Source organism: [Clostridium] innocuum, from assembly GCA_012317185.1.
Lineage (GTDB): Bacteria > Bacillota_I > Bacilli_A > Erysipelotrichales > Erysipelotrichaceae > Clostridium_AQ > Clostridium_AQ innocuum.
Genome location: CP048838.1, coordinates 4,498,376 through 4,556,046 on the forward strand (window position 1 = coordinate 4,498,376; position 57,671 = coordinate 4,556,046).

Annotated in this window: 56 protein-coding genes and 2 pseudogenes (2 of these 58 running past the window's edge); 27 read left to right on the top strand and 31 right to left on the bottom strand. The window is 42.2% G+C overall.

The window, feature by feature from the left end; all coding sequences use genetic code 11:
• Window positions 1-732, bottom strand: partial view of a gamma-glutamyltransferase family protein gene (locus G4D54_21990; GenBank protein QJA04914.1) — the 5' end (the start) only. Its footprint begins 870 nt before the window's first position; 732 of the gene's 1,602 nt are visible here — the first part of the coding sequence; its start codon is at window positions 730-732; its stop codon lies off the left edge, out of view.
• 143 nt (window positions 733-875) lie between these two features.
• Between G4D54_21990 and G4D54_21995 the strand changes: the two genes are divergently transcribed.
• Together G4D54_21995 and G4D54_22000 are read left to right on the top strand one after the other, a co-directional pair.
• A complete protein-coding gene (locus G4D54_21995) occupies window positions 876-1,424 on the top strand; it encodes a chromate transporter (GenBank protein QJA04915.1) in 549 nt (182 codons plus the stop codon).
• A complete protein-coding gene (locus G4D54_22000; protein QJA04916.1) occupies window positions 1,421-1,978 on the top strand; it encodes a chromate transporter in 558 nt (185 codons plus the stop codon). Before G4D54_21995 ends, G4D54_22000 begins: the two co-directional genes overlap by 4 nt.
• Window positions 1,979-2,432: 454 nt before the next feature.
• On the opposite strand, the gene G4D54_22005 is transcribed toward G4D54_22000, so the two are convergent.
• From G4D54_22005 to G4D54_22020, 4 genes and pseudogenes are all read right to left on the bottom strand, one after another.
• Window positions 2,433-3,725, bottom strand: coding sequence for an ATP-binding protein (locus G4D54_22005; protein ID QJA04917.1), 1,293 nt, complete (start codon window positions 3,723-3,725; stop codon window positions 2,433-2,435).
• Between the two features lie 269 nt (window positions 3,726-3,994).
• Window positions 3,995-4,515: pseudogene (locus tag G4D54_22010) on the bottom strand (sensor histidine kinase).
• A 14-nt stretch (window positions 4,516-4,529) separates the two neighbouring features.
• A complete protein-coding gene (locus G4D54_22015; GenBank protein ID QJA04918.1) occupies window positions 4,530-5,903 on the bottom strand; it encodes an MATE family efflux transporter in 1,374 nt (457 codons plus the stop codon).
• Window positions 5,904-5,959: 56 nt separating this feature from the next.
• A complete protein-coding gene (locus tag G4D54_22020) occupies window positions 5,960-6,424 on the bottom strand; it encodes an S-ribosylhomocysteine lyase (protein QJA04919.1) in 465 nt (154 codons plus the stop codon).
• 322 nt (window positions 6,425-6,746) lie between these two features.
• On the opposite strand from G4D54_22020, the gene G4D54_22025 reads away from it, so the two are divergent.
• Window positions 6,747-7,625 carry an aminoglycoside 6-adenylyltransferase gene (locus tag G4D54_22025; GenBank protein ID QJA04920.1) on the top strand — a complete coding sequence of 293 codons (879 nt, stop codon included), beginning with the start codon at window positions 6,747-6,749 and terminating at the stop codon, window positions 7,623-7,625.
• Window positions 7,626-7,788: 163 nt separating this feature from the next.
• Here G4D54_22025 and G4D54_22030 read toward each other — a convergent pair whose 3' ends face one another.
• From G4D54_22030 to G4D54_22085, 12 genes are all read right to left on the bottom strand, one after another.
• On the bottom strand, window positions 7,789-9,864 hold the full coding sequence (locus G4D54_22030; protein QJA04921.1) for a transcription antiterminator: 2,076 nt from the start codon (window positions 9,862-9,864) through the stop codon (window positions 7,789-7,791).
• Between the two features lie 168 nt (window positions 9,865-10,032).
• Window positions 10,033-10,683 carry a ketohydroxyglutarate aldolase gene (locus tag G4D54_22035; GenBank protein ID QJA04922.1) on the bottom strand — a complete coding sequence of 217 codons (651 nt, stop codon included), beginning with the start codon at window positions 10,681-10,683 and terminating at the stop codon, window positions 10,033-10,035.
• 25 nt (window positions 10,684-10,708) lie between these two features.
• Entirely contained in the window at window positions 10,709-11,191 is a 483-nt protein-coding gene (locus G4D54_22040) for a hypothetical protein (protein QJA04923.1), read from the bottom strand.
• 23 nt (window positions 11,192-11,214) lie between these two features.
• Window positions 11,215-12,105, bottom strand: coding sequence for a 4-hydroxy-tetrahydrodipicolinate synthase (gene dapA / locus G4D54_22045; GenBank protein QJA04924.1), 891 nt, complete (start codon window positions 12,103-12,105; stop codon window positions 11,215-11,217).
• Complete coding sequence (locus G4D54_22050) at window positions 12,106-12,720, bottom strand: SIS domain-containing protein (protein ID QJA04925.1); 615 nt, start codon at window positions 12,718-12,720, stop codon at window positions 12,106-12,108.
• Between the two features lie 4 nt (window positions 12,721-12,724).
• On the bottom strand, window positions 12,725-13,486 hold the full coding sequence (locus tag G4D54_22055) for a 2,4-dihydroxyhept-2-ene-1,7-dioic acid aldolase (GenBank protein QJA04926.1): 762 nt from the start codon (window positions 13,484-13,486) through the stop codon (window positions 12,725-12,727).
• A 59-nt stretch (window positions 13,487-13,545) separates the two neighbouring features.
• Entirely contained in the window at window positions 13,546-14,835 is a 1,290-nt protein-coding gene (locus G4D54_22060; GenBank protein QJA04927.1) for a PTS ascorbate transporter subunit IIC, read from the bottom strand.
• Between the two features lie 48 nt (window positions 14,836-14,883).
• Window positions 14,884-15,159: a PTS sugar transporter subunit IIB gene (locus tag G4D54_22065; protein QJA04928.1), complete on the bottom strand. Its 276-nt coding sequence runs from the start codon at window positions 15,157-15,159 to the stop codon at window positions 14,884-14,886.
• An 18-nt stretch (window positions 15,160-15,177) separates the two neighbouring features.
• Entirely contained in the window at window positions 15,178-15,618 is a 441-nt protein-coding gene (locus tag G4D54_22070; GenBank protein ID QJA05269.1) for a PTS sugar transporter subunit IIA, read from the bottom strand.
• A 433-nt stretch (window positions 15,619-16,051) separates the two neighbouring features.
• Window positions 16,052-16,348, bottom strand: coding sequence for a hypothetical protein (locus tag G4D54_22075; GenBank protein ID QJA04929.1), 297 nt, complete (start codon window positions 16,346-16,348; stop codon window positions 16,052-16,054).
• Window positions 16,349-16,472: 124 nt separating this feature from the next.
• The gene (locus G4D54_22080; protein QJA04930.1) at window positions 16,473-17,027 is read right to left on the bottom strand and encodes a PadR family transcriptional regulator; all 555 of its coding nucleotides are present in this window, start codon (window positions 17,025-17,027) and stop codon (window positions 16,473-16,475) included.
• 67 nt (window positions 17,028-17,094) lie between these two features.
• Entirely contained in the window at window positions 17,095-18,381 is a 1,287-nt protein-coding gene (locus tag G4D54_22085; GenBank protein ID QJA04931.1) for a DUF2974 domain-containing protein, read from the bottom strand.
• Between the two features lie 107 nt (window positions 18,382-18,488).
• On the opposite strand from G4D54_22085, the gene G4D54_22090 reads away from it, so the two are divergent.
• Window positions 18,489-19,973, top strand: coding sequence for a glucosaminidase domain-containing protein (locus G4D54_22090; protein ID QJA04932.1), 1,485 nt, complete (start codon window positions 18,489-18,491; stop codon window positions 19,971-19,973).
• Between the two features lie 38 nt (window positions 19,974-20,011).
• Window positions 20,012-20,677: an HAD family phosphatase gene (locus tag G4D54_22095; GenBank protein QJA04933.1), complete on the top strand. Its 666-nt coding sequence runs from the start codon at window positions 20,012-20,014 to the stop codon at window positions 20,675-20,677.
• A gap of 360 nt (window positions 20,678-21,037) precedes the next feature.
• On the opposite strand, the gene G4D54_22100 is transcribed toward G4D54_22095, so the two are convergent.
• The 4 genes from G4D54_22100 to G4D54_22115 all read right to left on the bottom strand — a co-directional run bounded on the left by G4D54_22100 (window position 21,038) and on the right by G4D54_22115 (window position 23,835).
• Window positions 21,038-21,790, bottom strand: a complete 753-nt coding sequence (locus G4D54_22100; protein QJA04934.1) for a glucosamine-6-phosphate isomerase — start codon at window positions 21,788-21,790, stop codon at window positions 21,038-21,040.
• Window positions 21,787-22,257 carry a hypothetical protein gene (locus G4D54_22105; protein QJA04935.1) on the bottom strand — a complete coding sequence of 157 codons (471 nt, stop codon included), beginning with the start codon at window positions 22,255-22,257 and terminating at the stop codon, window positions 21,787-21,789. Before G4D54_22105 ends, G4D54_22100 begins: the two co-directional genes overlap by 4 nt.
• On the bottom strand, window positions 22,257-23,003 hold the full coding sequence (locus tag G4D54_22110) for a glucosamine-6-phosphate isomerase (GenBank protein ID QJA04936.1): 747 nt from the start codon (window positions 23,001-23,003) through the stop codon (window positions 22,257-22,259). The genes G4D54_22105 and G4D54_22110 overlap by 1 nt, the downstream gene beginning before the upstream one ends.
• Before the next feature lie 67 nt (window positions 23,004-23,070).
• Window positions 23,071-23,835: a glucosamine-6-phosphate isomerase gene (locus G4D54_22115; GenBank protein QJA04937.1), complete on the bottom strand. Its 765-nt coding sequence runs from the start codon at window positions 23,833-23,835 to the stop codon at window positions 23,071-23,073.
• Between the two features lie 333 nt (window positions 23,836-24,168).
• Here G4D54_22115 and G4D54_22120 point away from each other — a divergent pair, with 333 nt between their 5' ends.
• The 16 genes from G4D54_22120 (at window position 24,169) to G4D54_22195 (ending at window position 41,520) form a co-directional block, all read left to right on the top strand.
• Window positions 24,169-26,910: a sigma 54-interacting transcriptional regulator gene (locus G4D54_22120; protein ID QJA04938.1), complete on the top strand. Its 2,742-nt coding sequence runs from the start codon at window positions 24,169-24,171 to the stop codon at window positions 26,908-26,910.
• 68 nt (window positions 26,911-26,978) lie between these two features.
• Window positions 26,979-27,449, top strand: a complete 471-nt coding sequence (locus tag G4D54_22125) for a PTS sugar transporter subunit IIB (protein ID QJA04939.1) — start codon at window positions 26,979-26,981, stop codon at window positions 27,447-27,449.
• An 83-nt stretch (window positions 27,450-27,532) separates the two neighbouring features.
• Window positions 27,533-28,282: a PTS sugar transporter subunit IIC gene (locus tag G4D54_22130; protein ID QJA04940.1), complete on the top strand. Its 750-nt coding sequence runs from the start codon at window positions 27,533-27,535 to the stop codon at window positions 28,280-28,282.
• Entirely contained in the window at window positions 28,275-29,096 is an 822-nt protein-coding gene (locus G4D54_22135; GenBank protein ID QJA04941.1) for a PTS system mannose/fructose/sorbose family transporter subunit IID, read from the top strand. Before G4D54_22130 ends, G4D54_22135 begins: the two co-directional genes overlap by 8 nt.
• A 1-nt stretch (window position 29,097) precedes the next feature.
• On the top strand, window positions 29,098-30,231 hold the full coding sequence (locus G4D54_22140) for an SIS domain-containing protein (GenBank protein ID QJA04942.1): 1,134 nt from the start codon (window positions 29,098-29,100) through the stop codon (window positions 30,229-30,231).
• A gap of 3 nt (window positions 30,232-30,234) precedes the next feature.
• On the top strand, window positions 30,235-30,624 hold the full coding sequence (locus G4D54_22145; GenBank protein QJA04943.1) for a PTS fructose transporter subunit IIA: 390 nt from the start codon (window positions 30,235-30,237) through the stop codon (window positions 30,622-30,624).
• Between the two features lie 189 nt (window positions 30,625-30,813).
• Window positions 30,814-31,380, top strand: coding sequence for a sigma-70 family RNA polymerase sigma factor (locus G4D54_22150; protein ID QJA04944.1), 567 nt, complete (start codon window positions 30,814-30,816; stop codon window positions 31,378-31,380).
• Complete coding sequence (locus G4D54_22155; GenBank protein ID QJA04945.1) at window positions 31,352-32,068, top strand: hypothetical protein; 717 nt, start codon at window positions 31,352-31,354, stop codon at window positions 32,066-32,068. The genes G4D54_22150 and G4D54_22155 overlap by 29 nt, the downstream gene beginning before the upstream one ends.
• Window positions 32,053-32,925 carry an ABC transporter ATP-binding protein gene (locus tag G4D54_22160; protein ID QJA04946.1) on the top strand — a complete coding sequence of 291 codons (873 nt, stop codon included), beginning with the start codon at window positions 32,053-32,055 and terminating at the stop codon, window positions 32,923-32,925. Before G4D54_22155 ends, G4D54_22160 begins: the two co-directional genes overlap by 16 nt.
• Window positions 32,922-34,382, top strand: coding sequence for an ABC transporter permease (locus G4D54_22165; protein ID QJA04947.1), 1,461 nt, complete (start codon window positions 32,922-32,924; stop codon window positions 34,380-34,382). Before G4D54_22160 ends, G4D54_22165 begins: the two co-directional genes overlap by 4 nt.
• Before the next feature lie 666 nt (window positions 34,383-35,048).
• Window positions 35,049-36,995 carry a PTS transporter subunit EIIA gene (locus G4D54_22170; GenBank protein ID QJA04948.1) on the top strand — a complete coding sequence of 649 codons (1,947 nt, stop codon included), beginning with the start codon at window positions 35,049-35,051 and terminating at the stop codon, window positions 36,993-36,995.
• A 177-nt stretch (window positions 36,996-37,172) separates the two neighbouring features.
• On the top strand, window positions 37,173-38,129 hold the full coding sequence (locus G4D54_22175; protein ID QJA04949.1) for a class I mannose-6-phosphate isomerase: 957 nt from the start codon (window positions 37,173-37,175) through the stop codon (window positions 38,127-38,129).
• Between the two features lie 12 nt (window positions 38,130-38,141).
• A complete protein-coding gene (locus G4D54_22180; GenBank protein QJA04950.1) occupies window positions 38,142-38,576 on the top strand; it encodes a PTS sugar transporter subunit IIA in 435 nt (144 codons plus the stop codon).
• 14 nt (window positions 38,577-38,590) lie between these two features.
• The gene (locus G4D54_22185) at window positions 38,591-38,896 is read left to right on the top strand and encodes a PTS fructose transporter subunit IIB (protein ID QJA04951.1); all 306 of its coding nucleotides are present in this window, start codon (window positions 38,591-38,593) and stop codon (window positions 38,894-38,896) included.
• Window positions 38,897-39,314: 418 nt separating this feature from the next.
• A complete protein-coding gene (locus G4D54_22190; protein ID QJA04952.1) occupies window positions 39,315-40,376 on the top strand; it encodes a PTS fructose transporter subunit IIC in 1,062 nt (353 codons plus the stop codon).
• 1 nt (window position 40,377) lies between these two features.
• Window positions 40,378-41,520 carry a mannitol dehydrogenase gene (locus G4D54_22195; protein QJA04953.1) on the top strand — a complete coding sequence of 381 codons (1,143 nt, stop codon included), beginning with the start codon at window positions 40,378-40,380 and terminating at the stop codon, window positions 41,518-41,520.
• Window positions 41,521-42,502: 982 nt separating this feature from the next.
• Here G4D54_22195 and G4D54_22200 read toward each other — a convergent pair.
• The 4 genes and pseudogenes from G4D54_22200 to G4D54_22215 all read right to left on the bottom strand — a co-directional run bounded on the left by G4D54_22200 (window position 42,503) and on the right by G4D54_22215 (window position 45,832).
• Window positions 42,503-43,926 (bottom strand): annotated as a pseudogene (locus tag G4D54_22200) (glycoside hydrolase family 1 protein).
• Complete coding sequence (locus G4D54_22205; GenBank protein QJA04954.1) at window positions 43,926-44,273, bottom strand: PTS lactose/cellobiose transporter subunit IIA; 348 nt, start codon at window positions 44,271-44,273, stop codon at window positions 43,926-43,928. The pseudogene G4D54_22200 and the gene G4D54_22205 overlap by 1 nt, the downstream one beginning before the upstream one ends.
• The gene (locus tag G4D54_22210; GenBank protein ID QJA04955.1) at window positions 44,266-45,507 is read right to left on the bottom strand and encodes a PTS sugar transporter subunit IIC; all 1,242 of its coding nucleotides are present in this window, start codon (window positions 45,505-45,507) and stop codon (window positions 44,266-44,268) included. The genes G4D54_22205 and G4D54_22210 overlap by 8 nt, the downstream gene beginning before the upstream one ends.
• A 4-nt stretch (window positions 45,508-45,511) precedes the next feature.
• On the bottom strand, window positions 45,512-45,832 hold the full coding sequence (locus tag G4D54_22215; protein QJA04956.1) for a PTS sugar transporter subunit IIB: 321 nt from the start codon (window positions 45,830-45,832) through the stop codon (window positions 45,512-45,514).
• A gap of 190 nt (window positions 45,833-46,022) precedes the next feature.
• Here G4D54_22215 and G4D54_22220 point away from each other — a divergent pair, with 190 nt between their 5' ends.
• Together G4D54_22220 and G4D54_22225 are read left to right on the top strand one after the other, a co-directional pair.
• Window positions 46,023-47,903, top strand: a complete 1,881-nt coding sequence (locus G4D54_22220) for a BglG family transcription antiterminator (protein QJA04957.1) — start codon at window positions 46,023-46,025, stop codon at window positions 47,901-47,903.
• A 310-nt stretch (window positions 47,904-48,213) separates the two neighbouring features.
• Window positions 48,214-48,972: a DeoR/GlpR transcriptional regulator gene (locus G4D54_22225; GenBank protein QJA04958.1), complete on the top strand. Its 759-nt coding sequence runs from the start codon at window positions 48,214-48,216 to the stop codon at window positions 48,970-48,972.
• A gap of 383 nt (window positions 48,973-49,355) precedes the next feature.
• Here the strand turns inward: G4D54_22225 and G4D54_22230 are convergent, their stop codons facing one another.
• From G4D54_22230 to G4D54_22255, 6 genes are all read right to left on the bottom strand, one after another.
• Window positions 49,356-50,246, bottom strand: a complete 891-nt coding sequence (locus G4D54_22230) for a PTS system mannose/fructose/sorbose family transporter subunit IID (protein QJA04959.1) — start codon at window positions 50,244-50,246, stop codon at window positions 49,356-49,358.
• 1 nt (window position 50,247) lies between these two features.
• Window positions 50,248-51,078 (bottom strand): PTS sugar transporter subunit IIC, encoded by an 831-nt coding sequence (locus G4D54_22235; GenBank protein QJA04960.1) that lies wholly within the window; start codon window positions 51,076-51,078, stop codon window positions 50,248-50,250.
• Between the two features lie 696 nt (window positions 51,079-51,774).
• Window positions 51,775-52,506 (bottom strand): deoxyribose-phosphate aldolase, encoded by a 732-nt coding sequence (deoC, locus tag G4D54_22240; protein ID QJA04961.1) that lies wholly within the window; start codon window positions 52,504-52,506, stop codon window positions 51,775-51,777.
• Between the two features lie 387 nt (window positions 52,507-52,893).
• A complete protein-coding gene (locus G4D54_22245) occupies window positions 52,894-53,433 on the bottom strand; it encodes a rubrerythrin family protein (GenBank protein QJA04962.1) in 540 nt (179 codons plus the stop codon).
• Between the two features lie 36 nt (window positions 53,434-53,469).
• On the bottom strand, window positions 53,470-53,877 hold the full coding sequence (locus tag G4D54_22250) for a transcriptional repressor (protein QJA04963.1): 408 nt from the start codon (window positions 53,875-53,877) through the stop codon (window positions 53,470-53,472).
• A 116-nt stretch (window positions 53,878-53,993) separates the two neighbouring features.
• Complete coding sequence (locus G4D54_22255) at window positions 53,994-54,482, bottom strand: 2-C-methyl-D-erythritol 2,4-cyclodiphosphate synthase (GenBank protein ID QJA04964.1); 489 nt, start codon at window positions 54,480-54,482, stop codon at window positions 53,994-53,996.
• 195 nt (window positions 54,483-54,677) lie between these two features.
• On the opposite strand from G4D54_22255, the gene G4D54_22260 reads away from it, so the two are divergent.
• From G4D54_22260 to G4D54_22275, 4 genes are all read left to right on the top strand, one after another.
• Window positions 54,678-55,439 carry a Fe3+-citrate ABC transporter substrate-binding protein gene (locus G4D54_22260; protein QJA04965.1) on the top strand — a complete coding sequence of 254 codons (762 nt, stop codon included), beginning with the start codon at window positions 54,678-54,680 and terminating at the stop codon, window positions 55,437-55,439.
• A 66-nt stretch (window positions 55,440-55,505) separates the two neighbouring features.
• Window positions 55,506-56,357, top strand: coding sequence for a hypothetical protein (locus tag G4D54_22265; protein ID QJA04966.1), 852 nt, complete (start codon window positions 55,506-55,508; stop codon window positions 56,355-56,357).
• Window positions 56,358-56,540: 183 nt separating this feature from the next.
• A complete protein-coding gene (locus G4D54_22270) occupies window positions 56,541-57,104 on the top strand; it encodes a manganese efflux pump (GenBank protein ID QJA04967.1) in 564 nt (187 codons plus the stop codon).
• A 71-nt stretch (window positions 57,105-57,175) separates the two neighbouring features.
• Window positions 57,176-57,671, top strand: partial view of a replication-associated recombination protein A gene (locus G4D54_22275; protein ID QJA04968.1) — the 5' portion only. 770 nt of this gene lie beyond the right edge of the window; the window shows 496 of its 1,266 coding nt (coding positions 1-496); the start codon lies at window positions 57,176-57,178; the stop codon falls past the right edge of the window.

Here is a 57,671-nt window from a genome sequence, read left to right on the forward strand (position 1 = left end):
CTTATGCTGCTGCAGATCCTTTTTCCGCAGGTATCCGCCGTGTGCGATACTGTCTTCTTCTATACGCTGTGCAAGCTCTCCTTCATATAAGGCGGCTGCCTGTGTTTCCGCTATTTTCTCCAATGTTTTCGCATGATCCGGAAGCTTTACCAGCTGTCCTACCTCCGGTGCCATTCCCTGAAAGGTGAATGTCTGAAACCATTGTGCAAATACCGGATCATCCTTTTTATCCGTATAGCTTCTGACAGCCATCTTCCACATTCTGGTAAGATCCGGCGGTACCGGATATCCGTCACGGGCGTAGGTGATCGCAGGTGCGAGTACCTGCGCAAAGGGCAGCTTTCCAAACCGGCGGCTTAATTCCGCCCACGCCTTGGGTGCTCCCGGTACCGTTACCGGTGTCCATCCATGCTTCGGCATTTCCGTGATACCCTGTTCCTTCAGTTTTTCTATTGAAATTTCCATAGGTGCACAGCCTGAGCTGTTTAAACCGTACATGGCATCCTTGTACCACACAATGGCGAAGGCATCGGAACCGATACCGTTTGCTGTAGGCTCAACAACGGTAAGTGTTGCGGCTGTCGCAATCGCGGCATCAATGGCATTGCCACCCTCTCGCATAATCTGCAATCCCGCTGCAGCAGCAAGATTGTTTCCGGTAGCAACAACACCGTTTGCGGCTACTGTGGGATAGCGGCCTCTGGTATAGGGCTGATGATATATATTGAACATAAGTAAACCTCCATATGTATTATTATATAGTGTAGCGCTTTCTCTTACAATCCCAAAACCAGGGGAAAATACCCCACAGTTCTTGTATTTATGTTTGTTTTTTGTATAATATGGGTATTCTTTATATGGAAATGAGGGTGTTTATGAAAATTTACTGGGAACTGTTTTCTGTCTTTATGCGGATCGGAGCCTTTACCTTTGGTGGAGGCTATGCCATGCTGCCGCTGATACAGAAGGAAATTGTGGATAAAAAGCATTGGGCCACAGAAGAGGAAATTATGGATTACTATGCGGTTGCGCAGTGTACACCGGGAATCATCATGGTGAACACGGCAACGTTTATCGGCTTTTATGAGAAAGGAATCCTTGGTGCTATTATCGCAACGCTGGGTGTTGTTACGCCAAGCATCATCATTATTCTGCTGATTGCCTCTGTGCTTACCACCTATTCCTCACTTGCTATGGTTCAGCATGCTTTAGCAGGTATCCGTGTCGCGGTTTGTGTTCTTGTTTTAAACGCTGTTGTCAAGCTCTGGAAAAGCGGCATTAAGGATACCTTCGGCATCTTGTTATTTGCCGTTGTCCTAGCTGCAATCACCTTTACCAGCGTATCAACCGTCCTTGTTGTTATCATCGCCGCATTACTCGGTGTGATTGTCTGTGCACTTCGCCGCAGGGAGGTGAAGGAATGAATCTGGAGTTATTGCTGCTTGCCTTCTACGAATTTTTCAAAACCGGACTGTTTGCCCTTGGAGGTGGTCTGGCTACCATACCGTTTCTTACGGAAATGATGAATAAATATCACTGGTTTACTGCAGATATGCTGACCGACATGATTGCGGTGAGTGAATCAACACCAGGTGCAATCGGTATCAATATGGCAACCTACACCGGTTATCATATCAATGGTGTGCTGGGTGGTATCGTTGCGACGCTTGGGCTTGTTGCGCCAAGCATCATCGTGATCTGTATCGTTGCGCAGTTTCTGAAGAAGTTTAAGGACAGTGAGCTGGTGAAATCCGTTTTCTACGGTATTCGTCCAGCAGTCACTGCACTCATCGCCTCTGCCGGTATAACGATTTTCATCGCTGCTTTATTTCAGGATAGTGAAAATTTCATGGAAATGGTCAAATGGCCGTGTATCCTGCTGTTTGCCGTTATCTATTATTTATCGAATAAACGCAAATGGCATCCAATTTTGTGCATTGCTGCTTCCGCCGCTGTGGGTATACTGTTTCAGCTGTAGAATATATGGGAAGCTTCGCTCCCTATATTTGCAACAAATTATTTCATATTCAAAACGATTGAAAATCGTAAAATCGCTAATATTTTAATTTATATCAAAGAAAGTGAACTTATAGATTTCAACGATATTTTATCCATATTCATCAGAAAAAGAAGGGGTCTTTCGCATTGTGTGAAACACCTCTTTTTTACTATACTTCACCCATGTCTAATCTATCTCTGTTCCTTATTAACAGATAGATTTCCTATCATAAAAACGGAAGGATATCCAACAATAACGGTGATAGATATTGTCGGATAAGATATTTACACCGAAAATATCTTAAGCATTATAATCTCGAAATAGATTCTCCGCTCATGATTTGTGTTAGCAGTAAAAGCTATATCTATCTTATATTCAAAAAGATTGAACTTTTAATCGTGCTAAGCTCAATCTTATATAGAATAAAAGTTTATTAAAGAAACATCAGCATATATAACGGGTAATCCTCTATCCTTTCAGATATATTTAAATTTCTGATAGAAAAGCGTAATGCTCTTTTCGGCTCATACTTATCTATATACGCTTTTAGACTTCTTGCCCTTGTGTTCATGGAGCTTTTCACTTCAATAGGTACAATACCGCAATCCTGTTCAATAATGAAATCTATCTCTGAATGAGAAGACGGTTCAAAATAATGCAAACTGTATTTATTGAATGTCAGCATCTGCGCCACAATGTTTTCATAGATTGCTCCCTTATATACACCTAACTCATTCTTCAGAATATCCTGCATCACATTTTCTTTGAACTGAGAGAGTAATAAGCCAGTATCACTCATATATATCTTATATACAGAAGATTCCTTATAGGCCTCCATCGGTACATCGATACATTGCAGCCGGTAACAAAATGAAATAGTCCCGCTGTCTTTCAGCCACTGCAGGCTGTTTTCAAAATGCGCTGCCTGTCCTCCCTTTCTCACGAGCTTATATTGAAACTTCTTATTTTCTTTTGCGAGCTGCAGAGGAATGGAACGAAAACATTCATGTGTTCTTATTTTTTCTGATGCATCTGCGTATTTTGCCATATCCCGATAGTAGCCTTCTACTATTTGCTGCTGAATATTTCTTGTCTTTACAAAATCCTCGGTTTCCACAAAGGTTTTCACCGCTTCCGGCATACCCCCGGTTATTATGTAATTTCTGAAGTGCTTCATATATTCTTTATGAATACCTTCATTTACTCTTCGCTTTTCTGTATAACATTCCTTAAGGTAGGAAATATGTTCAGCTTTTAAGCCAACAGCATATAAAAATTCCATAAATCCCATTGGTTGCATTTCCATGGATTCCACATAGCCTACAGGATAGGAGGAAGTACGATTCACAGCTACTCCCAGCAGACTGCCGCTCAAAATGTAATCATAAGGTGTTTCTGTACCTAGAAATTTGATGGATGTCAACGCCTGGGGACACGCCTGTATTTCATCCAATATAACTAAAATTTCTTTAGCCTTCCAATCTGCTTCAGGGAAGAAAACCTGCAGATTCATCATGATTTCTTCCGGTTTCGATGTCTGTTCAAAAAAAGCTCTGATATCATCATCTCTTTCAAAGTTAATATATACATAAGATAGGTAGTGTTTTTTAGCAAAATTAAGTATGCTGTACGTCTTTCCCACCTGTCTTGATCCAGATATGAGTAAAGGTTTATGATTTTCCTGCTTTTTCCACTTTAAGAAATTTTCTTCTATCATTCGATACATAGCATCACTCCTATAATAGTAGTATACTACATTTGAATGCAAACGCCAACCCTGTGACATTTTTTTATGAACATAAAATCATAATTATTTTTATTTTTGTGTACATAAAACAATAAATTTTTATGATTTTATGAAGATAAAACCATTTTCACCCTTGTTATCATTCTAACATAGCTGTTTATGATTATTAAGCTATCCTTCAACAATCTCTTAATAAGACTTATCCCATCAACTGCAATAATCAGTTACCTTTTTTACCAGCTTCACTTTTACGATTCGATTGGCAATACAATTTCCACTGTAAATATTTTATGATTAACAGTTCTTGTAATAATGCCATTTTTCTCCTTCACCACTTCACAAACACGGTTAAAGCCGATTCCGTGATTTTCTTTATCTTCTTTACTTGTAATAAGCTTCTGATTATCCATATGGATTTCTTCTATATTACAGCTATTTTCTATAATAAGCCTAACCCTGTCCGCTTTTTTTATTGTTGAAAGCTTTATAAACCTTTTTTTTCTACGTATTTTTGAGCCTCTATAGCATTATCAATCAGATTTCCCAGGATCGTTGTCAATTCAAAAAGATTCAGAAAATCCAGCGTATTTTTAAAACCACACGTTAAATCAATATTTAGTGATTTTATTTTTTCTACTTTTGAATGTATCAGATAATTCAAATACATATTTGATGTTGAAAGAACATCTATAATTTCCATCTTTCCCATAATATCCTGCAAATATTTTAATGCCAGCTCATCATCAACCTTAATCGTTGATTCTAGCATAATGAAATGATTTTTTAACTTTCAAATTCTAACACAATGATTACCTCTCGCATACCTGCTCTCTTCATATCCTTTAAGAACCACCCCAGCAATACGATACCTTTCCCGATCGAACTAATCGTAATTGCCCACCAGACGCCATTCAGCCCCAGCCATCTTCCCAGCAATATCGCCATCGGTATTCGTGCGCCGGTTAACGTGATACTTACAATGGATGGAGGCAGCGTTTTCCCAAGTCCGCTGAAGGCACCAGCTGTTGTGATTTCCATACACATAAACAACTGGGAAACACCAAGAATACGAAGATAATCCACCCCCATTGGCAACACCTCTGCTTCCTGAATAAAGACCTGAAAGATGAGCTGTGGAAAAACAATCAGAACAAGAGAACAGAACACACCCCAGGACAGCATGACAATCATGGAGAGCCGATACCCCTCCCGGATTCTATCTGTATTTTTCGCACCATGGTTCTGAGCCACAAAGCTGTTCAAAGCCGCCGCATAGCCTTCCGCAGTCATCCAGGATATGGATTCGATTTGCGAGCCTACCTTCTGGACTGCCACGGCAGCATCTCCCCAGCCTGCAATCAATCTTGCAATGACCATGGAAATGCCAGAAAACAGCATACTTTGCACAGCGGAAGGTAGCCCGATACGGAAAATTTCCATGGTATGCTGTGAAGAATAAGAATGCAGTATATGGACATTACTGAACAAGACCGTATCCCGTAGTATGGTATGCAGAAACAACAGCATAACCACCAGCTGTGCAAGAACTGTCGCAATTGCAGCCCCCGCAACACCCATTGGAGGAATTGCACCAAAGCCGAAAATAAACAGCGGATCCAGCACGATATTCAAAACAAGCCCGATACCGGTAGCGATAAAGGAGGTTCTGCTGTTCCCCATCGCTGTCAGAATCCCGGTGAATATCTGATTCATAAAAGAAAATATGACCAGACCGCAGGTAATCATCAGATACAGCTTTGCATCCTGTATGACCTGTGCGCTGTTCAGCTGAAAGAAGCCGATCATCTCATCCGCAAACACAATAGACAGAATACCGAAGCCGATGGCAAATACAATTCCCATCTGAATCGAGCTCTGTGCATAGGACGCCGCATCCTCCTTCTTCTGCGCCCCCAGCGCATGGCCGACCTTAATCTGACCACCCATCTTCGCCAATGTCGCCAGACCGTTGGACAGCCACATAAACATACCGGCTGCACCAACGGACGCAACAGCACTTGCACCGATTTTTCCAATCCATATCATGTCGATCAGATTATAGGCCATCTGGATCAGACTGGTTGCCATGATTGGCAATGCCAGCGCGCTTAATGCAGGAAGAATGTTTCCCTCCAGCAAATTGATACGTGTTTTCATACGTCACCCTCTTTCAAAAGAAAGGCTTCAGACCAATCCAGTCTGAAACCACTGATTTATTGTGGATAAACGAGCTGTTCCTCGTTCCAGTCCTTCATCACCTGACCATAAGCCTTTGCATAGGCCTTCGCCTTGGCAAGATCATGATCCAGATAATTGCCACACTCCTTAGACTCCTGTGCACCTGGGATATCTCCCTCAAATCCCGCAATGAACGCCATCGTATCCTTAACCAGCTGTACCGCCTGCGCCTTACTGATAGAATCTCTCGTTAGAAAATAGAAGCCTGTTCTACAACCCATCGGCCCGGCATAAATGACTGCATCACTGTATACCGAATTTCTTACATAGGTAGCGAACAGATGCTCAAAGGTATGAAGACCATCGTTATCCAGATACGTACCGCAGTTTGGCTTCACCATTCTAAGGTCATAGGTAATAATATCTCCATCGATTCTTGATATATACATTCCTTTTTCCAGTATGTCATGATCAATACAAAAGCTTGTAATTTTTTCCATGTTATATTCACCTCTATGTTCCATTATAAAGGGATAAAACAAGACTGTCCAGCTGAATCCTTTGTAGAAACGGCAACAGCAAGTTATTTCTTTCTCTGTTAAGCGTTTTGCGTAGTCATGCACTGTCAGATTTTATAATATATTCTTCTCTATTCACATCTGGTTTAAAGGCATTCGGTAACTTCCTTCCTGAAAAAGCATATATATTTTCTGTTTTCACGTTATAATACATATAGAATAGGAAAGCGGTGCACCACATGGATGAGCAAAATACAGCTATAATGCTATCCCACCGTGCTGCCAGAGGACAAGGTGAACATTCATGAGAACAGAAGACGAAATAATGAAGCTGCTGATCAACACAGCTGCGCAGGATGATAGGATACGGGCGGCTTACCTGGAAGGCTCCCGTGTGAACCCGGATGTGCCCAGGGATATGTTTCAGGATTATGATGTCGTATATATCGTAAAAGAAACAGCTTCCTTTCAAAAAGATAACAGCTGGATTGATCGTTTCGGTGAACGGCTTTATATGCAGTATCCGGAAGACAGTGTCTATGATCCAGGGGATAAAGAAAACTGTTACGGGTGGCTTATGCAGTTGAGGGACGGAAACCGGATTGATCTTCATGTCTGCACACAGGATTATGCAAAGACGCATCTGGAAGCCTATCAAATACTGCTTGACAAGGATGGAATCCTCCCGCAGCCAAGTAAAAAAGCACTTCAGCAATACTGGATTCAAAAGCCTTCACAACAGCAGTTTTCCTGTACCTGCAATGAATACTGGTGGTGTTTGAATAATGTCGCGAAGGGATTAAAACGAAATGAGCTCCCCTATGCACTGGATGTTATTGACTTTACCCTGCGACCCATGCTGAAACGTCTATTGGAATGGAAAATCGGCATTTCCTATAACTTTCAAATCAGTGCCGGAAAATGCGGAAAATATATGGAACAGCTGCTGCCAGATGCTGTATATCAGACCTTTCTGGCAACCTACGCAAAAGCTGAGAGTGAGGCGCTGTGGCAGGCGGTGTTTACAATGTGTGAGCAGTTTCATGAAACAGCTATAGAAATAGGATGTCAGCTTGATCTGACCTACAATGCACGGGAGGCATTAAACAGTATGAAGTATCTGAAGGATGTCTATTTTCTGCCAAGGGGTGCTAAAGAACTGCAGGAATACATGCAGCGCTAATTCTTTTAAGAATACGGCACGCTGCAAACAAGAAAACAGGATATAAGGGAAGCGCAGAACGTATGATATAGAAGCGAAAATAAATCTCAGACATAACACTTCGAGGCTTCCTCAAGACAAATACACAGGACGATGATCTGTAGAATCACCGCCCTGCTTTTCACTATTGATTTTCTTTTAAATACACCATAACCTGATCGCTGTTTTCCGCCTGATCCAGCATATCGAAGAATTCCTGCTTATTAAACATCTCCAGAAGCTCCGCCATGGCGCACAAATGCGTCTGATTATCTGTAGCACTCAGGCTGAAAATATATTTTACCGGGTCATTGTCACGGTTTCCAAATTCGATCGCGCTGTTTAATACGCCAACCCCAAGTGCAACGGACAACGCCCCAGCTTCCGGCTTCACATGCGGCAGCGCCACATGCTTTGTGATAACGATATACGGCCCTACGATCCTTACGCTGCTAATGGTTTCCTCCACATAATTCTGCGTGATATAGCCATGCTGTACCATCGGCTCATAGGCTTTCCGCACAGCCTCCTCCCAGTTATCGGCATCCATATGCAGACGGATCAGCTCAGGCTTGACCATATCCGCAAGATGCAGGACACGTTCCTCCTGTGTAGTCGTGTCAATATGAGAGAAATACGTAATCAGCTCATTGTACAATGCATGCTCATTCTGGATATTCGCATATTTTGCTACGATCCCCATCACGACATCAACATTGGGCTGCTTTAAAAAATGACTTCCCATCTGCATGTAGACCTCGCGCATTACCTGATAGCGCTCTGCGATGGACATGACCGGACTTACCCGAATGACAGGCGCATGGATACCCGCACCCAAAGAAACATAGCTTGTGGAAAATATGATATCCACATGCTCTTTGACGTCATGGATATGCGAGGTTTCCAGCGGTGGCAAAAAATGCAGCTCGGGAAACATACCGGTAAGCTCGTTATAAAGAATGGCAGAGCTGCCGATTCCATTGGAACACACCACCAGTGCAGTCTTCTGCTTCGCTATTTCAAACGCTTTCTGATCGGAGTAAATGGAAGCAAAATGCATGGTCAGATATGCAATCTCTCCTGCCGGAATATCTCCACCGAAAATCACATGAAACGGCTTCATGGTTTCCTCCACAAGCTGATACAGCTCCCGGTATTCCTCCCTCACCTTGTCACACAGTGGATTGAATATCGGCAGACGGCAGAGCAGACGGTAATAGGCCGGTCGAAAATGAGAATACAGCTGAATGAAGATTTCCTCGGTATTGCGGTAATGGGCTCCGCTCAGATATTCAAAACGGGTCATGATTTTTCCGATGATATCGGAGATCAGTATACAATCCTTGGTCTCCTCATTGATATCGCCAAAGGAAATTCCCAGTATCCACGAGGAGATATAATTGATATCCGTATTTGTAATATTGTCAGTGTTCTTGTAATTCTTTAACAGCTCCACCGTAAACTCATATTCCTTCATCGAGGATATTGCTTCCATATCCAGCAACGCATGGATTTCCTCCTCTGTGTTTTTTCCACTCTGCATACGTGCCTTCAGAAAAATAAAAATATAAATAAACTCCACCAGACGGTCTTCTACAAACCGAATGTTATGCCGCTGTGCAAGCTCCGTGATCACCAGCCGTGAATAATCAAAAATATCCAGATTGAAATCGTCGATGAAGACATCGAAGATTTTAGCACTCTGTTCCTCGGCAAGTGTATAAATGACATACTTCATCATCATTCTGCGGATTTCCATTTCGGAGCCAATCAGATAATAGCCCTTGGTCCGGTTGTTTCTCACCCGGATGCCGCGCTCCTCCAGCATTTGTGTCAGTTCCTTGAAATCCAGCAGCACCGTGCTTCTGCTCACACCGAGAGAATCAATGAAATCACTCAATGACAGATACTCACTGTTCATAAACAGCATCAGATACATATAGATCTGACGTTCCTTTTTGTTCATGTAATACTGGCTGCTTTGATTCATCTCCTGAAGCAGCTCCTCAAGCTTCTGCCGTGCTTTGGAATCCAATCGAATTTCCTTCGCTGTTCCAATGGTAATGATGGGCGCATGATGCTGCCGCAGCAGATCGTTCACCTTTTCAATACGATAGGTTGCCTGACGACGGGTAATGCCGGCACTTACTTCGATATCCTTCAGAGTGAGATAAGGCTTATTGGACAGCACCTGCATGAGTGCCATGAGTTCATTATCCATACACATACCTCCCCATATGATGCTTACAACTAGATTTTATCTGAAAACGGTATCACTGACAAAGTGTTTTCGGTACAAGTTTTGTTTTGTATACGCACAAATTTTGAACTCAAAAAAAGGCGCAGCTCATCATACGCCTTTCATTGTATCATAATGGCTTTTAAAACGTTATCCCGCCGTAGTTTGCATTTCCAGTCTTGCTTCATCAATCAGCGTTCTGATTGAGCGTGCATTGGCTGCGATTTCTTCCCGGCTGCCTTTTGTGAGAAGTGAGCCGAAGCCGCAGCAGTCCACACCACGCAGCACATAATCCTTCAGATTTTTCAGATCAATTCCACCGCTCGCAAGAATCGGCATATAGGGAATCGGCGTCTTGAATACGGATACCAGTCTGGGACCATAGAAATCGGAAATCGGAAACGCCTTGATAAAGGCTGCCCCTGCTTCCAGAGCCTGAAGTGCTTCCGTTAATGTCGTGCAGCCCGGCGCATAGGGAATCTGATACCGGTTGCACATAACGGCAACCTCCCTAGAAAAATTCGGTGCTATGATAAACTGCGCATTGTGAAGGATGGCATGTCTGGCTGTTTCACTGTCAAGCACGGTTCCTGCTCCGATGATCAGACGATCCTGAAATGTCTCACGCAGAGCCTGAATCACCTCACCTGCATTGGGCAGCGTATAACTGATTTCAAGACAGCTGACGCCCCCTTCCAGACATCCGTTTGCGATTTCTATTCCCCGCTCTATCGTTTCGACACGAACGATTGCCATAGCGCCTGTTTCCGCTATGCGTTTTGTTAGCTCTGCTTTCTGCATATACGTACCTCCTGTTGTTTTAGCTTTATGCCTTTTGTACAACCTCGCAGGATATGTGATGGGTATGAAGGCAGTCCATGGCATACTTCTGTACATCATTCAGCTTCTTTCTCTGAAAGAGATAGACCGCCCCTGCGTATTGCCAGCCGGAGGGGTGCGTCACATGATCTCCTGAGAAAAAGAGCTTGACAGAGCTGCTGCTGCGAAGAATTTTTACCGCACGAATATCCCTATATTTCATGTGCCGCTGCTCTTTGGGAAGTGCCGGAAGAATCACCTCGTCGCGTTTAAATTCACATACCGGGGTGTTTTTGACAAGCCGAAAGCCATAACGGTACATGGCTTTTACAGAAAACCAGAGACCTGTGATGCTTAAGAACGCAAGCAGGAAATGTCCGGAACCGTAAACATAGATTGTCAGCAGCATAAGCAATATGGTTAAGCACAGATTCAGCAGCGTATACAGTAGCAGCTTTCCTCTATCTTCCCGTACGATGTATTCCTTCATATCCATCATCCTTTCCCGTGTTATTATATGAGATGGTAATACTGCAGCATCTCTTTGATTTTTTCATCATCCTGTGCACTGCATTCCAGTACCGGCTTTCTTGCCGGTCCGATTTCCGCAATCCCTGCCAGCTCTGCCGCACGCTTCATGACAACCGGTACCGTTCCCAGCTTCAATACGCCGCGCAGTACATCAATGTCCTTCTGCAGTTCCTCTGCTTTTTCTGTTTCTCCATTTCGCAGTGCCCTGTCCAGCTCCACCAGCACCTCCGTTATCACATTGGAGGTTCCTGCCACGGCACCGCTTGCCCCCAAAGCATAGCCATAGCTGATTTTGGAATCCGAACCGATCAGCAGATCGAAATCATCCCGCTTCGCAAGCTCTGCGTATGCCTTCAGATTTTCTTCCTTACCACTGCTGTCCTTGATACCGCGAATGTTTTCTACCTCTGCCAGACGTCCCACGACCTCTGCGCTTAAGTTACAGCCTGTTGCCTTTGGGATGTTGTAGAGAATGATGGGAATACTTACACTTTCCGCAACCGCTGTGAAATGCTGTACCAGCTCTTCCTCTGTCGGTGTCAGAAAATACGGTGTGATGACACTCAGAGCATCCGCACCCAGCTCCTCCATCTTCTTTGACAGACGGATGGTTTCCTTTGTGCTGCATGCCCCTGTCCCTACATAGACCGGCACACGGTGGTCAACCATCCCAATCACCTTTTCGGCAAATTCTATTTTTTCCGCTTCCTCGATCACATGAAACTCTCCATTGCTTCCAAGGATGAAGATTCCCTTAACGCCCTTAGCGATTAAATGATCGATCAGCTGCTTTGTCGCTTCATAGTTGATACTCTGTTCCTCATCACGATGAAACGGTGTTACGATTGGTGTTATGATTCCTTCCAGCTTCATTTATCTGTCCCCGCTTTCTTTGATACTTGCGCCCAGACTGCCGCCCGGATGCCATTTCACATACTGCTGCGGTGTCAGATTCTTTGCGTTCTGTAATAAGATGCTCAGGCTCTGCAGCATGACCATCTCTGCCAGTATAGAGGCTCTTGGCGGCTTGTTCATAGCATCCCCCTCCTGATTGACACCGGCAATCAGCGTGACGTCCCCCTGCTTTGCCAGCCAGGAATCAGCTTTTCCGGTTAATGCAATCAGCTTGGCACCATTGCTTTTCAGTGTCTCCACGGTTGCCTTCAGCTCGGTCGTCTCTCCGCTGTTGGAAATGGCAATTACGACATCTCCGCTCAGCACCTGTCCCGCACTGCCATGTACGGCTTCCGTTCCATGCAGCTCATAGGTTGGTGTTCCTGTGGAGGATAACAGCGATGCTGCATACCCGGCCACATGTCCCGGCTTACCGATTCCTGTCACATGCACACGGTTATGATTTTGTTCCGCCTGCAGAATCAGTTCTCTGGCCGCAATCAGCGCCTCTGCGTCAATGCTGTCTATGAAATTCTTCAATTCACTGGATTCGATATCCAGAAACTCCCGTATCTGTTCTTTTTCTACTGCCATATAGTTACTTCCTTTCCAGTTGCTCATATTCTCTCACTGCCTGTTTTAAGCCTTCCCGCATCAGTGCTGTATCAATAGCGGAAACAAGCAGACTGCTTTCCTTTTTAAAATATTCCTGCATCGCTATGCCGCCGATAATTCCAAAGCCCAAATCACGTTTCAAGCAGGCATCAGCGACCTTTTGAATCATATTGAGCTCTTCCTCACGCATGAGATCATCCGGCCAGCCCAGTGATATCGCCAAATCACAGGGACCGATTAGCACACCGTCAATTCCCTTCACATTCAGGATAGCATCGATGTTTTCCACACCCTGCCGTGTTTCTATCTGTACAATACTCATCGTTTTCTCATTCAGCTGCTTCATATGCAGTGCATGATTTCCCCCAGGGGCATAGTGCGTATTGGCTCCCCCGGAATAGCTTCGTTTTCCCAACGGCGGATATTTGCTCCACTGTACAAGCTGCTCCGCCTGTTCAGCTGTTTCAATCATCGGCACCATCACACCGCAGGCACCGCAATCCAGGATTCTGGATACATCGGATCTGGCCAGCTGTGCAACTCTGACGATCGATGAAAGCTTTCGCATATTGCCAAGCACCATAAGATCATGCAGCTGTTCATAGGACAGAACACCATGCTCGCAATCATACAGAATAAAGTCCATTCCGCAATCCTGTGCCATGATGACCAGAGAAGGATGCGCCAGTGCTTTCACAAGGACACCCTTTGCTTTCTGCTGTTTGATCAGCTCTTTCAGTTCCATAGGACCTACCTCTTTTCAAAAAGAAGGACAAGGACTTCCATCCCTGCCCTATTCGTGAATCAGGCGAAGATTCCCAGAATCCAGTTCAGGAATGCTCCGATAATATTGTAATCGACATTCGGGAAGGATGCTCCGGAAATTCCCAGACCTGCGAATGCAGGATACAGAATCAGCGGCAGACCGGTTAATGCCATACCAACGATGAAGGAACCAACCAGTGCGCCCTTCCATCCGCCATAGGCATTTCCGAAGATACCGCAGGTACCACCGGAGAAGAAGCAGATACCGGCTGCCGGAATCATAATGACACTGCTGTTGCATGCAATCATGATTGCCATTGCCGCAAGACCGCCTACGAATGCTCCCACAAAGCCGATCAATACAGCTGTCGGCGCGAATGGGAAGATTGCCGGACAGTCAACTGCCGGTTTGGAGTTTGGAATATATTTCTCAGAAATTGCAACGAATGCTGCGGTGATTTCTGCAATAAACTGACGCACACCATAAATCAGGACACTCATACCGGCCGCAAACTGCAGACCCTGCAGGAACGGATAGATAAACCAGATATCATTTCCTGCTTTTTCAAGCACGATGTCCATATGACCGTTTACCACACAGGCGATGACAGCCACGTAGAACAATACAACCATGAACAGTGCTACCGAGAAGATGAAGTCACGGAACAATTCAAAGAATTTTGGCATATTAACAGTGCTGGCATCCTTCTTCTCTTCTGTGCTTTTTCCCATTTTACCGAATAATTTCCCTACATATCCGGAGAATGCGTAACCGATACAGTTAAAGTGACCCATTGCCAGGTTATCGGCACCCGTGATTTTATTCATAAACGGCTGACAGAAGGATGGCAGTGCTGCTCCGCAGAATCCAAGCAGGATACCACCGGCGATTACCGTAAGCGGCATCGGCAGACCATTTGCAATAAAGATCAGTGCGATAACACATGCAAAGTACAGAAAGTGCTGTCCGGTAAGGAAGATTGCCTTAAATCTTGTAAATTTGGCAACGATCAGATTGACAACGAAGCCCAGTAGCATAACCAAAGCCACTTCCGTACCATAGGTATTCAATGCAAGACCTGTTGCGACCTCTACCTGCGTGGTAACTCCTTCGATTCCAAATGCTACATTGAACAAATCTGTAAATGTCTGTACAACACCTGACATTGCTGAAGATCCAATGTTGAAGACCATAAATCCGATAACTGTTTTCATCGTACCGCTGATCACATCCGTTGCGTGCTTTTTCTGCAGCAGCAGACCAATCATCGCAATCAGCCCCATAATCAATGCGGTATTTCGTGATTGCGCTAAAATCGCATCTAACATATGTTTTTCTCTCCTTTAGTTATTTTTTATACATTCCCTTGTTCATCCCTATTTTGTGGCAAGAAACTCTTCCATTTTGGATTTCATTTCCACCTTGTCCATGATATTGCGAATCCCCAGTGCATAAGGAACCTTGTCCTTTAATTCATCTGTCAGATCATCCATCGTGATAACAAGATCCCCGCTAAATCCATTCAGTGAATCCAGATTTCCATGCTCTGTCTGAATCGGATAGCCGTTTTCGCTGATGACCTGATCCGCCTTGATTTTCAACAGCATACTGGATCCCATGCCTGCACGGCAACATACTAAAGCTTTGTACATATCAGTTTCCTCCTTTTTCTATTTACTGATGTATTCCATGATTTCCTTTGCGCTCTCTGCCTGTTCCAGGAGCCTGTAAAATTGAGCATCCTCAAACATTCCCGCCAGCTCAGCCAGTGCATTCAGATGTTCCATGTTATCCTTTGCACTTAAACAGAACAGATATTTCACAGGATCGTTTGCTTCATTTCCGAAGACAACCGGTGTCTTTAAGGTTGCGATACCAATGGCACTTTCCAGTGCTCCGGACTCCGGTCTGGCGTGTGGAAGTGCAACATGCTTGGTAAGAACAATATAAGGACCGTTTTCTTTAACCCCTGTAATCATGTCATCCACATAGGACGGCTTGACCTTGTGTTCGTCTATCAGCGGCTGCGCAGATTTGCGAATTGCTTCTTCCCAGTCAGCAGCTTCAATGTTCAGCCGGATCAGCTTTTCATCTGTCAGATCTTTCAGCATCATGTCACCTCCTTCACGCTTCCTCGTTTGCTTTACACCTAGATAATAAAAGAGATTCAAAAACATTTCAATCCAATTTAAGTTCAACTTTTGTTTTGGATAATGACAGGATATGAACTCTTAAAAGCCCTTTATTTATAGGCTTTTCAAAGCATTTAACCGTATATTTGTAAAGTCTTATTTTTGTTTTGCGAACACGCAGACTCTGTACTGAAGTTATAAAAAGCCGGTAAATAACGTGCTGCAGCGTTATCTCTATCCATACAAAAAATGTGATGAATGCGGTTGAAGCTGGCTGCTGTTGTCAGTGCTGGGACCACTGTCATCAAACTGAAGGAAGACATTTCCCGGGAAACAGAATTCTTCGACAAAAATATACAGACATACAAAAAGGATGCAGCATATTGATATGTTACATCCTTTTTCTATTTGATTACTGATTTACTTCTGCATATTTTCTCCGCTCAGGACTCAGATTATCCACATAATAGCGGATTGTCAGACTCGCTGCGCATTTGCTTTTGTTTTTTGGCTCTACGATAAAGCCGTCACCCTCCAGCATAGCATCAAGCATAGCCTTACAGCATACATTTTGATTTCTTATGCCCGGCTCGCACTCTTCCAGCAGATCCTTCGCATTCACTTCGATGTACAGCCACTGCTTGTCATGTGCTTCCTGCTTCTTTGCCTGTAAACAGTTAAGATAATCCTGCATTGTCAGTTTTTCCATAGATGTTTCTCCCTTCTGTTCTAGGATATGATAATTATTCGCCCTCATTATATCATGTTTCTATAGATAATCACAGGCTTCCGTGAAATTTTAAGCTACCTTTACAGCCTGTATGAATATGGTTTCATCCTATTTTTTCTTTCAGCTTATCAATACACCAGTTGGCCCATTTGATTTCATTTTGATAGTACATAAATCCATAGGTCATTGTCATTCCCCAGTAAAAGGATTCATTATCCTTGTGAATCTGTGCTTCGAATTCCGGAATCTTATTCAGATCTTCATTCATTTTATCAATGATATCAGAACACTCCCGTATGTATTTCTCCAGTAGGCGCATCGTCTTGTCAATATCGATATTGCTGGAAAAGAATATTTTAATCAGCAGCGGATTCTTGTACTTCATGATATCCTCAAGATCCGCATCCGCCAGCCAGCGGTTAAGCTCCAGTCTTCCCTCATCAGTAATATGAAACACCTTTTTATTCGGCTTATCACTCTGATATACAATCTCACTGTCCACCCAGTTATGCTTTGTACAGGTGTTCAGCTCCTTATAGATCTGCGACGTCTGCGCATGCCAGAAAAAGGCAATGCTTGACTTAAAATAACGGTCAATATCATAACCCGTCATTTCCGCATAGTTCAACAGACCCAGAATTGCATGTTTCAGCGGCATAGGTACCCTTCTTTCTATATTTGCAGTATTCTACTATTAGAATACTATAGGAATGGCAACTTTGCAACTATATTCTTTCTTGGGAATCACCTTCGCGATTTCGTATTGATCGGATTGCATGCATGATTTTCTCATTATTTTCCGTAATCATTGCTTGAAATTCCTTTGTTTTCTCTTTTACCATAAGTTCATAATTATCAATGAGACCCTGTGTTATTTCCTTCATATCAATCTCATTCAGCTTTGCGACTGGAGAAGAAATTCTAACCGTATCCGCCATTTTCTGAAGCGTCTTGTTTGGCTGCAGCTCCTTGACCTTATCCATAATCAGCTTAGTCTTACGGCGGTCGATCAAATCCTGCAGGGTGATGGTCGCCATTTCCTCCTCCGGAATATCCTCAAACAGCGATACATACCGGGATACATCCACAAGCATCAGCTTATACAGTTCTTCCATGGAACAGCCGCTGTCAAAATACTCGTCCATTTTGGCGACAACCCGCTGCACCCGTTCCTCCTTCAGATTCATGAAGAAATCATTGATGAAATGATAGAAGAACTTCGGCATAACCGTTTTCTTCTCCGCCATAACATAGGCATTGTCCCGAAAATCCATCGCATACAAATTGTGGTTGTGATACAACTCCTCCATGTTTGTGCATGGATAACAGGAACGCACATAAACCGGTTCTTTTAAATTTTCAAAAAACGCCGAAACGCAGTCGTTCTCATTCTCAAAAATCAGCAGCTTTTCCAGAAATTCCGGATCCTTGGCACGCTGTTCATACAGGGAAAGAATCGGCTTTGTGATCCCCGGAGCATTGAAGCTTACCACCTTTACCAGGTAATCCTGCAGCTCTTTTTTCATTGTCAAGGCAACATACAGCGACAGATTGCCGCCCTTGGAATGTCCGCACATATAAAAGGGTTTTTGTATATCTGTTTTCTGTATCTGGTGCAGTGTAAGAATCTGTTGCCAGGTGGGGTCCTTCAAAAACATACGGAAGTTGTCCTTCCAGTCCTGCCATCCGGTTTTGTGATGTACATCATCCAGCTTTTCACTTCCGCGGAAAGCAAATATCAAAGCATCCTCCATCTCAAATGTATAATACACAACACCGCTGTCTGCGTTATCGTTATACCATTCCTTTACTGTCATATGCGCATATTCGTCCGGGTTGATCTGACGGACAAGCTTCATGTTGTTTTGGAAATCTGGATACTGACCGTAATCCTGCATCAGCTGCTCATCCTCCTGTATATGCCGAATCATATCCGAAACCGGTATGTTCACCGCATAGGTATCAAAATAGGAAAGAAGAGAAAGCTCATAAAATGTTTTTTCACATAGCATCGTCATCACCCTCACTTTTTTCATCATTATAAAACTTTTCTTAAGAATTACAAGAGTTCTTTCCTTTTTTTAAGAATTACGATACACTGTAGAAAATGGAGGAAGGCATGAAAAAAAACGTTCGAAAACGCAAGAGAAAGAAAATCAACCGCTATATTCCCATACTTGCCAGCGGACTTCTGATTGCCCTGACGGTTCTGGTTATCTCATGGGTTTTCTCTGCCAGAAGGACCTATACGGTTGTAATCCTGAAAGAAGGTGTTGAGCAGGAGTATGCACAATACCATTCTCTGGCGCAGGCAAAGGAAGAAATGCTGACGCAGACAAAACGAGCGGAAAAACAAAATGCAGGTATCCGCTATGATCATAAGCTGATTGCGATCGGTTATGGTGTCGTACAATTTCAAAGAAAGGACTGTACGCTCAACACCTCCTACCGTATGGCAAAAACAGAGGAAACAGGCTATACAAACGGTTGCTATGGAAATGATGCCGCCTTTGTCGATATCAGTGACGACGGAAGCGAAGTACGGTTTCGTCAGGCAGGAGTGGATGGCTGGGCAGCTGTCGATGAAGTCACCTTACATAATTATTATGACGAAAATGATGTGGCGTCCATCAATCACTATACTGCAAAATCTCATCTGTTAACGCATAAAATAACAACGAATATAGCAGAATCCAGCTACGCCAGTGAGCTGTCCATGGGAGAAACAGGGCTGAAGGATCACGCCTATTACAGCTATGACGGTCATTATTATTATTCCACCTTTGAAGATATGATTGATGATTATCGTAAGGGAAGTCATGAAAGAGCCGCAAATAAAGAAGCCTTCTACAATTACTATCAGTTTCTGCCGCATCGCAGCATCAGCCGCTATGCAGCGGACGATATCAACTGGTATGTGGAAAACTATCTCGGCTTTTCGTCCTCCTCGCAGTCTCTTCTGTATGACAGCGGCGCCTGGTTTATAGAGGCGCAGAAGCGTTATAGCACAAATGCCATCATGATGTTTGCACTGGCAATGAACGAAAGTGATTTTGGAAGAAGTGCAATTGCACGGGAAAAGAAAAATCTGTTCGGTCATGCAGCGTATGATGATTCCCCCTCACAAAGCGCCTCCGGCTATAAAAGCGTAAGGGAAAGCATCCTTGCGCATGCGGAAAAGTACCTGCAAAACAGTTATCTCAACCCGTTGAGCGATCTGTATCATGGAGGGTTCTTCGGCGATAAGGCAGGCGGCATGAATGTACGCTATGCCTCGGACCCCTACTGGGGAGAAAAGGCTGCGGATTTTTATCGGACCTTCGATATGGTGATGCAGGGAAGGGACCGTGACATTTCCTACCTTGTCAGTGAACAGCCAGTCACCGTATATTCCTCAAAGAAAAAAGACACTGTACTGTATAGGGCGGGAGCTGTTCCTTGCTCTCACCTTGTATTGAAGCAGGAGGATGGATGGTTTCAGGTGCGCAGCGATGGTCCTGTCCATAACGGAACGCTACAGAAAAACAGCAGCACCTATGGATTGAAAAACGCCTATGGATTTATACAGGAGGACTTGACGAACCAAATCCGTATACTACAATAAAGAGAGAAAAGGCGGAAGCCTTTCTGAAAGGAGAAGCTATGAATAAAAAAGGACTGTTATTTGATTTTAACGGAACGATGTTTTTTGATTCTGAAAAGCATAAGGAAGCATGGGATGTATTTTCTCAGAAATATCGCGGATGTCCGATTTCAGATTATGAGCTGGATCATACCCATGGGAAGACAAACAAAAAAATCATCGAGCTGCTGCTCGGCGACATGCGTGATGAGGAGAGTGAAAAGCTGTCCAAAGCAAAGGAAGCGCTGTATCGCGAGTGCTGTATCAATGATCCGAAGATGTTTCATTTAGTAGACGGTCTGGAGGATGTACTGGACTATTTGAAAGAGCTGCAGATACCGATGACCATCTGTTCAGCATCCATTAAGGATAATATTGATTTCTTTATTTCTTCCTTTCACCTTGACCGCTGGTTTGATATTGATAAGATCATTTATGACGACGGCACCCATGTCGATAAGATATCCATGTTTCATGAAGGTGCTCAGGCAATCGGAGTAAAGCTGGAGGACTGTATGATTATTGAAGATTCTCTATCCGGTCTTGATTTTGCATATCGCTGTCAGCCGGGCAGACTGATTGCGATTACCACGCCGGAGCGAAAAGCTGCATATGAGAAAATTGCAGGTGTTTATGCAGTCATCCATGATTTTCGCAATTTTGATACCTCTTTCTTTTTAAAGTAAATATTTCCAATATAAATAGGTAAATTTTGACAAATGTTAAAAAAAAGTTGATTTTACATATAAAATAGGTTATATTAACTATGTTAGTGTTATCAGCTGGCTTACTCTTTCTTCCCCCACCCATATAGGTAAGTCAGTATATCTTCCCCCAGATCGATAACACTAACACTTTTTTTATGTCATGATATACCCGACATTGCATATCGCACTTTTCAAAGCAATCGTCGTTACTTTATAATTTCACACCGTCATACAGAAAAAGGCTCAAGCTGTTTCCTTTCTTAGGATTCTCTTGAGCTTTTTTCCAGTTTGAAACAGGCAAAGAGGCGTATGCCATATTATCGCCTGTGCACACAACGTTTACAGAGGCAGCAGTGCCGCCGCTGCCTCATCAAGAATAACAGTTACATGCGGATGCAGCTGAAAGATAGATACCGGAAATTCCATTGTGACAGGATCCATGAATGCTTTCTTTGCTGTTTCGGCTTTTTCCTTTCCGCTTAGCAGAAATATAATATTTTTTGCGGACATAATTGTTTTTGGCCCCATCGTAATATAATACTCCGGTATCCGGGATGTATCCTCACTGTGGAAGTCATGATGCAGCAGCTTACGGGAATACTCTCTCAGATATGGTGTTTCATCTGTTCGCACAAGCCGTGTTCCTGCGTTCCAGCAGTCAAAGGTACCCGGTTGATTTCCACAGAAGTGGCCATTCTTCCCGATTCCCATAATCACAAGATCTAAGCCTCCCTGCTTCTGTATATCCTTATCAAAGGTTTTATAATTTTCCATATTCAAATCGTGAATATGATCCGGCGCAACCTCTGCGGCGTGGAAATATTTTTCATTCAGACTAATTTGACAAACGGATATTTCTTTCTCATGACGTTCATCCTGAAACCAGAATTCATCAAAGATATAGTAATGCACCGGATCAAACCACGGCCGGCCATGCACCTGTTTGGCAAGCAGTCGATATCCCTGTATACAGGTGCTTCCGGTTGTGATAGCGATATTGGTACGTTCTTTTTCAGTATGCATGTGCTTCAGCATCAGCTGAGCCATAACCTGACTCAGTTCCTCATAATCTCTGGTAACAATAAATTTCATAGCATTCTCCTTTTCCGTAATATTCGCAGCTGCCGTATGAACTGAAATGCGGATATACCTGTCACAGTAAGCGCCAGTGTAACTACAACAGGATTCTGATATGTCTGATTCCGTAAGATAAGCAGTGGGAAGACAATGAGAAATCCGCTGATAATAAGCAGCTTATGATGTTGTCTGCGCGATATATCCATCTGCTTCAGCAGTAGTTTCACACAGGAAAGCCGTGGCAGAAAAACACGATGTTCATATAGCTTTAGCAGTACTGCCAGCATACAGCCTGCTGAGACAGCCAGCCAAAGCGGTATCGAAAGTCCCAGTGCAGCACCGCAAAGCGCAGTACCGGCAAACAAAGCCCCATGCAATACCTGAAATATACCGCACTGCTCTGCGGGAATGTGATAAAGCTTATGATGCTTGGTATCCTCGATATATTGACAGTCCTGTTCAAAGCGGTGTACACGCAGCATTACAGCAGCTCTTTGATTCTGCCTGCGGCAGCTTCATCCAGAACGACTGTCACATCCGGATGCAGCTGAAAAATGGATACCGGAAAATCTTCACTGATAGGTCCGAAAAACGCTCGTTTCACTGCCTCTGCCTTTTGTTCTCCACTCATCAGGAAGACAATACTTTTCGCAGCCATGACAGTTTTCGGCCCCATGGAAATATAATGATCCGGAATGCGTGCTGTATCGTCGCTATGTAAATCCTCCTTCAACAGCTGCAGCAGCAGTTCTTCTACAAGCGGTGTCGCATGTCTGTCAATACGATGGGTACCCGTATTCCAGTTATCAAAGGTTCCCGGCTGATTTCCACAAAAATGGCCATTGCTTCCAACTCCCATAATTATCAAATCCAAACCGCCAACCTGCTGTATATCCTCATCAAAGGTGTCCGCGTTACTCTCATCCAGATTGTGAATATGACTCTCCTCTACATCCGCAAGATCAAAGTATTTGTAGTCCAGGCTGGCACGGCAGATACCTTTTGGATCATCCTTATACCAGAATTCATCAAAAATGTAGTAATGCACATTGTTGAAATATGCCTTCCCCTTCGTCTGTTCAGCCAGGATTTGATATCCGCGGACTGGCGTTTTGCCCGTTGTGATAGAAATATTGACACGCTCCTTGTCGCTATGCATATGCTTCAGCATTAGCTGTGCCATAACATTGCTTACTTCTTCATGATTCTTTGTAATTATAAATCTCATACATTCACCGGCAGTTTATTGAAACTGCCTTTTCCTTTCCGCTGATACTGGGGAATCAGCATCCCGTTTACAAAAGCTCCCTTATTTCAGATGCCGCTGCTTCGTCCAAAAGCACGCTTACATGTGGATGAAGCTGGAAAACAGATACCGGAAAATCCATAGTGACCGGACCGAAGAATGCCCTGCGTACCGTCTCAGCCTTTCCTTTCCCTGAGAAAATCATGACAATATTTTTTGCATCCATAATCGTCTTCGGCCCCATCGTGAGGTAATGATCAGGGATTCTCGACACATCATCACTGTGAATGTCATCCTTCAACAGAAATTCCAGCAGCTGATTCACCTGCGGCGTACAGTAGCGGTCAATACTGTGGCAGCCCTGATTCCAGTTTGTAAAGGTACCCGGATGGTTCCCGCAGAAATGACCATCCGTACCGATTCCCATAAGGACCATATCCATGCCGCCGGTCTGTTGTATCGCCGCATCAAAGCTGTCCACGGTTTCATCCCGCAGAGTATGAATTCTCTCTTCCGGGATATTGGCTGCCTGAAAGAATTTTAAATCCATGCTCATTTTATTTACGGGAATATCCACATCCTGAGTTCCCGGCTCCTTTGCATACCAGAACTCATCCACCACATAATAATGGACATGTTCAAAATACGGCTTGTCTTTCACCAGGGGAGCCAGTATTTGATATGCCTGTACGGGCGTCGTGCCGGTTGTCACGCAAATATTGACGCGAGGCCGGTCTGTGTGCATATGCTTCAGCATGGTGGATGAAATCACCTGACTCAGCTCAGCATAATCCTTTGTTATAACAAATCGCATGCTTATTTCCTCCTTTCCTTCATATCTTTATCCTCATTATAAATACTCTGATGACAGGGCAGGGAAGTGTCGACACTTTGAACACTTATTCCCATCATTCTGGCAGTTGCCTGCTTTCTTTTTTCATGTTCTCTTGATTGAAATTCATATATTAGCAGCATAGCTCAATACTAACAGCAGAACCTGATACCTTTTACTTCATGAGGACAGGTCTAAAGACGCATTCGCTGACGATATTTCCTGCCTATGTGTCGAAAGTGTCGACACATTACATATGGCGTCCGTTTCCCTTTAATATAAAAGTGGAAAGATTGGGTGCAGAAAGGAGCCGCAATGAGTAGAGAAACAAAAAATGAAGTTTATGAATTTATTGTAAAATGCACATTTGAATTTTGCAGCAATCAGCTGTTGAAATGTGATTCCAGCTACTTAAGCAAGCGCCTGAACATTTCTCGTTCGCTTGCCTCACAGTATCTGAATGAATTTTACAGAGACGGTATCTTTCTGAAGGTTCAAACACGACCGGTTTATTTTCTGGATCGGCATACACTTGAAAGTGTATATCAGATCAAGCTGGAAAATAATGAATTTTACGATGAAAAGGAGCTGACTGATCAGTTTGGTAGGTCTTTGCGAACAAAACGAAGCTTTCTGAAGGCTGTTGGACATGATACCTCTCTCAGCGAATGTATTCTGCAGTGCCAGTCTGCAATTAAATATCCGCCAAACGGTTTGCCAATCCTCCTTTACGGGGAACGCGGCGTGGGCAAGACCTTCTTCACACGCCTGATTTACCAATATGCTATCGAAGAATCGCTAATAGACAAAGATGCCAGACTGGTCTTCTTTAATGAAAGTCAGTATGAGGAAAGCAATGGCAGGGAAAAGGATGTACAAATCATCTTCGGGACTTATCTGGACGACGGCTCGCAGAAATATCTAGGTGGTTTGATTGCCAGAGCAAAAAATGGAATTCTGGTCATAGAGAATGTTGAGCGGCTTTCACCACAGTGCTACTTTCTATTGATTCAGTACATGCAAAGTGGTGAATATACCATTTCCTCAGGAAAACAGGGAAAGGTATTTAAGTCCAGAACCCGTATTATCTTTACCAGCTGTATAGACTCAAAGCAGAATATACATAACGCTTTCTTTCACAGCATACCGATTATCTGTCATATCCCAAGCCTTCAAAACAGGCCGATAGAAGATAAGGAAATGCTAATCATTGAATTTTTCAAAGAGGAAGGCTTGCGGTTGAAGAAAAATATTCTCATTTCCAGCAAGGCGTTTATCGCCCTGGTGAATCATACCTATGAAAACAATATTGAGGAGTTATCAACCTGCATACAGTCGAGCTGTGCAAATGCCTATCTGTCACATGATGTATCGGATGATCTGCACATATATCTGTATCATCTTCCGGTATCTATTATCAATTCTTTGACTCTTGATAAAAGCAATAGTGAAGAGGAATACATGATTGATATCTGCAAATATCTGCCGCAGACAAAAAATGGAAGAATCATTGATTTCTTCGATTTTATAGTGACCGCCTATCGGGAATATGAAAAGGGAAGCATCGATCTGAAGCTGTTTCTTGAACGCTGCATTGATAACATGAATGTCTATTATGACTATATCGTATTTGAGCATAAATATTACAATGCACGCGTTCGTGCCTATGAAAAAGCGGTTTTGGATGTATTTGAACATATGCTGGACCGTTATGATATCTACATACCATCCAATTGTGCTTTTGTCGTTGCACGCGTTATTTACAGCTATATGCAGATGTTTTCTTCCATCCGCAGCTATGAGGTGCAGCATGCCGAAGAAATCAGTAAGGTCATTCATCTGTTAAAGGAGCATTATCCCACAGGCTATCGAAGCGCCATGGAAATCATGACCAAGATACGACAGACAATTGATGTGGAAATCAATGATATGAATCTGATATTTCTGATTTTGAATATTCAGTTTTATAACCGTTCCATTGATAAATACCGTTACAACTGCATTATTATCTCACATGGCTATTCCACTGCCTCTTCCATAGCAGATGCTGCGAACAAGCTGATTGGAAGCCACATTATGGAAGGAATTGATATGCCGGTTAGTACATCCATGGACGACATTGTCATGAAGCTGAGAAAATATATCAACGACAACAGTATACGAAAGGATTTGATTCTGCTTGTGGATATGGGATCTCTGGAGAATATAGGTACACAGCTGATTGAAGAATGCGGCATCAATATCGGAATCATCAACAATGTTTCCACCCGAATGGCCTTGCATGTGGCCGGAGAGATTCGCAGAAATGTAGAAATGAAGGAAATATTGAGCAAGGTAAGCAGAGAAACCGTATGTGAATATAAAATATTCAGCAATATCAATCGCAAAAAAGCAATCATATTTACCTCGGAAACAGGAATGGAAGCAATCGAGCGTGTTGTTCAGCTTTTTAAAAACAGCATGCCCCGACAGATTGATATCAGTATTTTCGCCTATGACTGTCTCAGCCTACAGAAAAACAAGGAACAGGATGATATATTCAAGCTGTATGATGTTTTGTTCATTGTCACAACAACACGCTTAGACATACGCAATGTTTCCAGCGTACCGATGGAGGATGTTATTGCATTCAAGGATGTGGACAGTATAACCTCAACACTGAACAGCTACTTCACAAAGAATGAGCAAGAGCAGTTTAACCGAAATCTCATCAAGAATTTCACATTGGAAAATGTCATGAATTACCTGACCGTACTCAATGCAGATAAACTGATCACCTTTATTGAAGAAGCACTGGATCACCTTCAGGAGCTGCTGGGTATGCTGATCGCCAATGAAACTATGGTTGGTATGTACATTCATATTTCCTGTATTATAGAACGGCTTGTCATGAAAAATGAAATCGCCCAGAAGGAACGTGGTTACTCTTTGGATGTAGAACAGAAACGGTTTCAGAAAATGTTCAACGACAGCTTTGCCAGAATTATGGATTACTACAAGGTGGACATCCCTGTGAGTGAAATTTTATATATGTATGATTATATATTCAAAAAGTAATGCCTGAACCATGCGGAGGCCTGAGCTCACCACCGTATGTACAATAAGGAAAGAAAGGAGAGATTTGTATGATCAGTTTGTTTCGAATTGATTTTCGCTTACTACATTACCAGACTTCACAGGTGTGGCCGAAAAAACTGGATATCAATATGATCGTTGTTGCCAATGATGCAGTGATACAGGACCCTCTGCGTATGAGTTTGATGAAAATGTCTGCTCCGGCAAACTGCGGTTTGAAGATTCTATCTGTGGAAAAAGCAGGGTTGTTTCTCATGGATCCTAAAAACGAGCGTCGAAGAATTGAGTTGCTTGTGGAAACACCGAAGGACGCCTTGCGAATCATCCGCAGTGTACCCGGAATACAGCATCTGAATGTAGCACTTATGAAAGGCGGACCGGGTAAGAAGATGGTATGTCCTTCTCTGGCTTTTGCCCCTGAGGATTATGATGACCTTCGCAGTATCGTAGACCTCGGCGTGAAAGCGGAATCCTATGTTACACCGGATGAACGTCCGGTATCCATTACGAAGTATTTATAAGAAAGAGAAAAAGGAAACAGCAAATCTTTATCTATGTTGTTTCGTTAAAATTTACTCGCAGAAAGCGGGAGAATGGAGAACTTATGCAAACAGCTATCTTACTGGGCCTTGTTTATGCATTTGCATGGTCCATGGACAATATCGCCGGAAGCTCCTTTATGGACAGACCAATCGTATGCGGTGCCTTAACGGGTCTGGTCATGGGAAATTTCGAGCAGGGGCTTGTTATCGGGGGAACACTGGAACTGGTATGGATGGGGTTTATCAGCTATGCCGGTATCATCAATGGAGAAACGCGTATCGGGGCGATTTTAGGAACTTATTTTGCACTGGCAACCGGAAACAGCTTTGATGTCGCGATTTCCATTGCAATGCCAATCGCGATTCTGGGCGGGAACGTATCCAATGCTTATAACATTGTTGTCAGCTATCTGATGCATCGCTGGGCTGACAAATGGGCTGAAGAAGGAAATTATAAAAAAATCGGACAGTTTCACCTCGGTGTCGGTTTTGTAAAGCTGTTCTTCATGACAGCCATTGTCTTTCTTACCGTTCTTCTGGGAACCGGGGCGATTACGTCACTGATCAATGTCATTCCTGAAAATGTATTGAACGGTCTTGGCAAGGCCGGTGAAATGCTGACTGCTGTCGGATTCGGTATGCTTTTAAACATTCTCTGGGACAAACGGTTTATCGGTCTGTATTTCGTCGGCTTCGCAGTTGCCGCTTTCCTGAATCTGAATGTTATCGCTATCACTATCATCGCAACAGGTCTTGGCTTTGTAGCCATGTATACATCAGGTAACGAGAAGGGAGAAGACGCATATGAGTGAAAAAGCATTTGAAATTACAAAGTCAGATTTACACAAGGTCTTTTGGCGCAGCATGCCGATTGAAATTTCCTACAACAGTGAGCGGCTGCACAATATGTTTTATGTCTATTCCCTTACTCCGATATTTAAAAAGATTTATAAGGATGACCCGCAGGGAATGCGGGATGCACTGGTACGGCATATGCAGTTCTATAATACCTGTCCGCAATTTGAGGCAATTGTAGTCGGCATCGTTGCAGCTCTGGAGGTGAAAAACGCCGAATCCTGTAATACCATGGGACCTACGATTGAAGCAGTTAAAACCTCTTTGATGGGACCTACAGGCGTAATCGGTGATGCCTTCTTTCAGACCGGCGGCTTTCGCATCATATCCGCCAGTATTGGGGCTTCTATGTGTATCGCAGGCAATCCATTTGGTCTGCTTCTCTATTTCCTGATTTATAATGTGCCAAATTATCTGGTTCATTGGTGGGGTATTCATCAGGGCTTTAAAATGGGATCGGTCTTCATTGAAAAGGTCGTTAACTCCGGCGTTTTGCAAAAAATTACAGATTTATGTCTAATTGTCGGACTCAGTGTGGTTGGTGCGTTGACGAGTGCTTATGTGTCGTTGTCTACGCCATTACAGATCAGCTATGGAAAGGAGCCTATCATTATTCAGGAGCTGTTTGATCAAATTTGTCCGAATCTTCTGCCGTTGCTACTAACTTTGCTGTGTGCATGGCTGATGCGTAAAAAGAATGTTAAGCCTACCGTTTTAATGATCTGGGTTATTATTATTGGTGTCATTCTGGGCTCCTTCGGTATCATCTGATATGGAAGGTGCCAAGACAACAGCAAAGGAACAGGAACGCACTGCATTACTGCGGACGATTACTGATGAACCTTTGCTCATCCGTAGACTCCTACAGCATAAAAAAGAACTCACTGAGGACTTTGTTCAGCATTTTCTGACACATACAGTAAAAAAGGTTTATTTCAGCGGACAGGCATCCGGCACCTTTGTAGGAAATATGCTTGCCCCCTGTATGGAGAAATTGCTGCAGGTGGAAACAGAGGTGTGCAATCCTGCCTCCTTTCCTGAATATTTTCAATTTAACATCAATCAGCAGTATAGCCCGGATGAAATGCTTATGCTTTGCCCTGCACATTCAGGAACAACAACCGGACCGATCAGGATGGCACAGGAATGTAAACGGTTGAATATCCCTGTAGTATGTATAACTATTGATTCGAATTCTCCCCTTGCAAACCTTTCGGATATCGTCATCAATAAGCTATGCGGTTCTGAGGAAAGCTTTATCGAAACACGTACACATATGGCATCACTGCTGATAACATTTCTCTGCATCATAGAAACGGCAAATCAAAAAGAGCTCATCAGCAGGCAGCAATACACATATTATCAGCAATACTTTACCAGATTGGAAGATAATGTGAAACAAATTATAAAGGATACAGCAGACTGGTATAAAAACCATAGGGAGCTGCTGCAGACGAAAATGGTTGCACGCTATATTGGAGCCGGTCCCTACTATGCAGTTGCACAGGAAGGTGGTTTAAAGATCGCAGAAGCTGCATCTATTGCAGCTCTTGCTTATGAGCAGGAGGAATTTATGCATACCGGGACCACACAGATACAAAAGGATACTCTATTATTTTTGATTGCTCCAGACGGTGTACAGGAAATGCGAATGCTGGAGCTGATACGCTGGTGTCGGTTATATAGCGATTATGTAATACTAATCGCAAATCATTCTCATCCATTGAAAGATTCCAAAGCACTGCTGTGCCACTTTCAAGATGATCCGTATTGCAGCGTCATGGAGTACATGGTCCCCTTTCAAATGCTTGCTCACCTGCTTGCGGAAGATAGAGGTCTGAGTGTTGTTCATGCGGCAAATGATGGTGCATCTGCTTATTTGAAGACGCACACAGAGGAGGTATGATTCATGAAATACATCATAGCGACCCATGGATATCTTGCGGATGGCTATGTCAGTTCCATACAGGTGTTAACAAAAAAGAACAATATTTACGCTGTTAATGCCTATGTTGATGACAGGGATGCTGCGCTGCAATTAAAAACAATCATTGAATCCTTTGAAAATCAGGAGGAAATTATCATTTTCACAGATCTCATGTGTGGAAGCATGACGCAGGCGGTAGCTCCTTATCTGGACAGATATAATGTACGTTGCATTACAGGAATCAATTTACCGCTGATTCTGGAGTTCGTACTAACGACAAGCACCATTGATGACACTTATATAGAACACACTATTCAGGAAGCGCAGAAACAGATGGTGTTTGTCAATCACCTACTAAAGCAAACACAATAAAGCGAAGGACTTATTCAAGCTGTATAAAATGCTATAATTTTGTGAAAGCATATTAACGTAAAAAACGTTAGTCGTGAATAAAGCAATTATAGCAAGCTGTGGATAAGTCTTTTTATCATGTATGCTAAAATAAATGAAAAGTAAAACCTTTTTTCAAATCAAATCGTTAAGTAAGTGAGGAGGCGGCATATGAGAGAACAGCAGATCCTGCATAAAATAAAAAAAGGCGATCAGCAGACACTAAATAACTTCATACAAGACCTCTATCCATACGTCTATTCCTTCACATATCGCAAAATGCAGGGAGACGACAGTGCAAAGGATATTACACAGGAAGTGTTTGTGCGCTTCATCCGTCAGCTTCCCATGTATCATGCGCAGGGCAAGACGCTGCATTATCTATACCGGATTGCCAGTAACCTGTGTCATGACTATCACCGAAAAATGCAGCGTGATCTGCACACGGATATTGACAGGCAGGAAAACTTAATTTCTGCGGACAGTGATGTACATGAAGTCATTCTTGATCAGATACGAAACGAAGAGCTTATGTATTACATAGGGGAGCTGTCTGATTCTCAACAGGATGTAATTCTATTGAAATACTACCATCAGATGACATTTAAGGAAATAGCGCAGAGCTTCTCAATTCCCGTATCCACAGTGAAAACAAGACACACGGCGGCATTAAAGCGGCTTTGTGCATTATGGAAAGAAGGAGGTTATCATGAAACAGAAACTCATACAGGTAGATGAGGCAGCGATGGAACAAACGATTCTTCTCTGTCAAAAAGAGCAGGAACAATACACACAAAAAAACTGCACCTCTTTGCTACAGCTGATTCTTCGCTATATGTGGCTGGATTTTCGCTTCTATATGATCCTATCTATTATCGGACTATTGATTTCGATACTGCTGATAACGCTGGATGCAGTCAATGCTCAGATTTACACCGCTATTTACTTTTTCATACTGGGTATTTCTGCACTTTATGAATATTATAAATGCAGCCACTACAGGATTCTGGATATCATCAGTCCTGTTTACCTGAATCCCTGTCGCGCCTTCCTGATTCGTACAGCCGGTATCGCCTTAAACGGGCTCGTGATGTCTTTTATATTACTGGTGATATTCATCCTTAAAGAATCCTGGATTCCTGCTGATTTTATCATGACCGGTATCGTTCCGCTGTATGCCATGCAAATTATTTTTACACATTTACTACACAGAATCAAAGGCTATATATCCGCACTTGCCACATACTCCATGTTTTATTGTATATATCTTTTTATATACAGTCAGTATATCCGGTACATGATATCCAATCCTCAGGCGGTGCTGGTTATACTTATCGTTTCTTGTTTAACGCTTTTCAATATGCGGCAGTTGAATAAAGGGATGTCGGATACAGAAAGGAGGCAGCAAAAATGGAGCTGGTTATAGAACATATCAATAAATCATTCAAAAAGAATCAGGTGCTGTATGATGTAAATTTAACGATTGAAAAGGGTGTACATGGCTTACTTGGAGCAAACGGAAGCGGCAAAACAACGCTGATGAGAATTCTTTGCGGACTGCTTCCAAAGGATGGCGGCAGCATCAGCTATGACGAAATAGACGCTTTAAAACAGTATGATGTCTATGCGTCAAAAATCGGATATATGCCACAGCATTTTGGTTTTTATCCGCACTATACCGTCTATGAATTCCTGGAATATATGAGTATTCTGAAAAATCAGTCAAAGCAATACAGCAGAAAAAGAATTGACGAGCTGCTGCATATTTTGCATCTGGAGGATAAGCGGAAAACAAAAATGAAACAGTTATCCGGCGGTATGCTGCGTAGAGTGGGAATCGCACAGGCACTTCTAAATAAACCGGAGATTCTCATACTGGACGAGCCGACTGCCGGGCTGGATCCAAAGGAACGCATTATCTTCCGCAATCTGATTGCATCCCTCTCACAGGAATGCATCGTTCTGCTTTCCACGCATATCGTAAGTGATATCGAAACCATCGCAGACGATATCATCGTTATGAAGGAAGGAAAAATCATTCTTCATGATACACCAAAAGAGCTACTTCATACTATGAAGGAAAAGGTATGGCAGGTAACACTTCCGAAAAAGGAGGCACTCTCTCTTATGGCTTCCCATATTATCGTAAAGAGTCATAATGTTGATAATGACATCGAACTGCGTATTGTGGCTGATGATTGTCCACATACCCTGGCTCATAATATAACGCCTGATCTGGATGATCTTTATTTATATTATTTTAAAGAAGGTGATTCCCTATGAGACGATTGATTCAATCTGAATTTAAAAAGATTTTCAAAAGCAAAGTCAACATCGTATTGCTGCTTATCCTGTTTATCTTCAATGGCTACCGCACCTATCAGGTTTACCATCAGCCACTGCAGTACCGCACTGATATCGTCATGAAGGATGAAAACGGAATAGAAAGAAAAGGACTTGCATATTGGAGGCTGGCCGATCAGATTCAACATTCCTATGCGGGAACACTCAGTGAAAAGACCATACAGCAGATGGATAAAGACTTCCGCGCTATTATGAACAAGTATACAGAAACAACGCTAGATGAAGAAAAAATGAAAGCTGTATATGGCGATAATTATGAAACCTTACTGAAAGACGCACGCAGCGGTAAGTACACCGGTAAGGAAGTCAATGAATTATTTGAAAACTATATGCAGATCAGCGGAGGTATTTCCTATGAGGAAATCGAAGGAAGCGACAAAGTAAAGGTACATGTTGAAGATTATTTAAAACATGATGGTGTGCGCCAGCTGTATAGCAATATCTATGATTATTATATTGAGGATAAAAAGGATGTTGCCGATTATGAAAACTTCTCTTCTGACGCCCAGAGAAAGTGGCTTCATCCGGATCAGTTAAGTAAGGAACAGCTTAATATTGAGATTGCCGGCTTTGAGTATCCGGACAGCATATACGATGCCACGATGGAGAATTTCATAAACCGTTATAAATCAGCCTCTCATGAGATTGACAGCAATATTCCAAATACACTGTTCGTTGAAGCATTGTATAATCTGGAATTCGCTTCGCTGCTTATTCTTGTTATCATTCTGGCAAATACCTTCGCTATGGAGAAGCATTATAAGACCTATCAGATTATGATTCCCACAGCTGCCGGAAACAAAAAGATAACTGCGGCAAAGCTGTGTGCAGGTATATTGCTTGCGCTTGGAATCGTACTCATACAATTTCTTATCGTATATATCATGTCCTGTATTTTCCTTCCACTGCGTGATCTGAATCTGACTTATTATTCCCAGTCGCAGGCATCATTGAATATCACAGCCTATGTATTTACTTATCGAACGCTGATTGTGAATGCTATGCTGCTGATCAGTATCGCATCAATAGCAACCGCCTTTATCACTATGCTTTTTTCCTATATCATAAAGAATCGTTTTGCGACAGTGATTCCACTGCTTCTGGTGACGCTGATTAGTGGATTTACAGGCTTTTTCAATCAGCTTTTGCCAGGCATGGTGATTGATCAGTTCTTTCCTTCCCAGATGGTACATTTCACACAATTTTTCAAAGTTGCATTGAATCCGCATCTGGGTGAAATGCTGCCGTATTTCAGTATTGGCGGTTATTCGCTGGCCTGGAAGAATGTTATTATGCTGTTCTGGATAGTTTCGATTGTCATCATATCCCTGTGTATGCTTCAGCATTCCCGCAGGCATGTGAAGAATTGCAGCTGATAAGCAAGATCATTGTATTTTAAAATATAACGAGCTGAATAGACATATACTGCCAGGAGTCGATATCTTGACTATATGGAAAAGAATATGTTGAATGTTATGGCAAATTAAAGAGGTGTTTTCCTTTTTGTTTGACTTATGCTTTACTGGATGCATATCGTGAAACCAATCAAGGAAATACTGTGGGCATGCTTTTCTATGAGAGGAATAGCAGATATATGCTGTATCGCCTGCAATTTTTGCAAATATCGACAGCAGTAAATTTGAAAAAAAGATAAAAGAAAACACCTATGTAGCTAACGGACAGAAGAGCTTGTTTCAAATATTTAAAACGTAAAGGTCACACATATGGCTATCCTGTGTGATAGAACTTCAATACATGTAGAAGCGAGGGAAGCGAAATTGAATACGGAAGTTTCAAAATCTATTGTATAACAATGGACTGAGGAACTTCTTTTTTATATTTATCTAAAAGATCAAATAATATGACTGCATGTAAAAATAACAGACACGAATGATATTCTTTGCTGATTTTTATATAGCACTTTACAGATGTGGAATATTTATTAGTAATCTTTTAGTTTATTTCATTTATTATACGTTATAATACTATTGGTATATAAGTGTAGAATAATATAAAAAATAACAGATTACTGGAGGTGAAGTATGGTGGCGAATGATAAGCTAAAGATGTTTTACATGATACTGCTCAACAGTGAGGAGAGTATTCCTGTATCTTATTTCACAGAAAAGCTCGCGATTTCCGCAAAGACAGCTTATAATTATCTAAAGGAATTAGACTTTGAATTAAAACGATTTGATTTGAAGTTGGTCAAACAGAAACAGCAGGGCTATCTGCTAGAAGGCAGTGCTGAGGAGAAACGTAGATTTCGAACCTATCTTGATCAGGATTATCTCAACCAGGACTTTACAGAAGCCAGGCGGCAGGAGTTATTGGAAAACCTTTTGATGAGGGATCAGAAGGTATCTGTGAGAACGCTGGAAGAAAAATATCAGGTATCCAAAAGCAGTATCGTAAATGATCTGGAATATGTAGATAGAAGTCTTCAGAAAAATGAATTGTTTCTCACAAGAGATAAGAGTGGGACTTACGTAAATGGGAAAGAACAGCATATTCGCAGTGCTAAGCGGAATTATGTATTTGAACAATTTAAATCGAAAATTTCTTCTAAGGAAAGCTATGATCTGCAGACCTGTGAAAAAATACTAGCCTCCTATGTACATAAAAATCATATGGCAATTGCTGAACAAATGATACATTTTGTGACAGATAAGCTTTCCTGTGAGCTGATGGATGATATGTACTATTATCAGATATTCATTCAATTTGCTATTTTTCTTGACCGCATTGCAAAGATGCACTTTCTTGTTCAGACGACCTATCGCCCAGTCGTATCAGAGCTGCACAGATTGAAAACTTGGCCTGTAACAGTGGAATTATCAAAATGGCTGAAAGATGCACATCATATTGAATTAAAAGAACAGGATATACGCTGGCTGAATGCCCGTGTTTCCGGTGTCTATCATGAAAACACATTACATTATACAGGTACGAGAACGGATGAGATAAGAGAACAGCTTAGAGAATTTGTAGAGACGATTTCTAACGTACTGGGAGAAAACTTGATTGATGATGATGAGCTTTTGAAGGGGCTTGAGCTTCATGTAGTTCCCATGGTAGCGAGGATAACGAATAAAATTCATATCACAAATCCATTCCTTCCCCAAATCAAGGAACAGTATCCCGCCCTATTTTCCGTCTTGGTTCTGGCTGCGGCGACCTTTGAGAATAATTTTGGTGTTCATTTATCTGACGATGAAATAAGCTTTCTGCTTATCCACGTTCAGGCATCTATTGAACGCCTTAATCTGTCAAAGAAAATTGCAATCGTCATTCATTCAAGCGGCGCAAGTGCTGCCCTGGTAGAAAACAGAGTAAAGCGTAATTTGCCGCGCTTTGATGTTGTTGAAACATTTAATATTGATGATTTAAAAATGGCCTATCTGGATGAGTTTGATTTTATTATTTCTACGATACAACTTGATTATCATAAAAAGCCTGCTATTCTAATTTCACCCCTGGTTGATGCATATGACGTACGCAAAATAAATCAAATCTATATGGGAAGTACAACACAGTCAGATGAGAACATAAAAAATCTACTTCTGGAAATGCTGGATGAACAAACCTTATTTATTAACCAGAATTATAGTAGCAGTGATGAAATCCTGCAGAAAATCAGTAGTATTCTAGAATGCAACGGCTATGTGATAGATGGTTTTCTGGATTCCATGCTAAGCAGAGAAAGAATTTCACCTACAGAGGTAGGTAATGGTATCGCGATACCTCATGGCATCACCAAATATGTACTTAAGGAAAAAATCGTAATCATGACTTTAAAAAAACCTGTGCTTTGGCATAAAGAGAAGGTGGATATCATCATCTGTCTGGCTTTCAGCTTCCAGAATAAGGAACGCTCAAGAAAATTGATTAGTAATATTTACCGTATTATTAAATCACATGAAACGATACAAAGTATTCGCGATTGTAAATCAAGAGCGGAATTCTATAATATAATTGAAAATTTATAACAGTAATTCTATAAACAAGCCACATATCAATTGCCGAGAAACTTACTCTTATTAACAAACGCTCATTGTAGCGTTTTCTTTCGTGTACTATGTTTTACAAAAATATATGAAAGACTTTGACATATTCAGAGAAAAGAGACTGTGGCATAATGAAGATGTCAAAGGAGAGTGATGTTAATGTCTGATGAAATATTGTTTCTGCATTCACCGTTGAAAGAAAAGATTTACGGCGGTACCAAAATTCAGAAAACGTTTGGCTTCGATGAAGCTGCAAATCAGAAAATTGGTGAATACTGGGCTATTAGTGCACATGAAAACGGTACGAGTATCATCTCGAATGGTACCTATAAAAACCATTCACTAAAGGAGGTGTATAAACAGCATCGTGAGTTATTTCACAATGCGAAGGAAGAACGTTTTCCACTCCTTATCAAGATCAATGAAATAACACGGCCTGTTTCCGTACAGGTGCATCCTGATGATATCTATGCCGAGAAGTATGAAAATGATTTAGGTAAAGCAGAGTTCTGCCTATATCTTGATGTGGATGATGGAACAAAGCTGATACGCGGTCATACAACCAACACAAAAGAAGAATTTAAAGAACTGGCACTGGCAGGAAAATGGGGACAGCTGCTGCATAGAACACCGGTAAAAGCAGGTGACTGTGTATTTACTCCGGCTGGAATCGTACATGGTGTGGAAGGAAAAATGCTTCTTGCCGAGGTTCAGCAAAGTAGCGATGTCACATACCGTATCTATGATTATGATAATACCGAACCGGATGGTACACCACGGAAGCTGCATTTGGAAAAAGCATTGGATGTTATCTGCTTTCCGCACAAAGAACCGGAAATGAATATTCGTGATGAGCTGCATGGAAACAATCATATTTTGCAATACATAAGCAATGAATTTTTCCGAATTACGCGTTATGAAATTCAGGAATCAGAAACAATAAGCAATGAAACTTATTCCCTATGTCTTATCTTAAGCGGGGAAGGGCACATTCATATAAAGGATGAAAGCTATTTCTTAAAGGCCGGTCAGGGATTTATTGTGACATCCAGCTGTACCAGCTTTCGGCTTACCGGAAGCATGGATATCCTGATCAGCGAGCCGGGGCACGTATAAAGGAGGGGAAGCATGTTCGATAAACAACTGACGTTTGTAAATAAAACGTTTAAAGACAAAGCAGACGCTATCAATTTTCTAATTCATGAAGCCGCAGCAGCCGGCAAACTGAATGGAGGTGAAGCATATAGAAAATCCGTATTACAGAGAGAAGAGGAATTTTCCACAGCAGTCGGTTATGAAGTTGCAATACCGCATGGGTCAAGTGATGATGTTACAGAATCCTTTGTGGCTGTATCTACAGTGAAGAAACCGATTTTATGGGGAGAGGAAAGCATCCGCATGATTTTCATGATTGGTGTCCCAGAACATAAAAGAACCAGAGAACATCTGCAGATTCTTGCCTGGCTTAGTAGAAACCTTATGCATGATGAATTTCGCAATAGCGTTGTTAATGCAGGAAATGAAATACAATTATTCGAATGTCTAAGCAGACTCGAACAATAGAGAGGAGAATATAAATGAATATCGTAGGTATCACAGCATGTCCGACAGGTATCGCCCATACATACATGGCGCAGGAAGCATTGGAAGAGGCAGGAAGAAAGCGCGGTCATCAAATCAAACTAGAAACACAAGGGGCAATGGGAGCAGAAAATGAGATTACCGAAGAGGATCTTAAAACGGCTGATATAGTTTTGATTGCAGTTGGTTGTGCAGTGGAAGGATTGGAGCGCTTTGACGGTAAATGCGTTGTTGAAATTGATGTGGCAGATGCTATTAAGAATCCGGAAGCAGCAATCGTAAAGCTCGAAAAAGCGGTTTAAGAAAACACCGTTCGAAATGGAAGCTCTATAGCTCATAAACCTGAAAGAGACAGTAAACTACTGATTACTGAGATGATTCCATAAGCTTCAATTCTGAAAGATGTAGTATGAAAGCGCACTGCTGGAAGAAAGAGGGCTCAATTACTTTAAAAAGACGCTTCAGAAATTAAAAAGACTAAAGCGATGAAAACATAAACGAAAGATTAGTTGATAGTAAAAATGATAATAGTTAAATCATAATGTGAATCTTTACATGATGTATTGGAGCGGCTTCATTTCAAGTCAAGAAGAAAATACTTTTTCATTCATCATACCCATTGTCATGAAAGCGCTAATGCTACAGATGACAAGATTCAAACGTTATAAAAAACTTACATAAAAATTTGCACTCGTGTATAACGAGAGAATGGAGACAGTTATGAGTATTGATTTCAAGAAAATTAAAAACCATTTAATGACTGGTATGTCTTACATGATACCGATGACCGTGATTGGCGGTATCTTCTATGCAGGTTCCATCGCATTTGGGGGCACTGCGGTAGCTGGAGAAGGGATGGTTATTAAAAATGAATTCCTTCTTCATGTACAGGAAATCGGTGGGGCCGGTTTGTTCCTGATGATTCCTGTACTGGCTGGGTATATCGCTTATGCCATAGCAGGGAAACCCGCTTTGGCTCCCGGATTAGTTGCCGGCTATATCGCAAATACAGAAATTATGATTGGGGGAAATGCTGTAAAAACAGGGTTTCTCGGAGCGTTGGTATTGGGCTTTATGACAGGGTATCTGGTTAAATATATGAAGAAGATACACTATCCTGAGTTGATTAAGAGCGTTGTGCCAATACTGATCATTCCTGTTGTTACATCCTTTATTGTTTGTATTTTCTATATGTACATTCTTGCCAATCCAATCGGCATGGCGATGGGTGGAGTCGAAAGCTTTCTGACCAGCTTATCAAGCGGAAGTAAAATTGTTCTGGGTATCATCATGGGGATGATGGTTACTGTTGATATGGGAGGTCCGGTTAATAAAACTGCCTGCTTATTCTCTATTGGGATGATGGCAGAGGGGCACTACGAATTCTTCGGCATCTGCGCCGTTCCAATCTGTACTGCACCACTGGGTATGGGGCTTGCGACATTGCTGGCAAAAAACAAATATACCCAGGAGGAGCGTGATGCAGGCAAGGCATCTCTATTCATGGGTCTGATAGGAATCTCCGAAGGTGCTATACCACTAGCTGTCGCTGACCCCGCAAAGGTCATTCCGTCAATTATGGCAGGTGGTGCTGTTGGAGGTGCAATTGCAGCAGTAGCCGGTGTAAAGGATTATGCGCCGCATGGAGGACCGATTGTACTGCCTATCATTGATGAAAAAATATGGTTTGTTATCGCAATTATCGTTGGCACACTGGTTACTGCTATTTTAGTGAATCTTCTAAAAAAACCGGTCGCTCAAACTGAGCTGGCAGATAAATAATATGAAAGAAGCAATTATTATCGGTGCAGGACGTCTCGGCAAAGGCTTTATCGGAGAAACAATCGCAAACTCACCTGCATGGAATATGACATTTATTGACACTGATCCTGTTGTAATCAGTAACCTGAGAGAAGCCGGTTCCTATCATGTTACCGTACATCGCTTTGATCGAATAGAGGAACATAGTATATCCAATTTTGAAGCATACACATGGGGGCAGGAAGCAATTACAGATAAAATAATTCAGGCTGATTTAATCATGTTTGTCATATATCCTGAAAAAATCTCGGAGGCGGTTATCACACTCATGGACGGTCTGAAAGTTAGGAAGGAAAAAAATCCGCATCAGAATCTCTCCATCATCTTTTTAACCAATAAAAATCATATGATGCAGGGTATACATGAACAATTTTCTCACATGCTTACGGATACAGATCACATCTGGTTCAACAATCATGTTGTACTACGTGATTCCATCATCAGAAGAAGTACGGACGCTGAAAGCAATCAGTCTTTAAACATACGTACAACTGCCGTATTATCGCTATTAATTCAGGGTCCGCTGAACGTTGATATTTCAGATATAGAATGGATGGAGATTACTGATCAGCTAGAGCTTCTGAAGGATGTCAAGGTTTTCATCGTGAACGGTCCGCATGCTGCTGGAGCATTCATGGGGTATTATTCCGGTTATGAAACAATCAATCAAATCAGCAGTGACGCCAACGGCTCAGCATTCATTTCAGCCGTTGAGAAAGAAATAAAGGCAGGTATTCTGGCGAAATATCCGCTCACAGAGGAGCAACTCGATAATTTAAGCGTATTCCCTCAGGCAGAGGGTGATATGGTAGATTATATTTACAGGGTTGCCTATGATCCAATTCGCAAGCTGTCGAAAGGTGATCGGCTTTCAGGAAGTGCTCTCATGTGTTACGAGAATAGTCTTTCATATAATCATATAGCAAAGGCGATAGCTTATGGCTTTTTATATGATAATCCAGATGATCCACAGGCACTGCTATTACAGGAAACCATACAGAAAGAAGGACTTCCTAACGTTATAGAACGCATTACCGGCTTTCCAAAAACACATGAAATATATCATGCCATTCTGCAGCATTATGAAAGCTTGAAAAGAAATTAATGCGGCTTGCGAAAAAAAGGCGCTGTGATATGAAAAAAACAATGGCAGAATGCTAAGCATACCATTTATCAGTATCGCGTTCGCTTTATCAATCAGCATAAGATTACCAAGAGCAGGTGATTTTATGCTTTTTATATATGCAAGAATCATCTGTTATTCCCATTTGCTAATCATGATCAGGATACTGTTTTTCAGTGTTTGTGCAATAAGGTTATCAGGCTTTCGGCGCTTATCTTACAAGACTATCCACAAGATACCGGTGATTTAAAGGATGAAATGACACTCTGAGAAAAATCCATTCCCCTGATTTTTTGAGCTTGCGCAAAAAGACAATAAATGGATACATACATGCCCTTTGCATATGGATTCTTTTCAAGAAATAGTTAAGCCCTATCATCTCTATCCTGTGCATACGCCGCTGTGAATCCTTTGGATACTACTGTAAAGCATGGGTAAGAACCTGCACGTTTAAGCATTATAAAAACCCCATTCCGGAATTTTATTTCCACAGAATGAGGTTCACGTTTTCCTTTTCAGACCTGATCATAATCAAGCAGATATTTCTCTGCCTCTTCGCACCATACATTATGGTTTTTCTCACATATATCCGCCAGCCTTTTGAATACCGGATATTATGCTGCCTACTGCGTAAATCCCCGATTTCAGTCAGTGGCAAATCGATATGCGGATAAATCAGTTTTTACCTCCCAGTATCTTTGGCACGTTCGAAATCCTATCTATAAGAAAAAACAACCATAACTAAATGATTGTTCTTTCCCTGTATTTTCATGAATAAATCATCACAGAATTTCCTATAAAATTATAAACTCTATTTGTTTTGAGCATGCGTACCATATTCTATATCACAAGTATATACATAGCATATCTATGATTCTATGTGATTGTTTTTATGAATCAGGCATACGTCTGACTTCTTTAATTTCCCTGATCTGGATCTGATTAGGCGGAAATTTCATATCTCCTATAGATTCTCTCCATTTGATTCTATCATATTTGCGTACCAGTAAAAGGAATCCTTTGGGATACATTTACCAGTGCCATTCCCCTCGTTATCGATATCCACATAAATAAGCCCATACCGCTTTTCCATTTCACAGCTGTTTCCGCTGACGATATCAAATGGTGACCACATGGTATATGCGAAGATATCCGTACCCTCTTCCATTACATCCTTTAACTCCTGAATATGGCGTTTCTGATAATCAATCCGGTATTCGTCATGTATACAGCCATCACTTCCCAATGCCTCTTCCACCCCCACACCGTTCTCTGCAATCATCATTGGTACGCCGTAACGATCCCAATACTGTGCCATCGTATTGTACAATCCAACCGGATCGATCGTCCAGCCCCACTCCGTCGCCTTTGTGTACGGATTGGCGCAACGATTTCCATTTTCATCAACACAGTGACTATAATAATATGCGACTGCCAGGAAATCCATGGTATACGAACGGATCAGCTCCTCGTCACCATCCTCCATCTGAATCGTGATACCATGCTTCTTAAACCACGTTTTCGCATATCCCGGGTATTCTCCACGCAGCTGTACATCCGCAAAGAAGAAATCCTTCATCCGGTTTTTCTCAATCGCTATCTTTACATTCTGCGGATCACAGGTCTTTGCATACGTCAGCTGATCTGCCAGCATCATACCGACTTTTAACGCAGGATCAAGTTCTCTTGCAGCCTTGACGATCCCCGCACTTGCCACAAACTCATGATGCACCGCCTGATATTTTGCGGCAGTGAAATCCTCATACTCATCCATAACCATTCCCAATGAGCTGAAGGACTCCCCAAAAATCAGGTTAATCTGATTGATTACGATCCAATATGTAACCTTGTCCTTGTATCTTTTCAAACAGGTTTGTGCGAAACGCTCATACAGATCAATCGTCTTTCTGCCATACCATCCCTGATAATGTGTTACCACCTTTAACGGCATATGTAATGTGTCAGTGTGACGATCGGCTCGATGCCCTGTCTGTGCAATTCATCAAACACCTCATCATAAAACCGAAGTCCCGCTTCATTGGGATATTCATCATCCGCATTCGGAAAAATCCGTGCCCAGCTGATACTCATTCGAAATGCCTTAAATCCACACTCCTTCATCCATCCTATGTATTCTTTATATCGGTGATAGAAATCCACCGCCTTATGCTTTGGATAATATTGCTGCTGCTTTTCTGCCTGCACATCTGCAATACGCTGCTTCAAAAGCTCTCTGGTATAATTGGTATTGCCGCCGCCTGCAGCTTTTTTATAACAAATCTGGATATCCGCAACATTCAACCCTTTTCCATCCTCCAGATAGGCTCCCTCCATCTGAACAGCAGCACTTGCGCCACCCCATAGAAAATCTTCAGGAAACACACTCATCAGCTTTCCTCCTTTTTTACAAACATAGCCGCAAAGCTGCGAAAGGTATCGATTAGAGAACTGCACAATTCAATTTCACTGTTGATTGTCATCAGTGTGTCCTGTGCATGATTGAACAGCATGCAGTATTGATACTGCACACCCCGTGCTTCGGCCTGAATAATTTCTGTCTGTGCCGCATGAGCCTGTGTTATCTCTTTTTTGGCTTCCTTCAGGCAGGCATCCGCCTTCTCAAACTGCAATGCTTGTACATATTTTAATGCCTCTTTGGTATGCAGACGGGCATCTCCGGCATGCGTCAGAATCCCCATTGCACTCAGTATCAGCTCATTGTTTTCATCAGTCATTTGCTTCCATCTCCATTTCTTCCTTCACCATTTTATTCTCATGTGCCTTAAAGAACGGCCACCAGATCAGCCATGACAGCAGGAACATGCCTACAACCAGAATCACGGCACGGAAATCACCATGTGTTGCCAGAAAGGAACAAATCGGCATCGGCAGCTGGTTCACATTCATGACAGCATGCGGAATCGTGACAAGACCGCTGGAGAACGCAAACCATGCAATCGTTGGCAGAACCAGTGCATTGATCCACATCGGTATCATTAAAATCGGATTCAAGGCAATCGGTGCTCCATATACCAGAGGCTCATTGATATTGAACAGCGACGGTATCATGGCAATCTGTCCGAACTTCCTGATTCTCTTACTGCGGGATTTGAGCATCATGATATTCAAAGCCAGTGTCATTCCCATACCTCCGATAAAGATTACCGAAAAGGTTACATTTGATGTATAGATATTTGTCGGCTGCAGCCCCTGTTCAAATGCAGCTGCATTTGCGGTGATTCCTGCAAGACCGATGGGACTGGTGATTGGATTCATAAACCAGCTGTTGATCCCGAAGGAATAGAAGAATACCGGTATAAAGATACAGAGCATAAAGCCCGGATAGGTCTGACCGATACTGATCAGTGGTGAGAACAGCTTGGTAATGAGCTCAAATAGGTCAATATTGCACCAGTAAATAAGGATGGTAGTAAGCACAAGCACAATAATTCCGGGAATGACCTGATTCAGCCAGCGAATCAAAAAATCCGGAAGAGATACGGAATCCTCAAACAGATGCAGCTTGAAATACAGATTACTGATCACAATGGTCACAATACCCGCAAAGAATGCAGAAATCATACCGGAGCCTCCGAATCTTCCAAACGCTACCTGAAACTGAAAGTCCGCAATAGACGGTTTAATCACCATAAAGAACATCATTAAAGCGATTAAGCCGGTTGACACACCATATTCCTTAAACCCATATTCCTTTGCGCCGTGATAGCCAACCAGAAAAACAAGTGTCAGCGACATAATGCCAAAGCTGAAATTATAGACCGGAGAAAGATCCGGAAGAAAGGAGACATAACCCGCAAGCAGATTATATATGGAGATGATACTCCCCAGCAACAGAATCGGCACATTGGCCATCAATGCTCCGGAAAGTGTACGTATTATTTTTTTATCCATGGCCTTGGCGACCTTTGGTGCAAAGCTGGAGCCCAGCCAGTTAATAAATGTATTCATAGCTCTATCCCTTTTCCTTTAACGTTTCCATACATAGAGCAAGCAGTCCTTTTCCATCCAGTCCTGCATACATATCCTTCGGTATCATCAGAACCGGGACTGCATACGGATCACACATCGCCTTTAATTCATCAAACGCATAGGATAAATGCGGCCCGATGAGCAAAATATCCATCTTCGGAAGATCATCCGCTATATTGTTCTGACTCTTTGCTTCCACCTTGGCCATGATCCCCTGTTTTTTTGCTGCACCGCGCATCTGCTGTGCCAGAAAGCCGCTGGACATCCCTGCTCCGCAGCATAATAATATATTCAGTTTTTCCATCTTTTCTACCTCCTGTTGGTACTGGAACTGTTCCACGCCTATATTATCTCCGGTATAAAGAAAATGCTCAACTTGTAATCTTTCCTTGCAGGGGTGAAAGTTTTTATATTTTCATCCCTGTAGTGAAAAAGATTCGTTTTGCTTTGTTTACTTCTTGCATTATAATAACAGTAAAGAGAGAGGTATGCGTATGAAAAAGAAACATGAGGAGCTTGTCCATATAATAAGACAGCAGAAACAGCCGATTTCTTCCACACAGCTTGCCAGACTGCTTAATGTTACTCCGCGATCGGTAAAAAACTACGTTGCCGCCATACAGGAGGAATTTCCAGATCTGATTGCGGCAGGTCCCAGAGGATACCGTATTGATACAGATACGCATGTGAAAGCAGAAAGTGATATTCCGCAGACATACCAGGAGCGCAGCTCTTATATCATCCGGCAGTTTTTCATTGACCACGTGCAGGAAATCGATTTGTATGATCTTTGCGATGAACTGTATTTGAGCTATTCATCCATAAAAGGGTTGCTGAATCGCATGAACAAAGAGTATCAGGATACCGGAATCACCTTTCGATGCCGTAATGATATGATATATGCGGACGGGGAGGAAAGACATAAACGAAAATTTCTGACAGACATTATTTATCAGGAATCTAGTGAACGCTTTGTGGATTTACAGACATTGAAGGATATATTCCCGGATTTGAATGTGCAGCAGATTCATGATATCCTGCATGAGACATTCAAGAAGCACAGCTGCTATATCAATGACTTCGGATATACAAATCTGACACTGCATCTTGCTATACTGCTTGACCGTATGCAAAGCGGCAATACGATTGAGCATTCACAAAAGGAGCAGCCTGAGCTTTCAGAAATTACGGTGTCTGTGATAGACGAATTAGAAAAAAGCTTTCATGTTGCCTTACTGGATCCAGAACGCTGTGATATTCACAACCTTGTCACCACCAGCATCAACCTCTGCCATGCGGAAAGCCGACAGGAGCTGATTACCGTTGTCGGACAGGATATCTATGAAATCACACAGACCGTTATATCCTCTGTCAACCGGCAGTATGGTTTACAGCTCGATAAGGATACGCTGCTGTATCCGCTTGCTCTGCATTTCAAGAATTTATTTGCCCGCTGTAAGAGAAACACCTCATTGCGCAACCCGCTGCTGGAAAGCATTCAGGCCTCCTGCCCAATGCTGTTCGACTGCGCAATCTATGTCGCAAATTATCTGGAGGCTTCCTGTAATCTCCACATCACTGCAGATGAAATCGCTTATCTTGCTATGCACATCGGTGCCGATATCGAACGGCAAAGCAGCGACAGCGGAAAGCTGAAATGTGTACTGCTGTGTCCGGATTATCAAAATAGCAGGCAGGAAATCTATAATTATCTTCTCATTCATTTTGATTCTGAAATCTGTATCAGTGCTGCATGCTCCTATGAAGCACAGCTGCCGGATACAGCAATCGACCTGTTGTTTACCACAATTCCCGTACAAAAAGAGTATCCGCATATGCTGATGATTCCTCCATTGAAAAAAGCAATGGATCTTAAGCTGATATTCGAAAAAATACAGGAGGTTATAGATCAGAAAAAGCTGCATATCCTCTCTGAGAGCTTTTCTGACTTTTTTCATGAATCGCTTTTCTATCTGCATACAGATGCCGGTTTGAAAAAAGAACAGATAATCCGTATCCTCCACGATAAGCTCTATGCACAGGGCTATACCTCTCCATCCTTTTATGAAGATGTAATCAAGCGGGAGGAGGCCGCTTCCACAGCCTTTGGATGTATCGCTGTTCCTCATTCCATGAAAATGGACGCCAGAAGGACCGGCATAGCTCTCGCCCTGTCGAAGCAGGGTATCACTTGGGACAAGCAGATTGTTCATGTTGTCCTGTTGATCGCCATACACGAACAGGAGTCACATTTATTCAGAAAGCTGTATGAAGCCCTGATTCTGCTGTTCTCTCAGAAGCATGTACCCGATCAGATCAAGGAATGTATAAGCTTTCAGGAATTTAGACAGCTGTTGCTTACTCTGACAGATTAACAGCTCCTACATATACTCATCCTTACCGGCTGAACAGCTCTACTGATAGGCTGCCTTCCGGAAAAAGGATGACTTTTTCATTTACATTCCTTCCGCTTATTTGCTTGTTTATGCTCGTTTTAACATCTATATCCATAATAAATCGTACATTTTCGATAATATTCGTGCAATAGTGCTTGTAATGCTCTTCATATTCTCGTATAATAAAGCTATGAACGAATATGCTGACTACAGTTTGCATAACGCACCAGACACACATACATAAGGATAAATACCTCTGATAAACCATAAAGATAGGAGTTGAACAGACATGCTGTCAGCTGAAAGAAAGCTGTATATTCTAAAAAAACTGGAATCGGAACAGACGATACAGGTAAAACAGATTGCCAAAGAGCTGCATGTATCGGAATCCTCCATACGCCGAGACCTTCTTGAGCTGGATGATGAAAATAAGGTTGACAGAATTTACGGAGGCGCTGTAAAAAAAGAACGGGAACGCATTCTGACAGATGAAGCGGAAATAAAAATGATGGAACGCATGTCCATTCATTATGATAAGAAGCTGCGGATTTGTAAAGCTGCCAGCACGCTGGTAGAGGATGGGGAGTGTGTTTTTCTGGATGGTGGTACCAGTATTGTACCGATGATTCACTTTCTAAGCAGCAGACCGATTAAAATTGTGACAAACAATCACCTAATCGTACAGAATGTTCAGAATCCAAAGGCTAAAATCATTGTCATCGGTGGAGAATTCAATACGAAGTATCGAATGAGTGAGGGCAATGAAGCTCAAAATATGCTGCGTCTCTATAATTTTGACCGTGCCTTTATCGGCTGTGTCGGTGTTAATCTGGGCATGAAGAAGGCTTTCACAGCCGAGATGGCCACAAGAGAGCTGAAGCGTATCGCTATGGAATTATCAAATCATAATTATCTTCTGATCGATGACAGCAAGCTGCACGTAAAGGGCTTTTGTACGTTTGCTCAGCTGGATGAATTTGAAGATGTTTTTATCAATCGCACGACAGGAATGGAAACACTTCCGGATCATTTCATTGCTGTCAAATAGCAGCTGTACTGCACCATTTCCATATAACAGCAAAGAGTAGTCCGATATGGATGCTCCACAAGCAGTTCATCATCCGGCTTATATTGCAGGAATACATCATTTCATTATATATTGTTATCTAAAAAGCTTTAAGCTTTATCGAAGAGTCTGAACCGTTTATCTCCCGGAGGCTTTGAACTATCCATCATACTGAACTAAAAAATCATCGAAGCAGTATCGATGATTTTTTATATGATAACAGCTCTTCCAAAGGGAGATTACAAACATGACAGTCGCTGTCTTGGAAAAGGAGATGTCTGTATTTCAGAAGGAATCTGCATCATATTTAATTACATACATTTATCCATCAGGGATGCAACAATTCCTCTCTTTATCTGTCTTTCTTAATATGACAGACCCGGATCAAAGAATCCAACCAGAACTCCGGCAACAGCAATCACAACCATGAGCAGCATGATCTTGATCGGGCTGATTCCTTTTTTCGCCATCAGCCACCAGCAGCCCATTACAAACAGCAGAGTCAGAACGCCGGGAAATGCACCATCGAGCTTTTCCTGCAGTAGTACAGGTACTTCCTGAGTTCCTGTAACCTTTTCGATAACTTTAGAGCCTTCAATGACCATCTCTGTTTTATTCTGAATAGAAGTTGTCAGCTGTACAGCCGTTGTAATTGAAACCCAGGTGCCGGCCATGGCACCTACGATTACCTGACCCATTACAATGACAGATTCACGCAATGCAGTTGCCTGTTCGCCGACAATTACCTCCACAGCAGAACCGCCAAGCTCATAGCCCTTTCCATAAATCCATTTCTGAAATAAAATACTTGTGATATTCCATACGATAATATAGAACAGAGGACCAATCAGTGAGCCACCCTCTGAAAGCCCCAATGCGATACCCAGCAGTACCGGAATATAGGTGCCGACAATCAAAGAGTCACCAATACCTGCAAGAGGTCCCATCAAACCGGCGCGAATACCATTGATCATCTCATCATCAATTTCTTCTGCTCCGTTCGCACGTGCTTCTTCCAGACCAGCAGTTATGCCGACAACAATGGAACCAATCTGCGGCTCCGTGTTGAAGAATGGGTAATAGGTCTTCAGCTTTTCAGCCTGCTCATCCTTGGAGTCATACAGTTCCTGAACGATTGGCAGCATGGACCACATATAACCGAAGGTCTGCATGTGTTCATGAGAGAAGCATGTTAGATTTCCGTAAAACCAGCGCCAGAAGGATTTGGATAAAACTTTTTTCGAAAGCTTCTTCATATCAGATATCCTCCTCTTCATTTGTATTTGTCTTTGCACCTCCCAAACGAATCATCGTCATCTGATAATTGATCAGTGCGAATACAGCACCGACTGCAGTTGCCGCAATCAGTGTTAAATGCATGGATGCCGCAACCGTGAAGCCAAACAGGAAGAAAATCAAATCGGTTGCTTTGCTTACGACAGATTTCAGCAGTATTGCAATCCCTACCGCAGGCAGTAAGCTGCCGATAGTAAACAGCGATTTCATATACCAGGAATCCATTGGTAACGCCGTTTTAAAATCTGTAACAGCTCCAGCACCATAATAGGTAATCAGCATGACCGGAATAAAGGATACAAGAATATGCGAAATCAGCGGAAGTATCACATTGACCTTTGTTATGATATTAAAATCCTTTTTATCAAGTCTTGCCCATCCGATATGCTGCCAGACAAGATTCATCATAGCAGTTCCATAAAACTGTACCGTGCCGACCGTACCTACCAGTGCACCAATGGATCCGGCAAGTCCCAGTGCTTCCGGACCGCCAAGATCAAGCCCCTGTGATTTCGCTGTTGCATAGGCAAGCGGGATACCGATATACGATACTGCACGAAGATCGGCAGCAACGGTTCCTCCAGGTGTTACAACTGCGATATAGATAATCTGCATAGGAATAGCCAGTTTGATACAGCCCTCTACATCACCCAATATCAACCCGACAAATAATGAGGCAATCAACGGACGATTTAATGTATAGTTACCAATCGTCGTACCCAGTGCGGCAGGGATGGACGCTGCTGTACAGCTCATTAGACCCAGCAGTGCAGCCTGTACCCAAGTAATCATAACTTCATCTCCTTTTCTCTGCATAAAGCAGCTCAACAGCAAGTCATCCTTTCTCACATTTCACGGCCCCTACCCCTTGGAAAATCAGACCTGCTGTAATTACAAGGATATTATATTTATTTGTGTAATCGTTTACAAAACTATAAATAGCGATATACTTATAAATGACACGCAGCCTTTTTATTATTTGCACATTCTTGCACGTTTGACAGCATTGCAGTTACAATTCTGCTTATTCAAAGCAGGAAAATGTTTGTTATTATAAAATAATATATTCGAAACTGTGATTTTATTTGGTATTTTCCATATTTAGCAAGCTTTTGTTTCTTGTTTATCTCATAATCTGATTAGTTTACTGTTTTTCAAAGGAAAAACATTCATTTCTCTTAATCGATACGAATACCTATCAGCTCTTCTTGAAAGCAGCCATTTTGTTTTAAAGGATTCAAATAACGATCAGCAATTGCATAGATACAATTGTATGTTCTTTTATATTATTCAGGTATGCAGTACGACATCTTTCAGCCTTTACAACCATACATACATTCACAGTACAGCTAATATAACATTTTATGTACAAAAAGTATGAGAGTTACCACACAGCTTTCCGGTATCGTGCTGCTGATAATATTTCCACAGTAAAAAAGAGGCATCCCTATTTGCCTCTTTACTATATTCTTCGCTTCTTATCCGATATTAGTAATTATCTGTGGAAACCTTATTATCCAGACCTAAAACTACCGGTACAGACTTGTATCCAACACCCATGCGATCGATTCCCATATCGATCAGCTGCAGGAAATGTTCTCTGGTACGGATGCATCCGCTTCCCTTAACCTTACATTTACCGTCAACCTCTTCCATCATAACCTTAATGATTTCCGGTGTTGCTCCGTGTGACTCAAAGCCTGTAAGGAATCCGGTGCTGGTTTTTACAAAATCTGCCCCTGCATCGATACAGCATTTGCATGCTTTACGCACCTGTTCCTCATTGAGAGCATCTGTTTCAAAAATCACCTTGATTTCTCTGCCATATTTATGAGCAGCATCCGCACATGCTTTCAGATCCTTCGTGACTTCATCAAACTTACCGGAACGGATCAGACCGAAATTAGCAACGATATCCACTTCTTTTACAGTATCGTATTTTGCTACGATTTCAATCTGCTTCACTTTAGATTCTGTTGAGCTCGTCCCAAATGGGAAGTCACATACCGGACACAGCATTGTTTCGCTTCCCTTAACATATGGTTCACAAAGATCCATATATCCTGGATTGATACAGATTGTAGCACAGCCCAGCTCGACGCCGTCTTTTGTAAGAGCAATGATATCCTCCTCTGTAAATTCAGGTTTTAATACGGAATAATCAATATACTGTGCAAGCTCCTTTGTCGTCATTTCACATGCTTTTTTTGTTGGTTTCATTTTGTCACCTTTTACACCATAGTGCCCTTTCTTACAATCTAATTATAAGGCTGCAGCGAAACAAAATCAAGCATTTTCATTCATTTTTATATATGCTATAAATGAATTTGAATGTTTTTGCTCATTTTAACCAGTATTTCTTATCAACAGGTAGATTAACAAACAATTATATTTCCTTCTATATAAAATAATCACAAGCCTACACGCAGGATTTCGGGTGCGATAGAATCATAAGGAAGATGCTGAACCTGAAGAGTCGCGTTTATCGCTATGCATAAGAAGGCAGTGCCCCAACACCAATAGTGCTATAAAATCACGGCTTAGAAATAAGCTGTATATCGCATAAAAAAACACGGATCTATGCCGTGTTTTCTTAATGACTTTCTCTTAGTAGTTTTTAGCTTCTTCAGCGAAGTGAGCTCCGGAGTATCCGCATACCGGACATGCCTTTGGTGCTGCAGTTCCTTCGTGACGGTATCCACAGATATCACATACCCATACAGTAGCTTCATCTTTCTCAAATACTTTACCGTTCTTCACGTTTTCCAGCAGCTTCAGGTAACGTTCTTCGTGGTGTTTTTCGATTTTAGCAACCTGCTCCATCTGGAATGCGATTTTAGCAAAGCCTTCTTCCTTTGCAGTTTCCGCAAATCCCTTGTACATGTCAGTCCACTCATAGTTTTCACCAGCAGCTGCATCCTCCAGATTTACTGCAGTTGTAGGAACCTTATCCTCATGCAGAGCCTTGAACCACAGCTTTGCGTGCTCCTGCTCATTGCGTGCAGTTTCTTCAAAGATATCAGCGATCTGCTCCATACCTTCTTCACGAGCCATCTGTGCGTAATATGTGTATTTGTTACGTGCCTGAGATTCACCGGCGAATGCTGCCATTAAGTTCTGTTCTGTCTTAGATCCTTTTAATTCCATGTTTTTTTCCTCCGTTTTTAACTTTACATTTTCTGATCAGTGTTCCTGATCCATACCATTCTGCTTTTTCAAGCAATCCTGGCAGATACCCTCTGCCATCATATTGTGTGTCTTGATTGGAAGTCCAGTCTGTTTTGACATTTCCTCGTTGAATGACTCAAGATAAGGAATATCCAAATCAAGGATGCGGTCGCACTTAATACAGTGCAGGTGATAGTGCGGTTTACAAGTTTTATCGTACTGATAACCATCTATAGGATGCGCAATCTTTTTGACTTCATGCATCTCACAGAGAATATTCAGATTTCGATAAATCGTTGCCAGACTGATTTTCTGGCCGCCGGCATTCATTTCCTGAAAGACCTGCTCCGGTGTGACATGACCATCTATCTGTTTCATATAGTTTAGTATCATATCACGCTGCTTGGAAGACTTTCTTATCATGTCAACCTCCAATCTTAAGAACCGTTCTTATTATATACCCGAAAAGTGAATCCGTCAATAGTTTTAAGAATAAAATTAAAAATAATTCTTAGTTTTATCATTGGAAGGAAAAGCGGTTATGCAATGCCTTCCTTTTTATGCAGCAGTACCACACACTGTGCCTGCACACCTTCCTCACGACCAACGAAGCCCAGCTTTTCCCCGCGTGTTGCCTTGATGCTAACCTGTTCCATATCACAGCACAGTGCCTCTGCGACATGCTTTCTCATTGCCGGAATATGCGGAGCCATTTTGGGTCGTTCAATCATGATCATGGCATCCAGATTACCGATTGCGTATCCCTTTTCCTCCATAATCTTATATACCTGCCTCAGCATCCACAAAGAATTCATATCCTTATATCTTTCATCGGTATCCGGGAAATGCTTTCCCAAATCCCCCAGCGCCAGCGCCCCCAGAATACTCTCCGCTATTGCATGCAGCAGCGCATCCGCATCGGAATGCCCAAGAAGTCCCGTCTCATGTTCAATTTCCACGCCTCCCAGAATCAGCTTTCTTCCTTTTACCAGCTGATGTATATCTGTTGATTGCCCGATTCGTATCATACAGACACCTCCTTCTTATATTTATATAGTGTATCGCAGATTTCCGGAAGACGCAATTCATCCGTGTTTATTTCATAGGGAAACACAGTTAGTTTGTATTTCTTGCTTTTTTGTAATTTGTAGAAAAATACTACAAAATGAAAGAACCTTATGGTATTATTAAACTATAATAAAAATAGTAAGGGAGAGAAACAAATGAAAAAATTAGCCGCACTGGTATTAAGTTTTGGTATGCTGTTTTCCATGGCTGCCTGCTCCGGTTCCAAGGTAAGTGACGACGCACTGGATAAGCTGGAATCCTCGGTAAAGAAATTCAGCGAGGTAAAAAATGCGAATTACTCTGCAGATATGGATATGACTGTAGATAAGGAAAATGCAAAGATTAAGCTGTATGGTGGTTTTATTTCAGAAACAAAGAAGCCTCTGCAGTTGAGCATGATCATGGATATGGAAGCAAGTGGACAGAAGCTGGAGAAATACATGCAGCTGTTTGTTAAGGACGATACCATGTATCTGAACATGTTGGATATGATGAAACAGAAAACAAGTCTGAAGGATGCAATGGGTACTGCAAGTATTCCAAATGTAAATTTTGATGCGGATACCTTTAAAATGAACAAGGAAGACATGAAGAAATTCTTGAAGGAAGCATCTGTAAAGGGAAACGACCTGAAGCTTTCCTTCGATGTTGAAAAGCTGAACGAGGAAACAAAGAAAGAAACAGAGAAAAACAATGTTACGGATGCGAATGTAGAATTCAAGAAGCTGGATATGGATGTCACATTGAACAATGACTTCATGGAGAAAGCTGTTATTACCATGGAGATGACAAATACCAAGGGTGAGACCAAGCAGGAAATGAATGGTACGATATCTCTGACAGTAAAGGATATCAACAAGGTTTCCAGCATTGACTTCCCGGACTTCAAGGATTACAAGGAAGGCAGCATAGAATAACATGTAACGGCCGTTGAACTCTTAGCTTCGCGGCCTTTTTCTAAATAGAAAAGGGAGATGAGAAAATTGAAAAAAATACTGGCGATACTGACCTGTGCACTGATGGGTTTCACACTTGCAGCATGCAGCAGTAAGAACAAAATAAATGAGGATGCACTGGATGCGTATGCGAAGGCAGCAACAAACATTACAAAGATGAAATCCGCAGCCTATGATATGAAGCTGCTCGTTGATGCAGATGATATGGATATGCATGCCAAGGTTACCATGGACGGAACGTATAATGCGGAAAAGAAGCTGAAGCTGGCCTTGCATATGGATGCCGCTGTAAATGGAATCGGACTCGATGATCTTGCATCATTTTATATGAAGGATGATGTTGTGTATGCAAACATCATGGAGATGGAAAAGGAATACAAGGAATTGGATGATCAGCTGCTGAACAAGCTGAAGCTTGATAAGGAAACCGGTGATCCGAAAAAGAATGTTGAAAAGAGCTTTGAAGAAATGACGATGGAGGAAAAGGATGGCAGAAAGGTCATCACGGCTGTCATGAATAAAGACGGTCTGAGTGCCGCAAAGGATTATGCTAATAAATCCATTGATGATGATACCTTTAAACTCGGGAATGGCATTAAAGTCACCGGTATACGTGAAGGCTCCTATATTTTCACAGTGAATAAGCAGAATCAGTTTGAGCGTATAGAAATGAAGGTCGCAGCGTCCTATGAGCTGGACGATGAGGACGAAAAAAAGAAAGCAGTTGATATGACGATCAGCCTCGTAGTGAATCTGAACGATATCAATCAAGTAAATAAAATTGATTTTCCATCCTTTAAAGACTACAAAAAGGCAGATAGCAGGAAATCGGAAGCAAATGACCTGCTAAATGAATTAAGTAATGAAAATGCACTTTGATATATTGCATTTTACATTTATTTCTGATATGATGTACAGGCTTATAAGGGAGTAGTTAGCTCACATTTGAGTAGTTAGGTCAACATAATGATTCACAGTGAATCTGGCTTAAGTATTAAATAACGAGACTTATGCGTGTGTTTTTCACGTATGAGTCTCTTTTTCATTCAGGAGGATAAGGGTATGAGTTTATTTTCTATTTTTATGATCGGTATCGGGCTGAGTATGGATGCATTTGCGGTCAGCATCGCAAGAGGTATGACAATGAAGAAAGAAGATCTTCTGCGTTATGCACTCACGCTGGGTTTTTTCTTTGGTGTTTTCCAGGCTGTTATGCCATTGATCGGCTGGTGGGCAGGAAGCTATTTTCAGGAGTTCATCGCTTCCATCGACCACTGGATTGCATTTGGTCTGCTGTCCATCATCGGAGGGAACATGATACGGGAGTCTCTTCGTGGAGAAGAAGAGGCCTGTGAAGATAAATCTCTGACTTTAAAAACCATTCTGATTCTGGCTGTAGCGACCAGCATTGATGCACTTGCTGTCGGTATCAGCTTTGCATTTCTACAGGTACATATCTGGACTGCGATTACAGTTATTGGTGTTACAACCTTTGTGCTCAGCTTCATTGCCGTCTATCTTGGAAACCGCCTTGGTGATCTTTTAGAGAAATATGCCGGCATTCTGGGAGGTATCATTCTGATACTGATTGGTACGAAGATTCTTCTGGAGCATCTGTTTGGGTAGAAATACCTGTTGATGCTCCCTTTTCTATGATTTTATGATAAAATTATACGTACATGAATGGAGGAATGTATATGAAGCAGCCACTGGCTTTTCGGATGCGGCCGCAGCATCTGGATGATATCATCGGACAGCAGCACCTGATTGGTGAAGGCAAGGTTCTTCGCAGATGTGTTCTTGAAAAGCGCTTATTCTCCATGATTTTCTATGGACCTCCCGGTACCGGTAAAACAACACTGGCTATGGTGCTCGCAAACGAGCTGGAGCTTCCGTTTCGCATGTTTAATGCAGTAACCGGAAATAAGAAGGATCTGGAAACCATATTTCAGGAGGCAAAGTTTTACGAGGGACTGATCGTGATCATTGATGAGGTGCATCGGTTAAACAAGGATAAGCAGGACCTTCTGCTCCCACATGTGGAAAACGGTAATATCACCCTGATCGGCGCAACCACCAGCAATCCGCTGCATGCCATCAATCCCGCCATCCGTTCCCGCTGTCATCTGTTTGAAATCAAGCAGGCGCAGCAGGAGGATATCGAACAGGCTCTGATGAAAGCCATTCATCATC

What these genes read in the sequence shown, in the direction of transcription:
- G4D54_21995 (QJA04915.1), top strand. Translation starts at nt 876, where the DNA reads ATGAAAATTTACTGGGAACTGTTTTCTGTCTTTATGCGGATCGGAGCC.
- G4D54_22000 (QJA04916.1), top strand. Translation starts at nt 1,421, where the DNA reads ATGAATCTGGAGTTATTGCTGCTTGCCTTCTACGAATTTTTCAAAACC.
- G4D54_22005 (QJA04917.1), bottom strand. Translation starts at nt 3,725, where the DNA reads ATGTATCGAATGATAGAAGAAAATTTCTTAAAGTGGAAAAAGCAGGAA.
- G4D54_22015 (QJA04918.1), bottom strand. Translation starts at nt 5,903, where the DNA reads ATGAAAACACGTATCAATTTGCTGGAGGGAAACATTCTTCCTGCATTA.
- G4D54_22020 (QJA04919.1), bottom strand. Translation starts at nt 6,424, where the DNA reads ATGGAAAAAATTACAAGCTTTTGTATTGATCATGACATACTGGAAAAA.
- G4D54_22025 (QJA04920.1), top strand. Translation starts at nt 6,747, where the DNA reads ATGAGAACAGAAGACGAAATAATGAAGCTGCTGATCAACACAGCTGCG.
- G4D54_22030 (QJA04921.1), bottom strand. Translation starts at nt 9,864, where the DNA reads ATGGATAATGAACTCATGGCACTCATGCAGGTGCTGTCCAATAAGCCT.
- G4D54_22035 (QJA04922.1), bottom strand. Translation starts at nt 10,683, where the DNA reads ATGCAGAAAGCAGAGCTAACAAAACGCATAGCGGAAACAGGCGCTATG.
- G4D54_22040 (QJA04923.1), bottom strand. Translation starts at nt 11,191, where the DNA reads ATGAAGGAATACATCGTACGGGAAGATAGAGGAAAGCTGCTACTGTAT.
- dapA (QJA04924.1), bottom strand. Translation starts at nt 12,105, where the DNA reads ATGAAGCTGGAAGGAATCATAACACCAATCGTAACACCGTTTCATCGT.
- G4D54_22050 (QJA04925.1), bottom strand. Translation starts at nt 12,720, where the DNA reads ATGGCAGTAGAAAAAGAACAGATACGGGAGTTTCTGGATATCGAATCC.
- G4D54_22055 (QJA04926.1), bottom strand. Translation starts at nt 13,486, where the DNA reads ATGGAACTGAAAGAGCTGATCAAACAGCAGAAAGCAAAGGGTGTCCTT.
- G4D54_22060 (QJA04927.1), bottom strand. Translation starts at nt 14,835, where the DNA reads ATGTTAGATGCGATTTTAGCGCAATCACGAAATACCGCATTGATTATG.
- G4D54_22065 (QJA04928.1), bottom strand. Translation starts at nt 15,159, where the DNA reads ATGTACAAAGCTTTAGTATGTTGCCGTGCAGGCATGGGATCCAGTATG.
- G4D54_22070 (QJA05269.1), bottom strand. Translation starts at nt 15,618, where the DNA reads ATGCTGAAAGATCTGACAGATGAAAAGCTGATCCGGCTGAACATTGAA.
- G4D54_22075 (QJA04929.1), bottom strand. Translation starts at nt 16,348, where the DNA reads ATGGAAAAACTGACAATGCAGGATTATCTTAACTGTTTACAGGCAAAG.
- G4D54_22080 (QJA04930.1), bottom strand. Translation starts at nt 17,027, where the DNA reads ATGCCGCTGAAACATGCAATTCTGGGTCTGTTGAACTATGCGGAAATG.
- G4D54_22085 (QJA04931.1), bottom strand. Translation starts at nt 18,381, where the DNA reads ATGCTATGTGAAAAAACATTTTATGAGCTTTCTCTTCTTTCCTATTTT.
- G4D54_22090 (QJA04932.1), top strand. Translation starts at nt 18,489, where the DNA reads ATGAAAAAAAACGTTCGAAAACGCAAGAGAAAGAAAATCAACCGCTAT.
- G4D54_22095 (QJA04933.1), top strand. Translation starts at nt 20,012, where the DNA reads ATGAATAAAAAAGGACTGTTATTTGATTTTAACGGAACGATGTTTTTT.
- G4D54_22100 (QJA04934.1), bottom strand. Translation starts at nt 21,790, where the DNA reads ATGAAATTTATTGTTACCAGAGATTATGAGGAACTGAGTCAGGTTATG.
- G4D54_22105 (QJA04935.1), bottom strand. Translation starts at nt 22,257, where the DNA reads ATGCTGCGTGTACACCGCTTTGAACAGGACTGTCAATATATCGAGGAT.
- G4D54_22110 (QJA04936.1), bottom strand. Translation starts at nt 23,003, where the DNA reads ATGAGATTTATAATTACAAAGAATCATGAAGAAGTAAGCAATGTTATG.
- G4D54_22115 (QJA04937.1), bottom strand. Translation starts at nt 23,835, where the DNA reads ATGCGATTTGTTATAACAAAGGATTATGCTGAGCTGAGTCAGGTGATT.
- G4D54_22120 (QJA04938.1), top strand. Translation starts at nt 24,169, where the DNA reads ATGAGTAGAGAAACAAAAAATGAAGTTTATGAATTTATTGTAAAATGC.
- G4D54_22125 (QJA04939.1), top strand. Translation starts at nt 26,979, where the DNA reads ATGATCAGTTTGTTTCGAATTGATTTTCGCTTACTACATTACCAGACT.
- G4D54_22130 (QJA04940.1), top strand. Translation starts at nt 27,533, where the DNA reads ATGCAAACAGCTATCTTACTGGGCCTTGTTTATGCATTTGCATGGTCC.
- G4D54_22135 (QJA04941.1), top strand. Translation starts at nt 28,275, where the DNA reads ATGAGTGAAAAAGCATTTGAAATTACAAAGTCAGATTTACACAAGGTC.
- G4D54_22140 (QJA04942.1), top strand. Translation starts at nt 29,098, where the DNA reads ATGGAAGGTGCCAAGACAACAGCAAAGGAACAGGAACGCACTGCATTA.
- G4D54_22145 (QJA04943.1), top strand. Translation starts at nt 30,235, where the DNA reads ATGAAATACATCATAGCGACCCATGGATATCTTGCGGATGGCTATGTC.
- G4D54_22150 (QJA04944.1), top strand. Translation starts at nt 30,814, where the DNA reads ATGAGAGAACAGCAGATCCTGCATAAAATAAAAAAAGGCGATCAGCAG.
- G4D54_22155 (QJA04945.1), top strand. Translation starts at nt 31,352, where the DNA reads ATGAAACAGAAACTCATACAGGTAGATGAGGCAGCGATGGAACAAACG.
- G4D54_22160 (QJA04946.1), top strand. Translation starts at nt 32,053, where the DNA reads ATGGAGCTGGTTATAGAACATATCAATAAATCATTCAAAAAGAATCAG.
- G4D54_22165 (QJA04947.1), top strand. Translation starts at nt 32,922, where the DNA reads ATGAGACGATTGATTCAATCTGAATTTAAAAAGATTTTCAAAAGCAAA.
- G4D54_22170 (QJA04948.1), top strand. Translation starts at nt 35,049, where the DNA reads ATGGTGGCGAATGATAAGCTAAAGATGTTTTACATGATACTGCTCAAC.
- G4D54_22175 (QJA04949.1), top strand. Translation starts at nt 37,173, where the DNA reads ATGTCTGATGAAATATTGTTTCTGCATTCACCGTTGAAAGAAAAGATT.
- G4D54_22180 (QJA04950.1), top strand. Translation starts at nt 38,142, where the DNA reads ATGTTCGATAAACAACTGACGTTTGTAAATAAAACGTTTAAAGACAAA.
- G4D54_22185 (QJA04951.1), top strand. Translation starts at nt 38,591, where the DNA reads ATGAATATCGTAGGTATCACAGCATGTCCGACAGGTATCGCCCATACA.
- G4D54_22190 (QJA04952.1), top strand. Translation starts at nt 39,315, where the DNA reads ATGAGTATTGATTTCAAGAAAATTAAAAACCATTTAATGACTGGTATG.
- G4D54_22195 (QJA04953.1), top strand. Translation starts at nt 40,378, where the DNA reads ATGAAAGAAGCAATTATTATCGGTGCAGGACGTCTCGGCAAAGGCTTT.
- G4D54_22205 (QJA04954.1), bottom strand. Translation starts at nt 44,273, where the DNA reads ATGACTGATGAAAACAATGAGCTGATACTGAGTGCAATGGGGATTCTG.
- G4D54_22210 (QJA04955.1), bottom strand. Translation starts at nt 45,507, where the DNA reads ATGAATACATTTATTAACTGGCTGGGCTCCAGCTTTGCACCAAAGGTC.
- G4D54_22215 (QJA04956.1), bottom strand. Translation starts at nt 45,832, where the DNA reads ATGGAAAAACTGAATATATTATTATGCTGCGGAGCAGGGATGTCCAGC.
- G4D54_22220 (QJA04957.1), top strand. Translation starts at nt 46,023, where the DNA reads ATGAAAAAGAAACATGAGGAGCTTGTCCATATAATAAGACAGCAGAAA.
- G4D54_22225 (QJA04958.1), top strand. Translation starts at nt 48,214, where the DNA reads ATGCTGTCAGCTGAAAGAAAGCTGTATATTCTAAAAAAACTGGAATCG.
- G4D54_22230 (QJA04959.1), bottom strand. Translation starts at nt 50,246, where the DNA reads ATGAAGAAGCTTTCGAAAAAAGTTTTATCCAAATCCTTCTGGCGCTGG.
- G4D54_22235 (QJA04960.1), bottom strand. Translation starts at nt 51,078, where the DNA reads ATGATTACTTGGGTACAGGCTGCACTGCTGGGTCTAATGAGCTGTACA.
- deoC (QJA04961.1), bottom strand. Translation starts at nt 52,506, where the DNA reads ATGAAACCAACAAAAAAAGCATGTGAAATGACGACAAAGGAGCTTGCA.
- G4D54_22245 (QJA04962.1), bottom strand. Translation starts at nt 53,433, where the DNA reads ATGGAATTAAAAGGATCTAAGACAGAACAGAACTTAATGGCAGCATTC.
- G4D54_22250 (QJA04963.1), bottom strand. Translation starts at nt 53,877, where the DNA reads ATGATAAGAAAGTCTTCCAAGCAGCGTGATATGATACTAAACTATATG.
- G4D54_22255 (QJA04964.1), bottom strand. Translation starts at nt 54,482, where the DNA reads ATGATACGAATCGGGCAATCAACAGATATACATCAGCTGGTAAAAGGA.
- G4D54_22260 (QJA04965.1), top strand. Translation starts at nt 54,678, where the DNA reads ATGAAAAAATTAGCCGCACTGGTATTAAGTTTTGGTATGCTGTTTTCC.
- G4D54_22270 (QJA04967.1), top strand. Translation starts at nt 56,541, where the DNA reads ATGAGTTTATTTTCTATTTTTATGATCGGTATCGGGCTGAGTATGGAT.